48 protein-coding genes and 2 pseudogenes (1 of these 50 running past the window's edge) are annotated in these 57,671 nt (G+C 63.6%); 28 read left to right on the top strand and 22 right to left on the bottom strand.

The window, feature by feature from the left end; translation table 11 throughout:
• Nucleotides 1-138: 138 nt before the first annotated feature.
• Entirely contained in the window at nucleotides 139-594 is a 456-nt protein-coding gene (locus AC0L2R_RS00005; RefSeq protein ID WP_473507288.1) for a MarR family winged helix-turn-helix transcriptional regulator, read from the bottom strand.
• A gap of 79 nt (nucleotides 595-673) precedes the next feature.
• Between AC0L2R_RS00005 and hmgA the strand changes: the two genes are divergently transcribed.
• The 7 genes and pseudogenes from hmgA to AC0L2R_RS00040 all read left to right on the top strand — a co-directional run.
• Nucleotides 674-1,987, top strand: coding sequence for a homogentisate 1,2-dioxygenase (hmgA, locus tag AC0L2R_RS00010; RefSeq protein ID WP_473507289.1), 1,314 nt, complete (start codon nucleotides 674-676; stop codon nucleotides 1,985-1,987).
• 11 nt (nucleotides 1,988-1,998) lie between these two features.
• Nucleotides 1,999-2,889: an MBL fold metallo-hydrolase gene (locus AC0L2R_RS00015; protein ID WP_473507723.1), complete on the top strand. Its 891-nt coding sequence runs from the start codon at nucleotides 1,999-2,001 to the stop codon at nucleotides 2,887-2,889.
• Between the two features lie 70 nt (nucleotides 2,890-2,959).
• Complete coding sequence (locus tag AC0L2R_RS00020; protein WP_473507290.1) at nucleotides 2,960-3,973, top strand: fumarylacetoacetate hydrolase family protein; 1,014 nt, start codon at nucleotides 2,960-2,962, stop codon at nucleotides 3,971-3,973.
• Nucleotides 3,974-4,017: 44 nt separating this feature from the next.
• Entirely contained in the window at nucleotides 4,018-4,263 is a 246-nt protein-coding gene (locus AC0L2R_RS00025; RefSeq protein WP_473507291.1) for a hypothetical protein, read from the top strand.
• A gap of 389 nt (nucleotides 4,264-4,652) precedes the next feature.
• Nucleotides 4,653-4,751, top strand: a pseudogene (locus AC0L2R_RS00030) (BrnT family toxin); the annotation flags it as partial.
• Between the two features lie 60 nt (nucleotides 4,752-4,811).
• Nucleotides 4,812-5,060, top strand: coding sequence for a BrnA antitoxin family protein (locus AC0L2R_RS00035; RefSeq protein ID WP_473507292.1), 249 nt, complete (start codon nucleotides 4,812-4,814; stop codon nucleotides 5,058-5,060).
• Nucleotides 5,061-5,226, top strand: a pseudogene (locus tag AC0L2R_RS00040) (DinB family protein); the annotation flags it as partial.
• Nucleotides 5,227-5,253: 27 nt separating this feature from the next.
• Here the strand turns inward: AC0L2R_RS00040 and AC0L2R_RS00045 are convergent.
• The 3 genes from AC0L2R_RS00045 to hppD all read right to left on the bottom strand — a co-directional run bounded on the left by AC0L2R_RS00045 (nucleotide 5,254) and on the right by hppD (nucleotide 7,033).
• Nucleotides 5,254-5,628 carry a type II toxin-antitoxin system VapC family toxin gene (locus tag AC0L2R_RS00045; RefSeq protein WP_473507293.1) on the bottom strand — a complete coding sequence of 125 codons (375 nt, stop codon included), beginning with the start codon at nucleotides 5,626-5,628 and terminating at the stop codon, nucleotides 5,254-5,256.
• Nucleotides 5,625-5,852 (bottom strand): type II toxin-antitoxin system Phd/YefM family antitoxin, encoded by a 228-nt coding sequence (locus AC0L2R_RS00050; protein WP_091600557.1) that lies wholly within the window; start codon nucleotides 5,850-5,852, stop codon nucleotides 5,625-5,627. The genes AC0L2R_RS00045 and AC0L2R_RS00050 overlap by 4 nt, the downstream gene beginning before the upstream one ends.
• A 68-nt stretch (nucleotides 5,853-5,920) precedes the next feature.
• Nucleotides 5,921-7,033 carry a 4-hydroxyphenylpyruvate dioxygenase gene (hppD, locus tag AC0L2R_RS00055; protein WP_473507294.1) on the bottom strand — a complete coding sequence of 371 codons (1,113 nt, stop codon included), beginning with the start codon at nucleotides 7,031-7,033 and terminating at the stop codon, nucleotides 5,921-5,923.
• Nucleotides 7,034-7,173: 140 nt separating this feature from the next.
• Between hppD and AC0L2R_RS00060 the strand changes: the two genes are divergently transcribed.
• Nucleotides 7,174-7,641, top strand: coding sequence for an Lrp/AsnC family transcriptional regulator (locus AC0L2R_RS00060; RefSeq protein ID WP_027153898.1), 468 nt, complete (start codon nucleotides 7,174-7,176; stop codon nucleotides 7,639-7,641).
• On the opposite strand, the gene AC0L2R_RS00065 is transcribed toward AC0L2R_RS00060, so the two are convergent.
• The 4 genes from AC0L2R_RS00065 to aztA all read right to left on the bottom strand — a co-directional run bounded on the left by AC0L2R_RS00065 (nucleotide 7,638) and on the right by aztA (nucleotide 10,750).
• Nucleotides 7,638-7,976, bottom strand: a complete 339-nt coding sequence (locus AC0L2R_RS00065; RefSeq protein WP_473507295.1) for a protein tyrosine phosphatase family protein — start codon at nucleotides 7,974-7,976, stop codon at nucleotides 7,638-7,640. The two genes, AC0L2R_RS00060 and AC0L2R_RS00065, sit on opposite strands and share 4 nt — an antisense overlap.
• 146 nt (nucleotides 7,977-8,122) lie before the next feature.
• On the bottom strand, nucleotides 8,123-9,043 hold the full coding sequence (gene aztC / locus AC0L2R_RS00070; RefSeq protein WP_473507296.1) for a zinc ABC transporter substrate-binding protein AztC: 921 nt from the start codon (nucleotides 9,041-9,043) through the stop codon (nucleotides 8,123-8,125).
• A 19-nt stretch (nucleotides 9,044-9,062) separates the two neighbouring features.
• A complete protein-coding gene (gene aztB / locus AC0L2R_RS00075; RefSeq protein WP_473507724.1) occupies nucleotides 9,063-9,938 on the bottom strand; it encodes a zinc ABC transporter permease AztB in 876 nt (291 codons plus the stop codon).
• A complete protein-coding gene (gene aztA, locus AC0L2R_RS00080; protein WP_473507297.1) occupies nucleotides 9,938-10,750 on the bottom strand; it encodes a zinc ABC transporter ATP-binding protein AztA in 813 nt (270 codons plus the stop codon). Before aztA ends, aztB begins: the two co-directional genes overlap by 1 nt.
• Nucleotides 10,751-10,973: 223 nt before the next feature.
• Between aztA and AC0L2R_RS00085 the strand changes: the two genes are divergently transcribed.
• A complete protein-coding gene (locus tag AC0L2R_RS00085; protein ID WP_027153903.1) occupies nucleotides 10,974-11,318 on the top strand; it encodes a RidA family protein in 345 nt (114 codons plus the stop codon).
• 167 nt (nucleotides 11,319-11,485) lie between these two features.
• Here AC0L2R_RS00085 and hutC read toward each other — a convergent pair whose 3' ends face one another.
• Nucleotides 11,486-12,247 (bottom strand): histidine utilization repressor, encoded by a 762-nt coding sequence (gene hutC, locus AC0L2R_RS00090; protein WP_473507298.1) that lies wholly within the window; start codon nucleotides 12,245-12,247, stop codon nucleotides 11,486-11,488.
• On the bottom strand, nucleotides 12,244-13,596 hold the full coding sequence (locus AC0L2R_RS00095) for a formimidoylglutamate deiminase (RefSeq protein WP_473507299.1): 1,353 nt from the start codon (nucleotides 13,594-13,596) through the stop codon (nucleotides 12,244-12,246). Before AC0L2R_RS00095 ends, hutC begins: the two co-directional genes overlap by 4 nt.
• 100 nt (nucleotides 13,597-13,696) lie before the next feature.
• Here AC0L2R_RS00095 and hutI point away from each other — a divergent pair, with 100 nt between their 5' ends.
• From hutI to AC0L2R_RS00135, 8 genes are all read left to right on the top strand, one after another.
• Nucleotides 13,697-14,932, top strand: coding sequence for an imidazolonepropionase (hutI, locus tag AC0L2R_RS00100; RefSeq protein ID WP_473507300.1), 1,236 nt, complete (start codon nucleotides 13,697-13,699; stop codon nucleotides 14,930-14,932).
• Nucleotides 14,929-16,464: a histidine ammonia-lyase gene (gene hutH, locus AC0L2R_RS00105; RefSeq protein ID WP_473507301.1), complete on the top strand. Its 1,536-nt coding sequence runs from the start codon at nucleotides 14,929-14,931 to the stop codon at nucleotides 16,462-16,464. The genes hutI and hutH overlap by 4 nt, the downstream gene beginning before the upstream one ends.
• 52 nt (nucleotides 16,465-16,516) lie before the next feature.
• Nucleotides 16,517-17,335, top strand: a complete 819-nt coding sequence (gene hutG / locus AC0L2R_RS00110) for an N-formylglutamate deformylase (protein WP_473507302.1) — start codon at nucleotides 16,517-16,519, stop codon at nucleotides 17,333-17,335.
• Between the two features lie 40 nt (nucleotides 17,336-17,375).
• Nucleotides 17,376-19,046 carry a urocanate hydratase gene (hutU, locus tag AC0L2R_RS00115; RefSeq protein WP_473507303.1) on the top strand — a complete coding sequence of 557 codons (1,671 nt, stop codon included), beginning with the start codon at nucleotides 17,376-17,378 and terminating at the stop codon, nucleotides 19,044-19,046.
• An 8-nt stretch (nucleotides 19,047-19,054) separates the two neighbouring features.
• Complete coding sequence (locus tag AC0L2R_RS00120; protein WP_473507304.1) at nucleotides 19,055-19,645, top strand: HutD/Ves family protein; 591 nt, start codon at nucleotides 19,055-19,057, stop codon at nucleotides 19,643-19,645.
• A gap of 244 nt (nucleotides 19,646-19,889) precedes the next feature.
• Nucleotides 19,890-28,448 (top strand): glycoside hydrolase family 94 protein, encoded by an 8,559-nt coding sequence (locus AC0L2R_RS00125; RefSeq protein ID WP_473507306.1) that lies wholly within the window; start codon nucleotides 19,890-19,892, stop codon nucleotides 28,446-28,448.
• Between the two features lie 359 nt (nucleotides 28,449-28,807).
• Complete coding sequence (locus AC0L2R_RS00130) at nucleotides 28,808-30,580, top strand: glucan ABC transporter ATP-binding protein/ permease (RefSeq protein WP_128170259.1); 1,773 nt, start codon at nucleotides 28,808-28,810, stop codon at nucleotides 30,578-30,580.
• Between the two features lie 215 nt (nucleotides 30,581-30,795).
• On the top strand, nucleotides 30,796-31,560 hold the full coding sequence (locus tag AC0L2R_RS00135; protein ID WP_473507308.1) for a heme ABC transporter permease: 765 nt from the start codon (nucleotides 30,796-30,798) through the stop codon (nucleotides 31,558-31,560).
• A gap of 89 nt (nucleotides 31,561-31,649) precedes the next feature.
• Here the strand turns inward: AC0L2R_RS00135 and AC0L2R_RS00140 are convergent, their stop codons facing one another.
• Nucleotides 31,650-32,708, bottom strand: a complete 1,059-nt coding sequence (locus tag AC0L2R_RS00140; RefSeq protein WP_473507309.1) for a D-TA family PLP-dependent enzyme — start codon at nucleotides 32,706-32,708, stop codon at nucleotides 31,650-31,652.
• 146 nt (nucleotides 32,709-32,854) lie between these two features.
• Here AC0L2R_RS00140 and AC0L2R_RS00145 point away from each other — a divergent pair, with 146 nt between their 5' ends.
• Nucleotides 32,855-33,541 carry a D-lyxose/D-mannose family sugar isomerase gene (locus tag AC0L2R_RS00145; protein WP_473507310.1) on the top strand — a complete coding sequence of 229 codons (687 nt, stop codon included), beginning with the start codon at nucleotides 32,855-32,857 and terminating at the stop codon, nucleotides 33,539-33,541.
• Nucleotides 33,542-33,556: 15 nt separating this feature from the next.
• On the opposite strand, the gene AC0L2R_RS00150 is transcribed toward AC0L2R_RS00145, so the two are convergent.
• From AC0L2R_RS00150 to AC0L2R_RS00175, 6 genes are read right to left on the bottom strand one after another with little or no spacing between them, the layout of a single operon-like run.
• Nucleotides 33,557-34,423, bottom strand: coding sequence for an RDD family protein (locus AC0L2R_RS00150; protein ID WP_473507311.1), 867 nt, complete (start codon nucleotides 34,421-34,423; stop codon nucleotides 33,557-33,559).
• Complete coding sequence (locus tag AC0L2R_RS00155; protein WP_473507312.1) at nucleotides 34,410-35,441, bottom strand: stage II sporulation protein M; 1,032 nt, start codon at nucleotides 35,439-35,441, stop codon at nucleotides 34,410-34,412. Before AC0L2R_RS00155 ends, AC0L2R_RS00150 begins: the two co-directional genes overlap by 14 nt.
• On the bottom strand, nucleotides 35,438-36,748 hold the full coding sequence (locus tag AC0L2R_RS00160) for a DUF58 domain-containing protein (RefSeq protein ID WP_473507313.1): 1,311 nt from the start codon (nucleotides 36,746-36,748) through the stop codon (nucleotides 35,438-35,440). Before AC0L2R_RS00160 ends, AC0L2R_RS00155 begins: the two co-directional genes overlap by 4 nt.
• Entirely contained in the window at nucleotides 36,745-37,701 is a 957-nt protein-coding gene (locus tag AC0L2R_RS00165; protein ID WP_473507314.1) for an AAA family ATPase, read from the bottom strand. The genes AC0L2R_RS00160 and AC0L2R_RS00165 overlap by 4 nt, the downstream gene beginning before the upstream one ends.
• A complete protein-coding gene (locus tag AC0L2R_RS00170; protein WP_473507315.1) occupies nucleotides 37,688-38,887 on the bottom strand; it encodes a DUF4350 domain-containing protein in 1,200 nt (399 codons plus the stop codon). The genes AC0L2R_RS00165 and AC0L2R_RS00170 overlap by 14 nt, the downstream gene beginning before the upstream one ends.
• Nucleotides 38,884-39,510: a DUF4129 domain-containing protein gene (locus AC0L2R_RS00175; RefSeq protein ID WP_473507316.1), complete on the bottom strand. Its 627-nt coding sequence runs from the start codon at nucleotides 39,508-39,510 to the stop codon at nucleotides 38,884-38,886. Before AC0L2R_RS00175 ends, AC0L2R_RS00170 begins: the two co-directional genes overlap by 4 nt.
• A gap of 151 nt (nucleotides 39,511-39,661) precedes the next feature.
• On the opposite strand from AC0L2R_RS00175, the gene AC0L2R_RS00180 reads away from it, so the two are divergent.
• The gene (locus tag AC0L2R_RS00180; RefSeq protein ID WP_473507317.1) at nucleotides 39,662-40,426 is read left to right on the top strand and encodes a glycerophosphoryl diester phosphodiesterase membrane domain-containing protein; all 765 of its coding nucleotides are present in this window, start codon (nucleotides 39,662-39,664) and stop codon (nucleotides 40,424-40,426) included.
• Nucleotides 40,427-40,453: 27 nt separating this feature from the next.
• A complete protein-coding gene (locus tag AC0L2R_RS00185; protein ID WP_473507318.1) occupies nucleotides 40,454-41,251 on the top strand; it encodes a hypothetical protein in 798 nt (265 codons plus the stop codon).
• A gap of 13 nt (nucleotides 41,252-41,264) precedes the next feature.
• Here the strand turns inward: AC0L2R_RS00185 and AC0L2R_RS00190 are convergent, their stop codons facing one another.
• Genes AC0L2R_RS00190 through AC0L2R_RS00210 form a run of 5 tightly spaced genes read right to left on the bottom strand, consistent with a single transcriptional unit; the run spans nucleotide 41,265 to nucleotide 46,255 of the window.
• Nucleotides 41,265-42,575: an aspartate aminotransferase family protein gene (locus AC0L2R_RS00190; protein WP_473507319.1), complete on the bottom strand. Its 1,311-nt coding sequence runs from the start codon at nucleotides 42,573-42,575 to the stop codon at nucleotides 41,265-41,267.
• Nucleotides 42,572-43,339, bottom strand: a complete 768-nt coding sequence (locus tag AC0L2R_RS00195) for an N-formylglutamate amidohydrolase (protein ID WP_473507320.1) — start codon at nucleotides 43,337-43,339, stop codon at nucleotides 42,572-42,574. The genes AC0L2R_RS00190 and AC0L2R_RS00195 overlap by 4 nt, the downstream gene beginning before the upstream one ends.
• The gene (locus AC0L2R_RS00200; RefSeq protein WP_473507321.1) at nucleotides 43,339-44,661 is read right to left on the bottom strand and encodes a type I glutamate--ammonia ligase; all 1,323 of its coding nucleotides are present in this window, start codon (nucleotides 44,659-44,661) and stop codon (nucleotides 43,339-43,341) included. The genes AC0L2R_RS00195 and AC0L2R_RS00200 overlap by 1 nt, the downstream gene beginning before the upstream one ends.
• Nucleotides 44,658-45,305: a cysteine hydrolase family protein gene (locus AC0L2R_RS00205; RefSeq protein WP_473507322.1), complete on the bottom strand. Its 648-nt coding sequence runs from the start codon at nucleotides 45,303-45,305 to the stop codon at nucleotides 44,658-44,660. The genes AC0L2R_RS00200 and AC0L2R_RS00205 overlap by 4 nt, the downstream gene beginning before the upstream one ends.
• A complete protein-coding gene (locus tag AC0L2R_RS00210; RefSeq protein ID WP_473507323.1) occupies nucleotides 45,302-46,255 on the bottom strand; it encodes a MurR/RpiR family transcriptional regulator in 954 nt (317 codons plus the stop codon). Before AC0L2R_RS00210 ends, AC0L2R_RS00205 begins: the two co-directional genes overlap by 4 nt.
• Before the next feature lie 158 nt (nucleotides 46,256-46,413).
• Here AC0L2R_RS00210 and AC0L2R_RS00215 point away from each other — a divergent pair, with 158 nt between their 5' ends.
• The 8 genes from AC0L2R_RS00215 to metH all read left to right on the top strand — a co-directional run.
• A complete protein-coding gene (locus tag AC0L2R_RS00215) occupies nucleotides 46,414-47,580 on the top strand; it encodes an NAD(P)/FAD-dependent oxidoreductase (RefSeq protein WP_473507324.1) in 1,167 nt (388 codons plus the stop codon).
• Nucleotides 47,580-49,457 carry a branched-chain amino acid ABC transporter ATP-binding protein/permease gene (locus AC0L2R_RS00220; RefSeq protein WP_473507325.1) on the top strand — a complete coding sequence of 626 codons (1,878 nt, stop codon included), beginning with the start codon at nucleotides 47,580-47,582 and terminating at the stop codon, nucleotides 49,455-49,457. Before AC0L2R_RS00215 ends, AC0L2R_RS00220 begins: the two co-directional genes overlap by 1 nt.
• A gap of 41 nt (nucleotides 49,458-49,498) precedes the next feature.
• Nucleotides 49,499-50,671, top strand: a complete 1,173-nt coding sequence (locus AC0L2R_RS00225; RefSeq protein ID WP_473507326.1) for an ABC transporter substrate-binding protein — start codon at nucleotides 49,499-49,501, stop codon at nucleotides 50,669-50,671.
• A 4-nt stretch (nucleotides 50,672-50,675) separates the two neighbouring features.
• Nucleotides 50,676-51,380, top strand: coding sequence for an ABC transporter ATP-binding protein (locus tag AC0L2R_RS00230; protein WP_473507327.1), 705 nt, complete (start codon nucleotides 50,676-50,678; stop codon nucleotides 51,378-51,380).
• Between the two features lie 3 nt (nucleotides 51,381-51,383).
• Nucleotides 51,384-52,265: a branched-chain amino acid ABC transporter permease gene (locus tag AC0L2R_RS00235; RefSeq protein WP_473507328.1), complete on the top strand. Its 882-nt coding sequence runs from the start codon at nucleotides 51,384-51,386 to the stop codon at nucleotides 52,263-52,265.
• 63 nt (nucleotides 52,266-52,328) lie between these two features.
• The gene (locus AC0L2R_RS00240; RefSeq protein WP_473507329.1) at nucleotides 52,329-52,958 is read left to right on the top strand and encodes an FMN-binding negative transcriptional regulator; all 630 of its coding nucleotides are present in this window, start codon (nucleotides 52,329-52,331) and stop codon (nucleotides 52,956-52,958) included.
• A gap of 28 nt (nucleotides 52,959-52,986) precedes the next feature.
• Entirely contained in the window at nucleotides 52,987-54,051 is a 1,065-nt protein-coding gene (locus AC0L2R_RS00245; protein ID WP_473507330.1) for an ornithine cyclodeaminase, read from the top strand.
• A gap of 326 nt (nucleotides 54,052-54,377) precedes the next feature.
• Nucleotides 54,378-57,671: the 5' portion of a methionine synthase gene (gene metH, locus AC0L2R_RS00250; protein WP_473507331.1), read on the top strand. Its footprint extends 516 nt past the window's final position; only the first 3,294 of its 3,810 coding nucleotides appear in the window; the start codon lies at nucleotides 54,378-54,380; the stop codon falls past the right edge of the window.

Raw genomic sequence — 57,671 nt, forward strand, 5'->3', positions numbered from 1 at the left:
TCGGGATTGACGACTTCCAGACCGGGTTCGATGCGATGAAGAGCGGCAATTCCGGCAAGGTGGTGATGGACTGGTGAGTGTGGCCGGGTGCCGTTCCGGAAACTTTGGAGGGGTGGGAAGGATCGCTGCTTAGCAGTTTCATAGCTGCGTCGTTGATCTATCCAATGCCCTCTTAAGTGCCGCCATCCCTTCCGTGAGCGCCGCTCGCTCGCTCGCGGTCAGCCTTCCCAGCAAGTCCCGCTCGAACGCTTTTGCCAACGGCACCATCTCGCGATAGGCGGCAACGCCCGCGTTGGTCAGCGTCAGATGCTCGACACGGCGGTCTTTTTCATCAGGTTTTCGCGTCAGCCAGCGGCGTCGTTCGAGCTCGGCGACGGCGCGCGAAACCTTGGTCTTGTGCATGGCCGACTGTTCGCCGAGCGCTGTTGCCGTCATCGTGCCGTGCTGGCCGAGACCGGCCAGCGTGCGCCATTCGGGCCGCGTCAGGCCGTGGCGGTCCTTGTAAACCCTGGAAAATTCGCGGCTGACAGCATCGGCAAGGCGATAGAGCCGGTAGGGCAGGAAGCTTTCAAGTTCGAGGGTGTCAGCCTCCATGGTCTGCTCCATCACGATTGATAGTTACATTTTCAATGGTTACAAACGAAACCAATTTGGTCAATCCAGGGAGGATGCCATGGCCTTTTCCTACATGCCGGGGTTCGGCAACGACTTCGAAACCGAGACTTTGCCCGGTTCGCTGCCGCAAGGGCGGAATTCGCCGCAGCGGCCGGCCTACGGCCTTTATGCCGAGCAGCTTTCGGGCTCGCCCTTCACCGCGCCGCGTGGCACCAACGAGCGTTCCTGGCTTTATCGCATCAGGCCGAGCGTCAGGCACACCGGCCGCTTCAAGGTGGCGAATTATCCGCTGTGGAAAAGCGCGCCGAATGTCGGCGATCACGAACTTGCGCTTGGCCAGTACCGCTGGAGCCCAGTGCCGATGCCGAAGGAACCGACCGACTTCATTGCCGGCATGCGCTCGATCACCACCGCCGGCGACGTGCTTGGCCAGACCGGCATGGCGGCGCATGTCTATGTCGCCAACCGCTCGATGGCCGACGACCATTTCTTCAACGCCGACGGCGAGTTGCTTATCGTGCCGCAAGTGGGGGCGCTGCGCTTCGTCACCGAGATGGGCGTCATCGAATTGCGACCGGGCGAGATCGCCGTGCTGCCGCGCGGCCTCGTGTTCAAGGTCGAACTGGTCGATGAAACAGTGCGCGGCTATGTCTGCGAGAACTACGGCGCCAAGCTGACGCTGCCGGATCGTGGCCCGATCGGCGCCAATTGCCTGGCCAATCCGCGCGATTTCAAGACGCCTTGCGCCTGGTTCGAGGACAAGGAGACGCCGTGCCGGCTGATCGTGAAATGGTGCGGGCAGTTTCACGTCACCGAACTCGATCATTCGCCGCTGGATGTGGTGGCGTGGCACGGCAACTACTCGCCCTACAAATATGATCTTGCAACGTTTTCACCGGTCGGCGCGATCCTGTTCGACCATCCCGATCCGTCGATCTTCACGGTGCTGACCGCGCCGAGCGGCGAAGAGGGCACCGCCAACATCGACTTCGTCATCTTCCCGCCGCGCTGGCTGGTGGCCGAAAACACGTTTCGCCCGCCCTGGTATCACCGCAACATCATGAGCGAGTTCATGGGCCTGATCCACGGCCAGTACGACGCCAAGGAAGAGGGTTTCGTTCCCGGTGGCATCAGCCTGCACAATCTGATGCTGGCCCACGGGCCTGACGCAACAGGTTTTGAAAAAGCCTTCCACGCGGATCTGAAACCCGTCAAGCTCGACAACACCATGGCCTTCATGTTCGAGACGCGATTCCCACAGATGCTGACCCGCTACGCCGCCGAGGTTGAAACCCGGCAGGACAATTACATCGACTGCTGGGCCGATCTGAAGAAGCGCTTCAACGGCACGCCCGAGGGCGACTGGTCTTGAGCGCTGATCCAATGCGGGATCGGCTGGTGCTGCTGGGCTCGAAGGGCGGCCCGGCGCTCCGGCCGGGCGGGCCGTGGCCGAGTTCGTCGCTGCTGAAATTCGGCGGGCGTATCATCGTCGTGGATTGCGGGCTTGGCGTGACGCGCGGGCTGGCCGAGACCGGCATCAGCCTGAAGGCGCTCGACCTGGTCTTCATCACGCACCTGCATTCCGACCATGTGCTGGAACTCGGTCCGCTGATCCACACCGCCTGGACGGCGGGTCTGGCGACACCGGTCACCGTGTTCGGCCCGCACGGCACCGGCCATTACTGGCAGCGCTTTTGCCAGGCGATGGAATTCGACATCGAGATACGCATAGTCGACGAAGGCCGGCCTGATATCGCAGATTTGGTTTCGATCATCGAGTTCGGCGAAGGCCGGGTGATGGAGGAGCGCGGCCTGAAGGTTTTGGCGCTACGCGTCGACCATCCGCCGGTGAACGACTGCTTTGCGCTGCGCTTCGAGCATGCCGGACAGAGCGTGGTGTTTTCCGCCGATACGGCGTTCTTTCCGCCATTGGCGGATTTCGCCAAAGGCGCCGACATTCTCGTCCATGAAGCCATGCTGGAAGACGGCATCGAGCGGCTCGTCGCGAAAACCGGCAATGGCGCGCGGCTGAGGGAGCATCTGCTCGCCAGCCATAGTTTTGCTGAGGAGGCGGGGCGCATCGCCAGTGACGCAGGAGCCAAAAGACTGGTGCTCAACCACCTCATCCCGGCCGATGATCCCGAGATCGGCGAGGCCGACTGGATCGCCGCCGTCAGGAAAACATGGGCCGGAGACTTGACGATTGCCCACGACGGCCTTGTTGTGGGACTGGAGCATGATCCCGAACCGAAGGACCGCGTTAGCGAAAAGTGAGAACCGGTTTTCGGAAGAGATCATACAAAATTCAAAGCGGCACCAAAGCCGCATCAGGAGAGGAAACCGCATGAAGCTTGCCACATTGAAGGACGGGACGCGCGACGGAAAGCTGGTCGTCGTCTCGCGCGACCTGACGCGGTTCACCGATGCCTCGTTTCTGGTGCCGACGCTGCAGTCGGCGCTCGACGACTGGAACCGGATCGCGCCGCATCTGGCGACAATAGCGGAATCGCTGGAGAACAATGCGGTGCCGTCAGCGCGCTTTCACGAGCATGATGCCCATTCGCCGTTGCCGCGCGCCTACCAGTGGGCCGATGGCTCTGCCTATGTGAATCATGTCGAACTGGTGCGGAAGGCGCGCGGCGCCGAGATGCCGGCAAGCTTCTGGACCGATCCGCTGATCTACCAGGGTGGTTCGGACAGTTTCATCGCGCCGCGTGATCCGATCCGCACGGTCGACGAGGCTCTTGGCGTCGACATGGAAGGGGAAGTCGCTGTCGTCGTCGACGATGTGCCGATAGGCGCAAGCCTCGATGCGGCAAGAGCCGCGATCCGGCTGGTCATGCTGGTCAATGACGTCACGCTGCGCTCCCTCACCGCGCCAGAGCTTGCCAAGGGCTTCGGCTTCTTCCAATCAAAGCCGTCCTCGGCGTTTTCGCCCGTCGCGGTGACGCCGGACGAACTTGGCGAGGCCTGGGATGGCGGCAAGGTCAACCTGCCGCTGCTGGTCGATCTCAACGGCAAGCCGTTCGGCCGCGCCAACGCCGGCGTGGACATGACCTTCGATTTTCCGGCGCTGATTGTGCATGCCGCGAAAACCCGGCCGCTGGCCGCCGGCACCATCATCGGTTCGGGCACGGTCTCCAACAAGCTCGACGGCGGGCCTGGCAAGCCTGTCTCGGCGGGCGGCGCCGGCTATTCCTGCATAGCCGAGTTGCGCATGATCGAAACCATCGAGGCCGGCGAACCGACAACCCCGTTCCTGGGCCTTGGCGACATTGTGCGCATCGAGATGAAGGACAGGATCGGACATTCGATTTTTGGTGCGATCGAGCAGAAGGTCGAGAAATACGGAGAATGACAGGCGAGACTGTCTATCTTCTTTGCGGTGTCTGGGCTCTTCTCATGCTGGCGATCTTCATCCAGGCGATCCGGCTGAGCTATCGCATCGAGGCGCGCTCGCCCGGGCTTACCAACCGCAGCGGCTTTCCGCGCAACGCGATGATTTTCCACACGGTGACCAACACGAACGTCGCGCGGGACGAGGAGACGCAAGCCATGCGCCGGCGCATGAATCGGCTGCTGCTGATCGTTCTCGCCGGATTCGCACTTCTCTGGGCGGGCGTGTCCTTGGTCCAGTCAGCGGAGTGATCTAGCTTAATCGTTCCAAACGCGGTGGGACCCAGGATGCCTTACACCGCTGCTTACCTTTGGTTCGTGGGAATTTGTAGCATCGCTACTGCCTGGGTTTTGATTTCGGCGATCCGGCTCTGCCGTCAGATCGAGGATCGATCTGAAAGACTGCGTAACTTCAGTAGCGTGGCGCGTATGCCGAAGCTTGTTAACGTCGCTATAAATCGGGACGTTGCGAGCGATGTTGAAACGCAAGCGCTACGCCGTGGTATGATCGCTCGTCTGCTAGCCATAGGGGCTATCGGTATCGCTGTGAAATTGATTGCCTGGACTGGTGTGTGACGTGGACCTGCTCGACCATCTGCGCCGCATGGCTCGCAACAATCTCTGGTCGAACGACCGGCTCAGCTGTGGTTTTTGCCCGGCTGGGCGCCGAGGGCATCTCGGTAATTTCGATGCGACCGGCCAACCAGGCGGAAAGGAGATTGTTCGATGGCAAAACCTAAGCTGAATATTACGAAGCCTGACAGCGAATTTCAGCCAGGCAAAGGTTTTACCAAAGAAGATTGGGACGCCGTTTCGATAACCCCGAATGGACCGAGGACGATTTCAAAAACGCTCGGCCATTCGCTGAAGTTTTTCCGGACCTCGCCGAAAACATTCGCCGGTCGCGCGGCCGGCCGGCGGACCATCCGAAGAAGCAGGTGACGCTTCGGCTCGATAGTGACGTGGTCGCACGCTTTCGTGCCGGCGGACCCGGCTGGCAGAGCCGCATCAACGACATTCTGCGCATGGCCGCCGGTCTCACCAAGTAACGTTCGGCGGACGGAAAAATACCGGAGCGCATCAGCGATCTGCTCGCCCACCTCTTCATCCACGGCACCATCATCGCGGCCGGGTGCATGCGATGCTGTCGGCACCTCGGTAAAGCCGCCGCAACTCGATGAGTTTTTGCTCAACTATGATTTGAAGTTGAGGTAGGCGGAGGTCGAGCGGCTGAATCTGTGATCAGACCAACGCAACGTCATAGGCTGAAAAATGCCGATCCGCAGTGACCAACGTCAGGCCTTCAATTTGAGCCTGTGCGATGAGCAGACGGTCGAAAGGATCGCGGTGACGGAGCGGCAAATGCTCAAGCCTCGCCGCGTGTAGTTCATTCACACTGAGGATCGGAATGGCGTTCGATCGCAAGATTTCCACGATGTTGCCTGTGAGCGTGACTTTGCCGAGCGATTTCTTGATGGCGATCTCTGCTATCGAAACGGCGCTGACGACCACATCCTCGCCCGCAAGAAAGATGTCGCGATGGTGGTCCGAAAGGCGCGAGTCTGCGTTCAGTACCCAAAGCAGAATATGAGTATCCACCAGATATTGGTGGCTCATTTAATGTACTCGTCCCATTCGGGACCGAGTTCATCAAAATCATCCGATATCCGAATTTGGCCTTTCAGGGCTCCAAAAAGGCCCTTGCTCCCGCCAGCCCGGGCGGGAGCGCTCAAGGTTGCCACAACCTCGCCATGCCGCGTCAGATGGATCTCTTCACCGGCCTGCGCACGTTTCACCAACTCGGAGAGTTGGGCCTTCGCTTTTGCCATCGGAACATTCATGATCAGACCTCTTATGACCAGAATTTAGGTCATAATTGATCGAACCGCAAGGAATTTGAAGGCGCACCTCACTCCGCCGCCTGCACCTTCAGCACCCCGCGCTTGATCTGGTCCTGCTCGATCGATTCGAACAGCGCACGGAAATTGCCCTCGCCAAAACCTTCGTCGCCCTTCCTCTGGATGAATTCGAAGAAGATCGGGCCGATTACGGTTTTCGAGAAGATCTGCAGCAGGATCTTGGTTGTGCCGCCGTCAACCACGCCTTCGCCGTCGATCAGGATGCCGTGCTTTTTCATCCTCTCGATCGGCTCATCATGGCCGTGCACGCGGGCATGAGACATCTCGTAATAGGTTTCCGGCGGGCCAGGCATGAACTTCAGCCCGTTGGCTACCAGCCTGTCGGTGGCGCCGTAGATCTCGTCCGTGCCGACGGCGATGTGCTGGATGCCTTCGCCATTGTACTTCTTCAGATATTCGGCGATCTGGCTGGTCTCGTCCTTGGACTCGTTGAGCGGGATGCGGATCTTGCCGCAGGGCGAGGTGATCGCGCGGCTGACCAGGCCGGTGATCTTGCCGTCGATGTCGAAGAAATGGATCTGTTTGAAGCCGAACAGGTCACGATAGAAATCCCACCATTTGTCCATATTGCCGCGATAGACATTGTGGGTGAGGTGGTCGAGATAATAGAAGCCGACGCCTTCCGGCTTCGGGTCGGGCTCGCCCAGCCAGTCGAATTCGGCTTCGTAGGCCGAGCCTTTGTCGCCGTAGACCTCGATGAAATAAAGCAGCGAGCCGCCAATGCCTGATATCGCCGGCACATTGAGCGCCTTGTCGACGCCTTCATAGGGTGTGGCGCCCTTGGCGACAGCATGGTCGAATGCGTGCTTGGCATCGACCACCCGCCAGGCCATCGAGGACGCGCAGGGGCCGTGCTTGTCGACGAATTTCATCGCATGCGAGCCGGGTTCGGCATTGACAACATAGTTGATGTCGCCCTGCCGCCAGACGGTGATGTTCTTGGTGCGGTGCTTGGCTACCGGGACATAGCCCATGCGGGTAAAAAGCTCGGCGAGCTTTTCCGGTTCGGGATGCGCGAACTCGACGAATTCGAAGCCGTCGGTGCCGGCGGGATTGGCCTTGCTGATCGTTGCGGGCGGTGCATCGTGCGGGAAGGGACCCATGGTGTTGTCCTCCTAAAGCTGCTTGGCCGCAAAGGGCCATTGTGACGCTAATATAGCGCGGAGCAGGCGCATGGTGCTTGCATTCAAACGCTTTAAACGAATAGATCATGCGGGAACTGTGCATGGTGGATGAAAAAATCATGGATGAGGCGCGCATAGACCAGTTTGACCGCAAGATAATGGCTCTCTTGCAGGGCGACGCACGGCTGACCAACAACGATTTGTCGGAACGGGTGAACCTGTCGGCGTCGCAATGTTCGCGCCGCCGCCAGAGGCTGGAGGAGGACGGCTATATCAGGGGCTATCGCGCGGTGCTCGACCGCGACAAGCTCGGCTTCTCACTGGTCAACGTCATCTCTGTGACGCTCGCCACCCACAACCGCGACAATGCGCGGCGCTTCGGCGAGTTGGTGGCGCGGCTGCCGGAAGTGCAGGAGGCGCACGCGCTGACCGGCGAGATGGATTACATCCTGAAAGTGGTGACGCCCGACCTGAAATCGCTCTCGGAATTCGTCAACGGCGTGCTCCTGCCGCACGAATCCGTGCAGCATGTGAAGACGGCGATCGTGCTGGAAACGCTGAAGGAAACCGGCGCGCTGCCGATTTAGCCCTTCGACTGCTGGATCAGCCCAAAAAGGTTGGTGCAGCGTGCGCCGGAACGGCAATAGGCGAACACCGGGCCTTCGACCTCATCGAGCGCCTGAGCCTGGTCCTCGACATTTTGGGCGGTGATCTGGCCGCTGATGACCGGGATGTAGCGAAAGGTAAGCCCGGCGGCTTCGACTGCCGCTTTGACGGTGTCCGCCGAAGGCTGGCCGGGCTGCTCGTCATCAGGCCGGTTGCAGATGACGCTCTTGAAGCCGGCGGCCTTGATGGCGGCGACTTCTTCGGGCTGGATCTGGCCGGAGACCGAATAGTCATCGGTGATCTGACGATATTCCATGTTTCCTCGCAAAACTAGTTTGGCCGCAGTCTTAAGACTCCCCGACGAGATCGGCAATCCGCGCAGAATGAAATCCCACTGCGCAGATAGTTATTTTCGACGGAGAATCCAACCGAGCCGACGCGGCCCGGCTGGCTAGGAAGGCGTCAGCTTCCGAGGATCGCGCCTTTGATCTGGGCGATGTTGTTGTGCATCAGGTCGATATAGGTCGAGGCCGGACCGTCGGGCTCCGACAGCGCGTCTGAATAGAGCGTACCGCCCACCTTGACCCCGGTCTCGCTGGCGATCTGCTCGATCAGCCGCGCGTTGGCGATGTTCTCGACGAAGACCGCCGCCGCCTTGTCCTGCTTCACCTGGCTGACCAGCTTGGCGACGTCGGCAGCGGACGGCTCCGACTCGGTCGAGACCCCTTCGGGCGCAAGGAAGGTGAGGTCATAGGCCTTCTCGAAATAGCCGAAGGCGTCATGCGAGGTGATGACGACGCGTTTCTCCTTCGGGATCGACTGGATCGCCGTCTGCACTTCGCCCTCAAGCGCGTCGAGTTTCTCGGTATAGGCGGCGGCATTGGCCTTGTAGCTGTCGCAACCGCCAGCGTCGGCGGTGCAGAAGGCGTCGGCGATGTTCTTCACATAGATCTTGGCATTGGCGACCGACTGGAAGGCATGCGGATCGGTATCTTCGCCTTCAGCGGCGTCGGCATCGGCGAATTCGGGTTTGAAGTTGATCAGCGTGACGCCCTTGGTCAAAACGGCGATCGTCGCCTTGGTGGCGCTGGCGTCGACCAGGCGCTGCAAGAAGCCTTCGAAATGCAGGCCGTTGACCAGCACCACATCCGCACCCGCCATCGCCGCCGCGTCAGCCGGGCTCGGCTCGTAGACATGGGCATCGCCATCCGGCCCGACGGTGGTGGTCAGATTGATCCGGTCGCCGCCGACATTTTTGGCGAAATCGGCAATGATCGTGAAGCTGGCGACCACTTTCAACGGCTCCGCGAGGGCCGACGACGCGCCAAAGGCTGACAATGTCATGACGCCCACTGCCAAGGCGGCGCGGATCGATTTCAGCATGGACAGCACTCCTTTGGGATCAGGCGGTTCTGTGGCGGTGATGGATAATGCGGGCGCGCAGGATGCCGCGCGTGCCGAACAGGATCGAGGCAAAATAGACCACGCCGGCCGACAGGATGATGGCCGGGCCGGAAGGCAGCGACACGTGGTAGGACAAAAGCAGCCCGGCGACGCAGGAGGCAAAGCCGATCAGCACCGCCAGCACGCACATCGGCTCGACGCGCATGGTCCAGAAGCGGGCGGCAGCCGCAGGCAGCATCATCAGCCCGACCGATAGCAGCGTGCCGAGTGCCTGGAAGCCGCCGACCAGGTTGAGCACGACGAGGCCGAGGAAGATGAAATGCACCGGGCTGCCCAGCCGGCTGACCGAACGCAGGAACAGCGGGTCGAGACATTCGGCGACGAGCGCCCGCCAGAAGATGGCGAGGCTGACCAGCGTGACCAGCACGATGCCGCCGATCAGCGTCAGCGCTTCATTGTTGAGCGCAAGCACGGTGCCGAACAGCACGTGCATGAGATCGACGCTGGAGCCGCGGATCGACACCATCAGCACGCCGATCGCCAGCGAAATCAGGTAGAAGGCCGCCATCGAAGCGTCCTCGCGCTGGATGGTGAAGCGCGAGACGGCGCCGGCGCCGAGCGCGACGATGATGCCGGCAATCAGCCCGCCGATGGTCATCGGCAGGATTTCCAGCCCATAAAACAGGAACCCGGCGGCAGCACCCGGCAGGATGGCGTGGGCCATGGCGTCGCCGGAAAGGCTCATGCGCCGCAGCATCAGGAACACGCCGACCGGGCAGGCGCCGAGCGACAGCATCAGCGAACCGGCAAGCGCCCGCTGCATGAAGGCGAATTCGGCGAACGGAGCGATGAGAAAACCGTAGAGCGTGTCCATCATGCTGCCCGCGGCCCGGAGCCGTGATGATGGTCGTGCGCGTGGTTGTGCCCGGGGCCGTGACCGTGATCACCGTGCTTGTCGGGCTCGCACCAGGGCGCGTTCTCCTCCCAGGCTTCGTGGAAGCGGCGCGCGCGCAACAGGTTTTCCGGGCGCAGCGTTTCCCTGGTTTCGCCCCAGGCGATTGGCTGGCGCGCCAGCAGCAGCGTCTCGGGGAAATTCTGGCGCACCAGTTCCAGATCGTGGACGACAACCAGGATCGTACGTTCCTCGCCATGCCAGCGCTTGATCAGTGCGATCAGGTCGCCGACGGTCTTGGTATCGACGGCGTTGAACGGTTCGTCGAGCAGAATGAGATCGGCGTCCTGCAGCAGCACGCGGGCAAACAGCGTGCGCTGCAGCTGGCCACCCGACAGCGTGTCGATCGGGCGCTTCTCGAAGCCGCCGAGACCGACGGCCATCAGCGCCTGGCTGACCGAATCGCGATCTTGCCTGGTGTAGCGGCCGAGCAGCCCGCGCCGTGGCCACAGGCCGAGCGAAACCAGATCAACGACCCGGGCGGGAAAGGAGCGGTCGAGTTCCGACTGTTGCGGCAGATAAGCTGCGCGCACGCCGGGCGCCCGGACAACCGTGCCGGCCATCGGTTTCAACACGCCGACGATACCCTTCATCAGGGTCGACTTGCCCGAGCCATTGGCGCCGACGACGGCAGTCAGCGACCCGCGGCGGATCGTGCCATCGAGATGATGGATCGCCGGATGGCTGTTGTAGCCCAGCGTCAGGTCGCGGAATGTCAGGCAGGTTTTGGTCATGTGACGATCCGTGGGACACGACTAATACGGCAGCGGCGGTGGATATGTGATGTTATTACATTAGTCAACAAGTCAATCCGGCGGAATTGCGGCGACCGGAGCAATTTGCGTGTGCCTATTTTCGCCCCACGCCTGCTGGCTCAAGAGGATTCGCTCATGCAACCTTGCCCCCAGCGAACCGCGACTCTAAAGAGGCGCGACCCACAAAGGAAGGAAACGTCCAATGAGCATTCGTCGCATCGATGTTGGCCCACGCATGAGCCAGATCGTCATCCACGGCAACACCGTCTATCTGGCTGGTCAGGTCGGCGAACCAGGCGGAAACGTCGGCACCCAGACCAGGGACATCCTGGCGGCCATCGACGAATTGCTGGCCAAGGCCGGCACCGACAAGACCAAGATCCTGCAGGCGATCATCTGGCTGGCCGACATGAGCACCTTTGCCGAGATGAACGCGGAATGGGACAAGTGGGTGCCACAGGGCCATACCCCGGCCCGCGCCACCGGCGAGGCCAAGCTTGCCGGGCCGGAATATCTGGTCGAGATTATTATTACTGCAGCGATTTGAGATGCGGCTCTTAACCCTCCCCCTTGAGGGGAGGGTCGCGGAGCAAATGCCGCATGGCGGCATTTAGTGACTCGGGGTGGGGTCGGTGCAACTTCGCCGACCCCACCCCGTCTCGCAATCTCCGCTGCGCTCCGACTGCTCGCCGACCCTCCCCCTGAGGGGGAGGGTTACCCCTGCGACGGCGTGAACCGCGCGACCAGCGTGTGGCTGTCGGCCGCATAGGTGAAACGGACATGGGTGACCGGGTGCTCGGCGCTCCATGTCCGTCGCTCGACCACCAGGCAGGGGGCGCCGGACTCGATTTCGAGTGCGGTCGCAATGTGTCTGTCGGCGGCGACGGCGCGGATGCGGTGCTCGGCGGCACTCCATGGCACGCGGGCGATCAGCCACGGCCCGGGCGCGACGGCAAAAAATTCCTCGTTGGCAGCCTCGGCCACAGCGGCCAGGTTGATCAGCCGCTGTTCGTGGGCGAACGGCCGCTTGCCGGCGAAATGCCGGCATTCCAGCGCCAGCACCGGCCCGTTGGAGTCGAGTTCCAGCAAGGCGCGATCCTCGGCGCTGCTGCGCCTTTTATGCCGCGCGACACGCTCGTAGCGATAGGGCAGGCCGAGCGCCTCGACCTCGATCCTGATGTCATGGATTTCCAACACCGCGGCTTGCGACTGCGGCCGCCGGACAAAGCTGCCAGAGCGGCGGCGGCGCTCTATCAGCCCCGCCTTGGCAAGCTGCGACAGCGCCTTGTTCACCGTCATGCGCGAACATTTGTACTCGGCCGTCAGTTCGTGCTCGAACGGGATGCGGTGGCCGGGCGCCCAGGCGCCGGACAGGATTCGTTCGCTGATGTCGGACAGGATGCGTTGATGCAGCGAGAGGGGCTCGCCGCCGTCCGCATCCCCGCCGTTCGCATCCATTGTCTGGATCATGCTCATGGCGAAAGCGCCGTCATCACCTTGCGAAAACGCTCGGCAATAAAATCGCGCCTTGCGTGCCTGCCACTGCTGACCAGTTTCTTGCCATGCACCCAGACACAATCGACCTTGGAACCGTTGGCGAAGATCCAGGTGTCGAGAACTGCATCGCCCGTCTTGCCGGCAAGCGACGGGTGCTTGCCATCGAGCGAGATGAAATCGGCTGGGGCGCCAGCGGCGATCCGCGAGGGACTTGCGCCGAGCGCTGCGCTGCCGCCGTCGAGCGCGGCATCGAACAGTGCGCGCCCGGTCGAACCGCCGGCGACCGCCAGCAGGTTGCGGGCACGGTGGGCGAGGCGCTGCGAATATTCGAGCTGCCGCAATTCGTCCGGCAGGCCGATCAGCACGTTGGAGTCGGAGCCGACGCCGAAGCGGCCGCCATGCTGTTTGAACAAAGGTGCTGCAAAGGTGCCGTCGCCGAGATTGGCCTCGGTGATCGGGCAGAGGCCGGCGATTGCTCCGCTTTTCGCCATGGCCGCCGTCTCGGTCTCGGTCATGTGGGTGGCGTGGATCAGGCACCAGCGACTATCGACCCTGGCATTGGCGAGCAGCCATTCGACCGGCCGCGCCCCGGACCAGGCAAGGCAGTCCTCGACCTCCTTCACTTGCTCGGCAATGTGGATGTGGATCGGTCCGCCGGGTGCCATTGTCGCGATGTTTTCCAACTGCTCCGGTGTCACGGCGCGCAGACTGTGCGGGGCTATGCCGACGACCGCGTGATTTAAGGTGCGAACGGTTTCGTGACATTTCTCAACAAGCCGCGAGAACCGATTCATATCGTTGATGAATCGCCGCTGGCCTTCGTTCGGCGCTGCGCCGCCGAAAGAGGAATGTGCATAGAAGACCGGCAGCAGCGTCAGCCCGATGCCGGTGTCGGCAGCCGCGGCGGTGATGCGGTCGGCCATTTCGGCGACGTTGGCGTAGGGCTGGCCGTCGCGGTCGTGATGCAGATAGTGAAACTCGCCGACGCGTGAGAACCCAGCCTCCAGCATCTCGACATAGAGCTGCGCGGCGACCGCCTCGACCTGATCCGGCGTCATCGACAGCGCGAAGCGATACATCACCTCGCGCCAGCTCCAGAAACTGTCGGCTGAAGGGCCGCGCAGCTCGGCTAGACCGGCCATGCCGCGCTGGAAGGCGTGGCTGTGCAGGTTCGGCATGCCTGGCAGCAGAATGGCATGGCGTTCGTCGCCGGGCTGGGATGCGGTGTTCGGCTCGACCGTGGTGATGTGGCCATCACTGAGGACGATCCGGGCATTGGAATGCCAGCCGTCGGGCAGAAGCGCCTGTTCCGCAAAGATCGCCGTCACGTTTTTCTCTCCGATTCCCAGTGTCCCGTGCAATGATACCACTTGCAGTGCGTTTCAATATGTATATACATAACCACCGCCGATTGAAACGGAAAAGATGATGGCTGGAGAGAGCAAAAGCCGGGCAGGGGAGATCCGCCTCTGGCGCAATGCGCGACTGGCGACCATGGCCGACAGCGCCGCCGGACTGGGTATCGTCGAAGACGGCGCGATCGTCGCGCGCGATGGTCTGATCGTCTATGCCGGCCAGGAAGCCGACATGCCGGCAGCGTTCAGCCAGAACGCCGAGATTGACGATTGCGAAGGCCGCTGGATCACACCCGGCCTGATCGACTGCCATACTCATCTGATCCACGCCGGCAATCGCGCCAACGAATTCGAGATGCGGCTGGCCGGCGCCACCTATGAAGAGGTCACCAGGGCCGGCGGCGGCATCGTCTCGTCGGTCAAGGCGCTGCGCGCTGCCAGCCAGCAGGAATTGGTTGCGCAGTCGCTGCCGCGCCTCGACGCGCTGATCGCTGAAGGCCTCACCACCATAGAGGTCAAGTCGGGCTACGGGCTCGATCTCGAAAACGAGAAGAAATCGCTGCGCGCCGCGCGGCTCCTGGGCGAAAACCGTCCAGTAACGGTAACAACGAGCTTCCTCGGCGCGCATGCCCTGCCGCCTGAAGCGAAAGGCGACAAGGACGCGTTTATCGATCTGGTCGCAAACGAGATTTTGCCGGCCGTCACCGCCGAGGGCCTGGCCGACGCGGTCGATGGTTTTTGCGAAGGTATCGCCTTTTCGCCCGAGCAGATTGCTCGCGTGTTCGACGCGGCGAAAGCAGCAGGCCTGCCGGTAAAACTCCACGCTGACCAATTGTCCAACCTGCACGGCGCAGAACTTGCGGCGCGCTATGGCGCCCTGTCGGCCGACCATCTCGAATACACTGACGAGGCGGGTGCGGCGGCGATGGCGAGGGCCGGGACCGTGGCGACGATCCTGCCCGGCGCCTACTATTTCATCCGTGAGACCAAGAAGCCGCCGATCGGCCTGTTTCGCCAGCACGGCGTCAAAATGGCGGTCGCCACCGACTGCAATCCCGGCACCTCGCCGCTGACCTCGCTGCTGCTGACCATGAACATGGCGGCGACTTTGTTTGGTCTGACTGTTGACGAATGCCTTGCCGGTGTCACCCGCGAGGCCGCCCGCGCGCTCGGACTGCTCGGACGAACCGGCACGCTGGAGGCTGGGAAATCGGCCGACCTGGCGATCTGGGACATCGAGCGCCCGGCCGAGCTCGTCTACCGCATGGGCTTCAACCCGCTGCATGCCCGCATCTGGAGGGGACAATGAGTGAATTCAAACTCAAGCCGGGCAACACGACGCTGGCCGACTGGCGCGAAATCTATCGTGGCGCGATGCCGAAGCTGGACGCGGCCTGCTGGCCAAAGATCAAGGCCAGCGCCGAGGCCGTTGCCCGCATCGTCGCCAAGGGTGAGCCGGTCTATGGCATCAACACCGGTTTCGGCAAATTGGCCAGCGTCCGTATCCCCGCCGCCGATCTCGAGACGCTGCAACGCAACATCGTGCTGTCGCATGCCGCCGGTGTCGGCGAACCGATGCCGGTCGCTGTTTGCCGGCTGATGATGGCACTGAAGCTGGCCAGCTTGGCGCAGGGCGCCTCCGGCGTGCGACCGCAGACCATTGAGCTGCTCGAAGCGATGCTCGCCAACGACGTCATTCCGGTGGTGCCGGCGCAAGGCTCGGTCGGCGCATCCGGCGACCTTGCGCCACTGTCGCACATGACGGCGGTGATGATCGGCGTCGGCGAATGTTTTACCCCGCATGGCCGGTTCCCGGCCAAGGTCGCCTTTGTCTCGCACGGGCTGGAGCCGGTCACGCTTGGCGCCAAGGAAGGGTTGGCGCTGCTCAACGGCACACAGTTTTCGTCCGCCTATGCGTTGGCCGCCTTGTTCGACGCCGAAGTGCTCTACCAGTCGGCGCTGGTCGCCGGTGCGCTCTCGACCGATGCCGCCAAGGGTTCCGACGCCCCCTTCGATCCGCGCATCCACCTGCTCAGGAGGCATCCTGGCCAGATCGAGACGGCAGAGGCGCTGCGCAACCTGATGGCCGGCAGTGCCATCCGTGAATCGCACCGGGTCGGAGACGAACGCGTGCAGGACCCGTACTGCTTGCGCTGCCAGCCGCAGGTGATGGGTGCAGCGCTCAGCGTGCTGCGCCAGGCCGCCGGCACGCTAGGCACCGAGGCCAACGGCGTCACCGACAATCCGCTGATCTTCGCCGAGGACGACACAGCACTTTCCGGTGGCAATTTCCACGCCGAGCCAGTCGCCTTCGCCGCCGACATGATCGCGCTCGCCGTCTGCGAGATCGGCTCGCTGTCGGAACGGCGCATCGCCATGCTGGTCGATCCGGCGCTGTCGGGCATGCCGGCCTTCCTGACCCCGAAGCCAGGCTTGAATTCCGGCTTCATGATCCCGCAAGTGACGGCGGCGGCACTCGTCTCGGAAAACAAGCAAAAGGCCTATCCGGCCAGTGTCGATTCGATCCCGACCTCCGCCAATCAGGAAGACCACGTCTCGATGGCGGCACATGGCGCGCGCCGGCTGATCGGCATGATCGAGAATGCGACGGCCGTCATCGGCATCGAATTGCTGGCCGCCACGCAGGGCTGCGATTTCCATGCGCCGCTGGCATCGAGTGCGCCGCTCGAAGCGGTGCGCAGACTGGTCAGGGCCGAAGTGCCGCATCTCGACAATGACCGGCATTTCCACCCCGACATGGAAAAGGCCATCGCCATGGTGCGCAGCGGCGCTGTCGTGAAGGCAGCGGGCGCGGTGGCGCTGCCGGGAATCGCGTCGTGAGGATGTGCGCCTCTATAGGTCGCCGCAAACCGCCAGCGCAGGGAGACCATTCATGAACGCGCCCTCCTGGCTCACTGTAAAGCGCGGCACCGCCCCCCTGCTGGTCTCGATCCCGCACACCGGCATCGATCTCGCCGGCCTTGAGAACCGGCTGGTGTCGCCTTGGCTCGGCCGCCGCGACGCCGACTGGTGGATCGACAAGCTGTATGAGTTTGCCGAAGACCTCGGCGCGACGGTGGTGCATACCGCGATCTCGCGCACCGTCATCGACGTCAATCGCGATCCCTCCGGCGTCTCGCTCTATCCCGGCCAGGCAACCACCGGCCTGTGCCCGACCGAGACCTTCGACGGCGATCCGCTCTATCGTGTCTGGGAAGAGCCTGATGCCTCGGAGGTCGACGAGCGCCGCGAAAAGTACTTTGTGCCTTACCATGCCGCCATGCAGGCCGAGATCGACAGGCTGCGCGCCGTGCACCGGAAGATCGTCCTCTATGACTGCCATTCGATCCGCTCGATGCTGCCGCGGCTGTTCGAAGGCACTCTGCCGGTATTCAACCTCGGCACCAATGACGGCAAAAGCGCCGATCCGGGCTTGCAGGCAATGGTCGGCCAGATCCTCGCCGAGACCGGCGAGAGTTTTGTCGTCAACGGCCGCTTCAAAGGCGGCTGGATCACGCGCCATTTCGGCCAGCCGCAAAACGGCGTTCATGCGCTGCAGATGGAACTGTCCAACCGCGGCTATATGCGCGAGCCCGAGGGCAAAGGTACGCCCGACAATTGGCCGGTGCCTTACGACCCGGCATTCGCCGCGCCGATCCGCGCCACGCTGAAGCGGATCCTGGAAAGCGCGATTGCCTGGGCCGGGCGCTGACGCATCGCCGCGCAGCTCATTCGAAAGGAAAAGTGACGCCATGACCGATCCTCGCCACAACATCCGCGAAGTCCGCAGCCCGCGCGGCACCGAGCTCAATGCCCGCACATGGCTGACTGAAGCGCCGTTGCGCATGCTGATGAACAATCTCGATCCCGACGTCGCCGAAAACCCCAACGAACTGGTCGTCTATGGCGGCATCGGCCGCGCGGCGCGCACCTGGAACGACTTTGATCGCATCGTCGCCTCTCTGAAGACGCTTGGAGACGACGAGACGCTGCTGGTGCAGTCGGGCAAGCCGGTCGGCGTGTTTCGTACCCACACCGATGCGCCGCGCGTGCTGATCGCCAATTCCAACCTCGTGCCGCACTGGGCGACATGGGAGAAATTCAACGAGCTCGATAAGAAGGGCCTGATGATGTACGGCCAGATGACGGCCGGCTCGTGGATTTACATCGGCACCCAAGGCATCGTGCAGGGCACCTACGAGACCTTCGTCGAGGCCGGCCGCCAGCATTACGACGGCAACCTCAGGGGCAAATGGATATTGACCGGCGGCCTCGGCGGCATGGGCGGCGCCCAGCCGCTGGCCGCGGTCATGGCCGGCGCCTGCTGCCTGGCGGTCGAATGCGATCCCGACCGCATCGATTTCCGGCTGCGCACTCGCTATGTCGACGAACGCGCCGACACGCTCGACGAGGCGCTGGAAAAGATCGAGCGCTGGACCAGGGCCGGCGAGGCGAAATCGGTCGGCCTGGTCGGCAACACCGCAGACATCGTGCCGGAACTGGTGCGGCGTGGCGTGCGCCCCGACCTGGTCACCGACCAGACGTCGGCGCATGATCCGCTCAACGGCTATCTCCCCAAGGGCTGGTCGCTCGCCGAATGGCGCGAGAAGCGCACCAGCGACCCGAAGGCGGTCGAAAAGGCGGCGCGCGCGTCGATGCGCGAACATGTCGAGGCGATGGTGGCGTTCTGGAATGCCGGCGTGCCGACGCTCGACTATGGCAATAACATCCGCCAGGTGGCGAAGGAGGAAGGGTTCGACAACGCCTTTGCCTTTCCGGGGTTCGTGCCGGCCTATATCCGGCCGCTGTTTTGTCGCGGCATCGGTCCGTTTCGCTGGGCAGCCCTCTCCGGCGATGCCGAGGACATCTACAAGACCGACGCCAAGGTGCGCGAGCTGACGCCCGGCAACACCCACCTGCACAACTGGCTCGACATGGCGCGTGAGCGCATCGCCTTCCAGGGTCTGCCGGCGCGCATCTGCTGGGTCGGTCTCGGCGACCGCCACCGGCTCGGCCTCGCCTTCAACGAGATGGTGGCGAATGGCGAGCTCAAGGCGCCGGTGGTCATTGGCCGCGATCATCTCGATTCAGGCTCGGTCGCCTCGCCGAACCGCGAGACGGAATCGATGAAGGACGGTTCCGATGCCGTGTCCGACTGGCCGCTGCTCAATGCGCTGCTCAACACCGCCTCCGGCGCAACCTGGGTATCGCTGCATCATGGCGGTGGCGTCGGCATGGGGTTTTCGCAACATGCCGGCATGGTCATCGTTGCCGACGGCACACGCGAAGCGGCCAAACGCCTGGAGCGGGTGCTATGGAATGACCCCGCAACCGGCGTCATGCGCCACGCCGATGCCGGCTATGATCTCGCCATCGACTGCGCCAGGGAGCACCAGCTCAACCTGCCAGGCATCCTCGGCTGAACCGCGCCTTGCGCATCCTGCGGGCAGCCGAATACCGGTCCATGCCGTGGAAGAACGGCGGCGGGGTGACGACTGAAATCGCCGTCTCGCCCGCAGGTGCTGCGCTCGACGATTTCGACTCGCGCGTCTCCATGGCGCGCGTCGAAAGCGGCGGGCCATTCTCCGAGTTTGCCGGAGTGGACCGAAGCTTGGCCGTGCTGGAAGGTGAGGGGATTGTCCTCGATATCGCCGGCGGCCCGACGACTACGCTGACCAAAACATCCGCCCCGCTTTCCTTTGCGGCCGATGTGCCGACGCAAGCGGCGCTGATCGCCGGTCCGATCACCGATCTCAACGTCATGACGCGGCGTGGACGGATGACCCATGCCGTCGAACGCCTGGTGATTTCAGTCCCGACGGACATCCAGTCGGCCGCTGATGCGACCCTCGTCCTGTGTGTTGACGGCGAGATTTCTGTGGCCGGCGCGGCGCTTGTCCGCATCGGACCGCGCGACGCGCTGTTGCTCGGGCCGGACGACGCTCTGTCACAGCGCGTCGAGCCTGCGCGACCAGCGACGCTGTTCGTGATCCGCATCGATCGCGTTGCGGCAAACGATTAACGCCTGTTTCGAAACATGATCACAACACCGGCGAAATATGCCGTAAGCTCAAGTCCAGATCACGAAAAAGCCTGAATCCTTCCGTCGATCAACTCCCGGCGGGAGGGAGGTGGTTCGTCTGCAGGTCTGGTGGGAAAATAAACTTTCGGCCCTTGTTTCGATGCAACCAAGTCCATTTCAATCGGTTCTAGGGACATTGCCGTGGCGGTGACGCCGCTAACGCGTCCCTCATGCGGAATTTTCAATGAATATCCAGACAGACCCCACCCAATTGGAAAAGACGAGCGCGAGCTTTCCGGCCATCACGGAAGAGCCGATACGCTCCAATTTCCTGCCGGAAGAGCGCCTGCGCACGCTGGGTGCAAGCCTCGCCAAGGGTGACGTCAAGGATCTGTTCGGCCTGGAGCCGTTCGATTTCCAGCCACGCGTCCGCGACAGCGCCAGCAAGATCCTCGAAGTCTACCGTTCGACCAATGCCGCGCAGGCGAGAGGCGAGACGATCACGCCGGCGGCGCAATGGCTGCTCGACAACAATTATCTGGTCGAGGAAACCATCTTCCAGGTCAAGCGTGACCTGCCACGCCGCTTCTATCGTCAGTTGCCGACCCTGAAACTGTCCGACGGCGCCAGCGTGCCGCGCGCCCTTGCGCTGGCCTGGACCTATGTCGCCCATTCGGACAGTTCGGTCTCGGCGACCATGTTCAAGGCGATCGTCGAAGGCTTTCAGGCCGTCGAGCCGCTGAAGATCGGCGAGCTCTGGGCGCTGCCATCGCTGCTGCGCTTCGTTCTGATCGAAAATCTTCGCCGGATCGCGGTTCGGGTCAATCGTACCCGGCAGATGCGCCAGATTGCCAACGAGGTCGCAGACCGCGTGCTGGCACTCGATGAAACCGCCGACCGTCAGGCGATCCTGTCGAACTACGTCGCCCATGCACAAGACACCACCTTTGCCACTCAATTGCTCTACCGCCTGCGCGACGGGTCGCAAAATGCCGGCAGGGCGCTGGAATGGCTGGAGGGCGAGCTTGAAAGGTCCGGCTCCGATGCCGAGGAAATCATCATCAGCGAGCATCGCACGTTGTCCAGCGGCAACGTAACCACCGGCAACATCATCCGCGGCCTCAGGCTCATCAACGATATCGACTGGACGGTTTGGTTCGAAGATGTCAGCCGCATCGACACCTTGCTGCGCGAGCGCACCGATTTTGCCGCGCTCGATTTCTTCTCGCGCGACCAGTACCGGACCGCGATCGAGGAAATGGCGCGCCGCTCCGATCGTTCCGAATTCCGCGTTGCTGAAAAGGCGATCGAACTCGCCGGCCATGCCGCTGTCGCCGATACCACCGTCACCGGTCCGACCGCTCACGCCGACGTCGGGTTCTTTCTGGTCGGCCCGCGCCGGCTGGAACTGGAAAAGGCGATCGGCTATCGGCCGACGGTCAGCGTCACGATCAAACGGGCGTTCCGCAAGACCGGATGGCTGGGCATTGTCGTGCCGGTGTTCGCGCTGACGGTCCTGCTTCTTGTCCTCTCCGGCAACGCCCTTGCCAGTCTCGGCCTGTCCATACCGTCGATCGTCCTGATGCTGGCGCTGTTTGCCGTGCCGGCCAGCGAAGGCGCGCTTGCCTTCTTCAACACCGTCGTATCGTTGTTCCTGAAGCCGACGCGCCTCGTCGGCTACGACTATAAACGCGGCATGCCGCCCGAGGCGCGCACGCTGGTGGTGGTGCCGTCGCTGATCGGCTCGCGCGACGACGTCGAGGAGAACATCCGCAACATCGAAGTGCACCACCTGGCCAACACGGCGGACGAAATCCATTTCGCTCTGCTTTCGGACTGGCCGGACAGCAAAACCGAAATCGATGCGGCGGATATCGAGATCCTCCAATATGCTCGCGACGAAATCGCGCGGCTGAACGCCCGCTATCCCAGCGAAGGCGCGCCGCGTTTCTACGTCCTGCACCGCCGGCGGCTCTACAATGAAACCCAGGGCGCCTGGATGGGCTGGGAACGCAAGCGCGGCAAGCTCCACGAACTGAATCTTCTGCTGCGTGGCGACAGCGACACCACCTTTCTGCCGCTGGACGTGCCGTTGCCCGAAAACGTCATCCATGTGATGACGCTGGATGCCGATACGCGCACCACCCGCGATGCCGTCGCCAGTTTGGCTGGAAAGCTTTGCCATCCGCTCAACCGCCCGCATTACGATGCGGCAAAGCGCGTCGTCACCGCCGGCTATACCATCCTGCAGCCGCGCATCACCGCGTCGCTGACCAGCGGCGACGACGCATCCTTCTTCCAGCGGGTCTTTTCTGCCAATCGCGGCCTCGATCCCTACGTATTTGCCGTGTCGGACATCTACCAGGACGTCTTCGGCGACGGCTCCTTCACCGGCAAGGGGCTCTATCACGTCGACTCCTTCGAGGCGGCGCTGAAGGGCCGCATCGAAGAAAACACCGTCCTCAGCCACGATCTGCTCGAAGGCGCGTTGGCGCGCGCGGCACTGGTCACCGACGTCGAACTGGTCGAGGACTATCCGACCCGCTATTCGGTCGACGCGTCGCGCCACCATCGCTGGGCGCGGGGCGACTGGCAGCTTCTGGGCTTCATTCTCAATCCGCGTTCCGACGTGCCGGCGCTGTCGCGCTGGAAGATGGTCGACAATCTGCGCCGGTCGCTGACGCCGATCTTCTGGGTGATGGCCGCGATCGCCGGCTGGACGCTGCTGCCCTTCACCCAGGCCGCGCAATGGCAGGCGCTGCTGATCCTCACACTTTTCATGGCGCCGACGTTCGACATCGTCCACGCCATTCTGCCGAAAAGCGGCGACCAGACGCCGCGCGGTCATTTCTCGGCGCTGGCGCGCGACGTCGTCTTCGGCACCGCCCTGGTGGCTCTGAAGATCGTGCTGATGGCGCATCTGGCCTGGATGATGGTCGATGCCATCATTCGCACGCTCTACCGCCTGTTCGTCAGCCGGAAGAACCTGCTCGAATGGCGCACTGCCTCGCAGGCTCACAAGATCGGCGACAACGATCTCGGCTCCTATTACGGCATGATGTACGGTGTTGTGATCGTCGGCGTCGTCGGCCTCGCCATCCCTGTTGTGGCCGATTCCACCGGAGCTTTCGTCGCCTTCTTCTTCGCGCTGTTCTGGATCGGCTCGCCGGCCTTCGCCTTCTTTATCAGCCGCTCGGCCGAAACCGAGGACCGTTTGCGCATATCGGCGGCGGACATCCATGTGCTGCGCACGATTGCGCGGCGCACATGGCATTATTTCGAGACCTTCGTGACGGCCGAGCATCACAATCTGCCGCCCGACAATTTCCAGGAAAGTCCGGCGCCTGTCGTGGCCCCCCGCACCTCGCCGACCAATATCGGCGTCTATCTCCTGTCAGTGGTTTCGGCGCGCGATTTCGGCTGGATCAGCCTGTCCGACGCCGCCACCCGCATCGACGCGACAATGTCGACGATCGAGAGCATGCCGCGTGAGCGCGGCCATCTCTTCAACTGGTATGACACGACGACGCTGAAGCCGCTCTATCCGCTGTACATTTCCGCCGTCGATAGCGGCAATCTCGCCGGCCATCTGGTGGCGGTGGCGGCAGCCTGTGCCGAATGGGCGGAAGCGCCTGCAGTCCACCTTCAGGGCGACTTCGAGGGTATCCTCGATACGGTGACGATCCTCGACGAAAGCCTGGCCGAGTTGCCTGACGACCGCCGCCAGTTGCGGCCGTTGCGCCAGCGACTTGCCGATCGCCTCGATGGCATGCGACGCGCGGTCGAATCGATCAAGGCACAGCCCGAGATGGCGTCGATCCGCACCATCAACCTGGCCGTTCTGGCCGGCGAGATCCGCAAGCTCGCCATCGCCATCCATACTGAGGCCGCATCGACGCAGAGCGACACCATCGCCGACTGGGCGGCGAGACTGGAAGCCACCTGCGAAGCGCATGTCCACGACGCGCATAGCGACGACACTGCCGTCGAGGCGCTGCGGGCCAAGCTTCTGTCGTTGCGCGAGCGTACGCGTCGCTTTGCCTTCGAGATGGATTTCTCCTTCCTCATGCGCAAGGAACGCAAGCTTCTGTCGATCGGCTACCGGGTCGAGGAGCATCAGCTCGACGAAAGCTGCTACGACCTGCTGGCTTCCGAGGCGCGGCTGACCAGCCTGTTCGCCATAGCCAAGGGCGATCTGCCGACGGAGCACTGGTTCCACCTCGGCCGGCCGATCGTCGAGATCGGGTTCAAGGGCGCGCTGATGTCCTGGTCCGGCTCGATGTTCGAGTATTTGATGCCGCCGCTGGTGATGAAGGAGCCGCAAGGCAGCATCCTCAACCAGACCAGCAAGCTCATCATCAAGCGCCAGATCCAGTACGGCCGCTCGAAGAACGTGCCCTGGGGCATTTCGGAAGCGGCCTACAACGCCCGCGATCGCGAACTGACCTACCAGTACACCAATTTCGGCGTGCCTGGGCTGGGCCTGAAGCGAGGTCTTGGCCAGAACACGGTGATTGCCCCCTATGCGACCGTGCTGGCGGCGCAGTTCACCCCGCGTGAATCGGTGCAGAACCTGGCCAGGCTGAGGCGGCTCGGCGCCCTTGGCCGGCACGGCTTCTACGATGCGGTCGATTTCACGCCGCAACGCGTGCCGGAGGGCACCGACCATGTCGTCGTGCTGAACTACATGGCCCACCATTCCGGCATGTCGATCGCCGCCGTCGCCGACGCCATCTTCGAAGGACGCCTGCGCGACCGCTTCCACAGCGATCCGGTGATCGAGTCGGCCGAGTTGCTGCTGCAGGAAAGAGCGCCGCGCGACATCCCGACCGCCACCGTCAGGACCGAGGCCGACGAACGGTCGAAGGACGAAACGGAAGCCGAAAGCCCCGATACGCGCATCGTGCTCAACCCGCTCAAGGCGCTGCGTTCGACCAGCGTCATGTCCAATGGCCGCTACTCGGTCATGGTTACCGCGACCGGCTCCGGCTATAGTCGCTGGGGCGAGCTTGCCGTCACGCGCTGGCAGCCGGACCCGACCGAGGATCGGCTTGGCTCCTACATCTTCCTGCGCGACTCCGGCACCGGCGACTGGTGGTCGGCCACCGCCGAGCCGAAGCGTGCCACCCACGAAGAGGTGCGGACGCTGTTCTCCGACGACAAGGCGAGCTTCGTCAAGTCAGTGGGATCACTGCGTTCGGAGGTCGAATGCATCGTCATTTCGGAAGGAAATGGCGAAGGCCGGCGGGTGACGCTCTACAATGACGGCCCGGTCGACCGGCATATCGAAGTGACCTCGTTCACTGAACTGGTGCTGGGCTCCGAAGCATCCGACAACGCGCATCCGGCGTTCTCGAAAATGTTCGTGGAAACCGAAATCGCTGCGAATAACGCAGCGATCTTCGCCACCAGACGTAAGCGGGAAACGGACGAGCCTGATGTCGCCATGGTGCATTTCGTCACCGACCCGTCTGGGTCGACGCGCGACGCCGAGGCCGAAACCGACCGGCGCGCCTTCATAGGCCGCGGCCGCACCATTACCGAGGCCGCCGCCTTCGATCCCGGCGCCAAGCTTGGCGGCCATTCCGGCTTCACGCTGGATCCGGTCGCGGCACTTCGCCGACAGGTGCGCGTGCCGGCCAACAAGAAGATAGCGCTGACCTTCTGGACTGCCGTCGGCGCCAACCGTGCCGAACTCGAAGAAGCCATTGCGCGGCTTGATCATCCGGAAGCCTTCGCGCGCCAGGCGATGCTCGCCTGGACCCGCTCACAGGTGCAGACCCGGCATCTCGGTCTCAGCCTTGCCGATGCCGCCAATGTGCAGAATCTGGCGCGCTACCTGATCTATCCGGATCCGTTCCTGCGGCTTCCGGCCGAATCGATCGCTTCCGGGCTCGGTAGGCAATCGGGCCTATGGCCGACCAGCATATCCGGCGACTTTCCGATTTTCCTGGTCAGGATCGGCGATGTCGCCGATCTCGAAATCGTTGCCCAGGCGCTCCGCTTCCAGGAATACATGCGCGCCCGAGGCATGATGATCGACTTTGTCGTCATCAACGAGCAGGCTTCGTCCTACGTGCAGGACCTGCAACGGGCGGTCGAGACGCTGTGCGAAAACAGCCGCCTGCGCGGCAAGGAGCTAGGACCCCGCCAGCACATCTTCGCGGTGCGCCGCGACCTCATGGACGAGGCGACCTACAAGACGCTGCTGGCCACTGCTCGCGTCGTTCTGCACACGCGCAACGGCACCATCTTCGATCAGATCGAGCGCGCCGAGGCCGCTGCGCTGCAAGCGCGGGACGCCTTGCAGCCGGCGGGTGCAGCAGCGCTTCGTGAACCGTCTCCGCCGGCGCCACAGACGTGGGCCCAAGCCTCGTTCGACGGCAGTGCCGACGGCAGCGGGCTCAACCAGTGGAACGGTTTTGGCGGTTTCGAGGGCGACGGACGCCACTATGTCGTGCGCCTTGCTGGCCGCCGCACGACGCCGCAGCCCTGGATCAACGTCGTCTCCAACGCCTCGTTCGGTTTCCACGTTTCGGCTGAAGGCGCTGCCTTCAGCTGGAGCCGAAACAGCCGCGACTATCAACTGACGCCGTGGGCGAACGACCCGGTCACCAACCGGCCAGGCGAGGGCATCTATATCTACGATCATGCCAGCGGCCGGGCGTTCTCGCCGCTGGCCGCCGTCGTCCGCGATCCCGCCATGACCTACGAAACATGGCACGGGCAGGGGTTTTCGACCTTCCGTTCGAAGCGCGGGCCGCTGTCGATGGACCTTACCCATGTGGTGGATTCCGTTGATCCGGTGAAAATCTCCAGGTTGCGCATCCAGAATTCCGGTTCGGCGCCGGCGCGCCTGCGCGTCTATGCCTATGCGGAATGGGTTCTTGGCAGCCATCGTTCGCGCACGGCGGCGACCATCGTGCCGTCCAGGGATGCCGCGACGGGCGCGTTGCTGGCGCAAAATCCCTACGGGCTCGATTTCAGCGAGCGGGTCGCCTTCCTGGCCGCCGACGGCGCGGCACACTCGGTGACGGCCGACCGCGGCGAGTTCATTGGCCGCCACGGCACCAGCGAACTCCCGCAAGCCGTGCTCAGCGGCGCAAGCCTGTCGGGCCGCGTCGAGGCGGGCGACGATCCTTGTGCGGCAATTGCACGCGACGTCGACATCCCTGCCGGCGGCGACGTGACGCTGCTCTGGCTGCTCGGCGATGCAGCCTCTGCCGAGGAAGCCAATGCGCTGGTACAGCATCACTGCAGCAAGGATTTCGATCAGCGGCTGACTGACAATGAACGCACCTGGCGAGGGTTTCTCGACACCATCCAGGTCGAGACGCCGGACAGGGCGCTCAACGCGATGGTCAACCACTGGCTGCCCTATCAGAGCCTTGCCTGCCGCATCCGCGCGCGCTCGGCGTTTTACCAGGCGAGCGGCGCCTTTGGCTTCCGCGACCAGTTGCAGGACACGCTGGCCCTGCTTCTCCATGATCCGAAACTGGCGCGCGACCAGATCCTCAACGCGGCGCGGCGGCAATTCCCCGAAGGCGACGTGCAGCATTGGTGGCTGCCGCGAACCGAGGCAGGCGTCCGCACCATGATTTCCGACGACGTGGTCTGGCTCGCCCACGCCACGGCACACTACTTGCTGGTGACCGGCGATACCGCGATCCTCAGGGAACAATTGCCCTTCATCGAAGGGCCGTCGCTGGAAGAAGGTGAGCACGACGCCTTTTTCACGCCGGAGATATCGAAGAAGACCGCTTCACTCTATGATCATTGTGCGCGCGCACTTGACCTTGCCATCAAGCGCAGCAGCCCCGCCGGACTGCCGCTGATCCTCGGCGGTGACTGGAACGACGGCATGAACCGTGTCGGCGAGCACGGCAAGGGCGAGAGCGTCTGGCTGGGTTGGTTCCTGCTGAAGACGCTGGGCGACTTTGCAGCTGTCGCCAAGGCGGAAGGCGACGCCAAGCGCGCGCAAGCCTGGACAAAACACGCGGGCGTGCTGAAGCGGGCGCTGGAAAGCACGGCCTGGGACGGTGAATGGTACCGTCGCGGCAGCTTCGACGACGGCACGCCGCTGGGGTCGCGCAGCTCGCAGGAATGCAAGATCGACTCGATTGCCCAGTCGTGGAGCGTGCTGTCGGGCGAGGGCGATCCGGCGCGATCGACGACGGCGATGCAGCAGGCGATGAAAATGCTCGTCGACGACGAGCTCAACATCGTCAAGCTTTTCACGCCGCCCTTCTCCAGGACGGAACAGAACCCAGGCTACATCAAGAGCTACCCGCCGGGTGTCCGTGAAAACGGCGGCCAGTACACCCACGCGGCGACATGGTTCGTCATTGCGCTCGCCGAAATGGGGCGCGTCGACGACGCCTACCGCTGCTTCTCGATGCTCAACCCGGTCAACCATGCACCCGACGAAGCCGCTGCCGAGCACTACCGCGTCGAGCCTTATGTCGTCGCGGCGGACGTCTACGCCGGGCAAGGCAAGGGCGGCCGCGGCGGCTGGACCTGGTATACCGGCTCGGCCGGCTGGCTTTATCGCGCGGCGGTCGAAGGCATCCTCGGCATCGAGCGCAGGGGCGAGCGCATCCAGTTCAGGCCGAAACTGCCCAGCCATTGGGATGGCTATGCGGCAACGCTCAAGGTGCTGGGAGCCGAGCTCAGGGTTCAGGTTGTCCGCGACAAGAAGGCCAAAGCCGTCTCGCTCGAGGTAAATGGTAAAAAGACGAAGGCTTCGTCTTTCGAACCGAAAGCCGGCGACAAGGCCGATCTGGTCGTCAGGATACCGGCGTAGCTTCAAGGATTTGGAGCGTCTTTGTACATCTTGAGGATGTGCGTTATTTAAAGTTGCTCGAGCAATTCTATTGCGCATGAGATATCCCAAAAGCCGATGCAGGCTTTTGGGATCGTACATGCCAAGTTGCTGATTAAAATTTCGGCAGTGCTTCCTGCCTGCCACGATTTTGCCGCAAGGCTGACATTTTACCTTTCTTCTCAAACCGTTAGGTGATCACGACAGATTTCGCAGCGTCGCCATCTTTTGTTCGCGAATTGGGAACTGAAGGGGTACGAGGGCATTGTTTCGCGACACGTCAACGAGTACGAGTCAGAAAATGATGCAGTGCACAATAACAATTTGCCGGAGTAGCTGAAGTGTCCCTTCTGCAAATCTACTGGAGAGCGCTCGGTTATCTCGCTGCCGACAGAAAACGCGTCGCGTTTATCTGTGGGGCGAATGTCGCGCTTGCGATTATCGCCATCCTTGAGCCGATCATGTTCGGACGGGTGATCGATGCCATTTCGGATAGCGGCTCGGTCTTTTCGACGCTCGGCCTATGGGCCGGTATCGGCGTCTTCAACGTCATCGCCTTCGTTCTGGTGGCGCGCGGCGCGGACCGTTTTGCCCATGCGCGGCGCAGCGAGGTTCTTTGCCAGTCATTCGAGCGCGTGATCACCATGCCTCTTGCCTGGCATCATCAGCGCGGCACCTCCAATTCCCTGCATACGCTGCTGCGCGCGGTCGAGACCTTGTTCAGCCTCTGGCTCGAGTTCATGAGGCAGCATTTGTCCACGGTTGTCGCACTGGTTCTGCTGGTGCCGACGGCGCTCAGCATGGATATTCGCATGTCGATGGTCCTGCTGGCGCTGGGCGCGCTCTACGTCGGAATCGGCCGGCTGGTGATGCGTCGCACCAGGGAAGGCCAGGCGTCCGTGGAGCGGCATTTTCACCAGGTGTTCGCGCATGTGAGCGACTCGGTCAGCAATGTCGCCGTGCTGCAGAGCTACAATCGCATCGGCCACGAGACCGACGCCTTGAAGCGCTATGTCAAGAATCTGCTTGATGCCCAGTATCCGGTGCTCGACTGGTGGGCGTTGGCCAACGCCCTGCACCGTCTGTCGTCAACCATTTCGATGATGGTCGTGCTGTTGATCGGCTCCTATCTGGTCATGCATGGCCAATTGCGTATCGGTGACGTCATCGCGTTTACCGGCTTTGCCACGCTGCTGATCGCCCGGCTCGACCAGATGTCGGCCTTCGCCAACCAGATTTCGGAAGCCAGGGCCAAGCTCGAGGAATTTTATCGCCTTGAGGACTCCGCGGCCGAGGCCGCCGAGCCGGACGGGTTGCGTGACCTGGTCAACGTCACTGGTCATGTGCGTTTCGAAAACGTCAACTTCGAATTCGCCAATTCGGGGCAGGGCGTGAACGACGTGTCGTTCGAGGTCCATGCCGGCCAGACCGTGGCCATCGTCGGCCCGACCGGCGCAGGCAAGACCACGCTGATCAATCTCCTGCAGCGGGTCTTTTCGCCGTCCAGCGGCCGTATCCTGATCGATGGCATCGATACCCGCACGGTGACCCGCAAGTCGCTGCGCCACTCGATCGCCACCGTGTTCCAGGATGCGGGCCTGCTCAACCGCTCGATCGAGGACAATATCCGCGTCGGGCGCGCCGAGGCGACCTATGATGAGGTCCACGCCGCCGCCAACGCCGCTGCCGCGCAGGATTTCATCCTGTCGAAGAGCAACGGCTACGATACGGTCGTCGGCGAACGCGGTGGACAGCTTTCGGGCGGCGAGCGCCAGCGTATCGCAATCGCGCGCGCCGTGCTGAAGGATTCACCCATCCTGGTGCTCGACGAAGCGACCAGCGCGCTTGACGTCGAGACGGAAGACCGCGTCAAGGAAGCGATCGACGAATTGCGGCGCGGCCGCACCACCTTCATCATCGCGCACCGCCTGACCACTGTTCGCGATGCCGATCTGGTCGTCTTCATGGACAAGGGCAAGGTGGTCGAAATGGGTGGCTTCGCCGAATTGTCGATGCGCAATGGCCGCTTCGCCAGCCTGTTGCGCGCCGGCGGCCTGCTCAACGACGAGGAAGTCCGCCGCCTCAGCCGGACCATCACGGACGCGGCCGCCTGAGTTCTTCCCTTCTCCCCTTGTGGGAGAAGGTGTCGCCGAAGGCAACGGATGAGGGGTGGTCCAGCTTAGCGCCGGCCTCGCTCCGGCCAGCACCCGTCAACCGTCTTGGCGCTGCGCGCCAATCCACCTTCTCCCACAAGGGGAGAAGGCAAGGCCGCGCCTGCGACACGGTGCTGTAGTTGCCCCAAGCCTGTCACCGGTTTATGTAAAGCTGCATGAGTGACATGACTTCGCGCCTCAGCGGCTGGATGGATTTCGCCAACCCGACGCGGTTTGTCGGGTTGGCCGACAAGGTGGTGCCGTGGCTGGCAACCATCGCCACACTCCTTCTGGCCGCCGGGCTCTACATGAGCTTCACGGCGCCGGAGGATTTCCAGCAAGGCATCACCGTACGTATCATGTACATCCATGTGCCGTTCGCCTGGCTGGCCATGATGTGTTTTACGCTGATGGCGGTTTCCGCGTTGGGCACGCTGGTGTGGCGCCATCCGCTGGCCGACGTCGCGCTCAAATCGGCGGCACCCATCGGCGCCGTCTTTACAGCGCTCGCGCTGATCACCGGTTCGATCTGGGGCAAGCCGATGTGGGGCACCTGGTGGGTGTGGGATGCGCGGCTGACCTCGGTGTTCGTGCTGTTCCTGATGTATCTCGGCATCATTGCGCTGACGCGGGCCCTCGACGATGCCGCCCGCGCCGCCTGGGCCGCTGCAGTCATCACCCTGGTTGGATTCATCAACATCCCGATCATCAAATTCTCCGTCGACTGGTGGAACACGCTGCATCAGCCGGCTTCGGTGATCCGGCTCGGTGGGCCGACCATCGATCCCAGCCTGTTGCGGCCGTTGCTGGTGATGGCTCTGGGCTTTACCGTGCTGTTCTTCGCGCTGCATCTGATGGCGATGCGCGCGGAAATCCTGCGTCGCCGGGTCATTGCCATGCGCCGCGTCGCAGCACGGCAGGCCGAACGGCAATCAGCCTGACTCCCTTCAGCTTTGCCCCCTCGCAGGCTCAGGGGGTCAAAGCTCGAAAGCCAAGCAATTGGCTTTCCGTCCGCTCCGCGGACCGCTTCTCACCCCATGCGGCCGCGCGCCGCCACCGGCAGCGTCTCCAGCACCCGTTCTCCGGCGATCAAGTGAACTTCGTCGAACAGATTGGTGACGACGCAGCAATGGTCGGGCACGATGCGCACGCGCTCGCCGATACGCAGCCTGGCGCCGCCGGAAAGCGTGACGTTGCCGTGCTCCTCGCTGAGGCTGGTGACGGTGGCGCCCGGAATACCCAGCAATTCGCCGAAATCGGGCAGCCCCAGCGTGTCGCTGGACAAGGCCTTGCTGCCGGCATCAAGGATGGCCCGTGTCGGCGTCGGATGGCTGACCACCGTCGACAGCACCGTCAGCGCGCAATCGTCGAGGCTTCCGACGCCCTTGGCGACCTGGTAGCGGTCGAGGTAGATGTAGGTGCCGGGGCGGTACTCGGTGACGACGGAAGCCTCGCCTGCGCGCCACATATCCGGCGTGCCGCCGCTGGAGATGCGTTGGCAGGCAAGGCCGGACGCGGCGAGCGCCTGGCGCGCATCGGCCAGCCAAGTCTCGGCCTCGGCGGCGCGGCCTGCCGCCGGATAGGTCATCAGCCCGCCGAAGGCGAGCCCCCTGGCCTTGTCGATCTCCCTGGCCAGCGCGACAGCCTCGCTGGCCGACTGGACGCCGCAGCGGCCCATACCGGTATCGCACTCCACCAGCACCTGTAGCGGCTGGCCTGGATCGGTGAAGGTGGCGCCGAGACCCGCAAGCGTCTCCATGCTGTCTGATGTCACCGACAGTGTCACGCGGCCGTGCAGCGCCTTGAGACGCTCCAGCTTGGCGCGGCCAACAATGTTGTAAGGCAGAAAAATGTCGGTGAGGCCGGCATCGGCCATCACCTCGGCTTCACCGATCTTCTGGCAGGTGATGCCGACCGCACCGGCTGCGATCTGCTTCTTTGCCCAGTAAGGCAGTTTGTGGGTCTTGATGTGCGGCCTGAGCTTCAGCCCGTGGCGGTCGGCGTGGGCCTGCGCCCGCGCGATGTTGGCTTCGGCGCGGTCGACATCGATCAGGATCGCCGGTGTATCGAGGTCGTCTATGCTCAGCATGGATTTTTCACCCTGGGATTTGCCTGGACTTATGGCCTTGATCGGCCCGGATGTCATGAGGCCAGCACGCGGTTTACGTCGACACCGGATCGGTGTTCGGCTATTCGGTTGGAGATCGCCCAAGCCGATGGGAAGGAACCACAACCATGAAACGCTCCGCTATCAACGACATCATCCGCGACGCCGATGCCTTCATCCGTTCGTTCGGCTACATCATGCCGCCCTTCGCCTATTGGACCCCGGAACAGATGAAGGCGCGCCGGCAGGATTCGTCGGCCATCTTCTCCTCGCGGCTCGGCTGGGACATCACCGATTACGGCCAGGGCAAGTTCGACGAGCTCGGCCTCTTCCTGTTCACCGTTCGCAACGGTCGCTACGAGGACATGAAGAAGGGCATGGGCATGCTCTATGCCGAGAAGATCATGATCTCGCGCAAGGATCAGCTGTCGCCGATGCATCGCCATAACATCAAGGCCGAGGACATCATCAACCGCAGCGGCGGCAAGCTGGTGCTGGAGCTGTTCATGCACGATCGCGACGGCGGCATCGACCCGAAGGCGGAAGTATCGGTGCCGGTCGACGGGACTATCCACCGGCTGCCGGCGGGCGGGCTCCTGAAGCTCGATCCGGGCGAGAGCGTGACGCTGCTGCCGGGGGTCTGGCATGCCTTCTGGGCCGAGGGCAAGGATGTGCTGATCGGCGAGGTTTCGACCGTCAACGACGATCTCACCGACAATGTCTTCCGCGAACCGATCGGCCGCTTCGCCGACGTCGACGAGGACGTCGCGCCGCTGCACCTCCTGGTGTCGGACTACGAGAAGTGGGTGGGGTAAGACGGCCTTTCGTTCCTAACGCTGATGCTTGTCTTCCTTTCGCTTGCCCAGCAGCAGCTTTCGCTCGAGATGGGCTCGCAGGTCGCCGTAATACGCGGTCAGGAACGGGCGGGCATCATGCGCCTGCGGCGTTGAGCCGATCTTGCGTCCGATCGTCTCAGCCACCGCCCGCAGCGCGAAATAGTCGTCGCGGCGCAGCACCTCCTCCAGCTTGTGCAGTTCGGCGATGCCATAGGCATCGAGCTGGGCGTGGCTGAACTGAAAAGTCCTGGCGACCGGATCTTTTCGTGCCGACAAATCCTCCATCAGCGTGCGCTTAGGCGCCTCGACGACCCAGGTTCCCGCCAGGAGGTCGCCAATCCGCAACCGGTCGCGATTGAAAAGCGGGAACAAGGCGAACAGCAGGGTCCATACCAGTCCAAAAACTGTCGTCAGCGTATCGGCGACGCCCATCCCACTGCGTCCGGCGATAATCGACAGCGGCAGAAAGACCTCGATCTCGCGCATCAGATTGCGGGCGATGACCTGATCGACCGACAGGCCGGCTCCGTTGCGTGACGCCACCCTGATGCCGATGATCCGCTTGCCGGGGGTCGACGCGCGCCGGCCCGCCTCGAAGGCGATGAAATAGACGTTTCGCAGAAAAAAGATCGCGATGATCCAGACGATGAAAAGCGGCTGCAATTTATCAGTGCCGAAACCTGTTACCCCGAACAGCGCAACAATCGTGACGGCGATTGCAGCCGTGGCGATAAACACGACATCGAGCAGGAAAGCGGCAGCCCGTGTGCCGGCGTCGGCCAGCTTTATCTGGAGGTCGACACCTTCAGGCGTGATCAGCGAGCGCATTGTCGCCAGCGCGGCGCGTCTAGCGGTCGCCATTGCGCACCACCTGGAACAGATAGAAGTAGCCGATCCACAGTGCGAGCATGCCGGTGCCAATGGCATAGCGGGTGACGTCGCTGGTGATCGTCTGCCTGCCGATGCCCTCGAGCAGTCCGGCAAACAGCAGCATGACCGAAACGCCGACCATCGCGGTCGCTGCGATGCGTCCGGCATGGGCGGCTGCCGTCATGCGGGGCAACTCGCCGGGAAAGGCGATGCGCGTCCCTATCCGCATGCCGGCTGCGCCGGCCAGTGCGATGGCGAACAATTCGGTGGTGCCGTGAATGGCCAGCCAGCCGCCAAGTTCCATGCCAAGCCCCTTTGCCCAGTAGACCTGGAACATCGCTCCCAGCATGCAGCCGTTGAACAGCATCAGCAGCACCGTCGGCACGGCGAAAGCAAACCCAAGCGCGAAGGCGAGGATTGCGACCTGGACGTTGTGGGTGAAAAGATAAGCGGCAAAGCCTGAGAGAAAGCCATTGTCGCCACCATAAAGCATGCTGCGCAGCATCTCGGCCGAAGCGTCGGGGCCACGGCCGGCGGCCAGGCCCGACGGGATGATCGCGTCGAACCAGCCCTTGTCGGACGCTACCAGCCAGGCGCCGGCGCCGATGCCGACAAACATCAGCGCCACCGACACCAGCGTCTCGCGCCACAAATCGCGGATGGCACCGGGCCAGTCGTGCAGGAAGAAATCGCCAACACGCTGCGGTAGTCCGCGGCGTGCCCCATAGAGATAAAAATATCCCCGCAGCGACAGGGATTCGAGATAGGCGATCAGTGCGCTGTCGAGGGATGTCGCTCTCGCCACCGAAAGCGAAGACAATGCCGACCGGTAGAGCAGCGGCAGCGACAGCAGCTCTTCTTCCGACAGTGTTCGCGGCGCGCGTTTCTCGACGCGGGTGAGAAGCGCCTCGAACGCCTTCCAGTCGGCCTCGCGCTCCCGACGGAAGCTGGCCAGCGACTGGCGTACGGCATCGCCGCGTCGAGCATCGCCGGGTACTGGCGCAGTCACAACAAATCCTCGCGCTTGAACTGCAGGTAGCGCTCGACCAGCGCCGGCCCCAGCCTTTGATGGTCGGCTTCGATCACATGCGCGCCGAGCAGCCGCAACCGGCCGATGACAACCTGCCTTTCGCGCAAAAGCCCGCCGGCGACGACGGCGCGGGCGACATCCTCGCCTGATGAAGGCGGCATGTCGGCCAAACTCTCCAATTCGACATCCCTGATCATCATGAACAGCACCAGATGCCGCTCCGTGAGCCGGCCGACGGTGCGCAGCATCAATTCCGCGCTGATCGGATCGACGAAGTCGGTGAAGATGATCACCAGCGAGCGCCGGTCGAGCCGCGCCGCAAGCGTGGTCAGCGCCAGGGTGAAATTGGTTTCCTCGTTGGAATAGTCGATCTCAACCGCCCGCTTCTGGATCATCGCGAAGCTGGCCGAGCCGCGCACCGCGCCGCTGGCGACGCGCGGCCGCGCATCGAAGCTGAACAGGCTGACCATGTCGCCGCCCTTGAGCGCAATGAACGCCGACAGCAAGGCGGCAGCCACCGCCCGGTCCACCTTTGGCAGGCCGTCGACCGGCTCGCACATCAGGCGTCCGCTGTCGATGGCCAGCACGATGTTGTTGTTCTCCTCGATACGGAACTCGCGCGCCAGAAGCCTGCCGTGGCGGGCGCTGCGCTTCCAGTCGATCATCCGCCGGCCCATGCCGGGCTGATAATCCTTGAGCGCCTCGAATTCCCGGCCCTGGCCGGCCCGGCGCTGCGCATGCCCGTCGGGCAGGGCGTTGCGCTGCAGCAGCGTGATCGCCTGGTCGCGGGCGCTGCGGATGTCGGGCAACACTGCCACCTTGCTTTCCATCGGCAGGACGACCTGGTTCCAGACCAATCCGAACGGCCCGCGCCAGCGCAGCCACAGACGATCGAAGCTGGCGATGCCGCGCCGCAGCGCCTGGAACCGCAGGTCGAGCGATCCGCCATCCTTCGTGGCAGCCAGGGGACCGCCGGTTCCGCCGATCGGCGCCAGGCGCTCATCATGACCGACGCGCGCCTCCAGGGTCGGCGTCCGGCCTGAAAGACGGGCGGCGACATGGACGGTGAACTGGCCGCCGACGCCGACCTGCGGCGGCGCGTGGAGGCTGGCGGCCAGCGATTTCCGCCCGCGTCCGGCCGCGGCGTCCACCGCCAGGAAGGCCAGCAGCAGGCAGATCCACAGCAATCCGAGATACCACAATGACGGCAGCGCCAGCGCGACCAGGAAGGCCGGCACCGCGCCCGCCGCAGCCGCCCACACCGCTCGGCCGCTGGGATAGATCAACGCGGCGCTTCCGTCTGGTCGACCAGGTCGGAGACGATCTGCTCGACCAGTCGGCCATCGATCTGCGCGGCCGGCGACAGGACAACGCGATGGCGCAGCGCCGGCACCGCCAGTGCCTTGACGTCGTCGGGGATCACATAGGCGCGCCCGTCGAGCGCTGCCCGCGCCCGCGCCGCCCTGGCCAGCATGGCGCCCGCGCGTGGGCTGGCGCCAACCTCCAAATCGGCGGTGTCGCGTGTGGCGCGCACCAGCGCCGCGATGTAGCCGACGACATCGTCGACGAGGGTGACGGAGCCGACGGTTTCGAGTGCCTTCTCCAGCGTCTTGCGATCCGTCTGGGCCTTGATGCCGTATTGCGCGATGTCGTGCGAGGCGGAGCCGCCGCCGTGATGGATGATGATGGCCCGTTCCTCCTCGGGACCGGGATAGCTGACCCGGTGCTTGAACAGGAAGCGGTCGAGCTGTGCTTCGGGCAGGGGATAGACACCCTGATGCTCGATCGGGTTCTGGGTCGCGACCACCATGAAGTTGCGGCCCAGCGAATGCGTGGTGCCGTCGAAGGTGACCGCATGCTCCTGCATCGCCTCCAGAAGTGCTGCCTGTGTCTTGGGCGGCGTGCGGTTGATCTCGTCGGCAAGCAAAAGTTCGCAGAAGATCGGACCGCGCGTCAGCGTGAACTGTCCAGTTTGGAAATTGTAGATGTTCGATCCGACGATATCGCCAGGCATCAGGTCCGGCGTGAACTGGATGCGCCCGTAGGCGACACCCAGAGCCTGCGCGAAGCAGCGCGCGGTCATTGTCTTGGCCGTGCCCGGAGGGCCTTCCAGCAGGATATGCCCGCCAGCGAACAGGGCGGTCAGCATCAGGTCGACCGTGTCGTGCTGTCCGGTGATCGCCTTGGCCACTTCTTCCCTGATCCGTGTCGCCAGGGCCTTTACATCATCGACGTTCACCGAGCCTCCTTGCCGTCCAATCGTGCAGCCGCTCGGCTGCCTCGTGCATTTGCGTCAGGTTTTTCGCCTCGCCGGCGGCTTGCGCCCGCGCGGTGAATCCGCTGACTTCGTCCTTATCGCGAGAATCGAGCCAGCGGTCGAGCGCTTCGCCATGCAGCCCCTGCGGCGCTCCCAGTAGTGCGCCGGCGCGCACCCGCATCAAGGCCGCATAGCGGCCTCCAAGTTCTTCGAGCCGCCCGGCGCGTCGCAGCAGCATCGCCGTCGTATCCACCAGCGCACGCTTGCCGAAGGCAATGGCGCGCTGCTCGGCGCGCGGCGGGCCGAAACGGCCGAGGCCGCGCAGGAAAGCCAGCGCCGCCGCGGCCAGGATCGTCAGCGTCAGCGCCAGGAACGGCGGTTCGACCAGGAGCTTGGCAAGGTCGTATTTTCGCCCCGCGCCATGCAGCGTGAGATCGAACATGACCGGGCCGGCGCGCACCGAGGCGATCAGGTCGAGCGCCGCCGCAGCCTTGTCCGAGTCCTTGAGTGACGCATTGTTGATCAGGTCGGGGTCGCTCAGAATGTAAAACGGCTTGTCGTCGAGTTTGGTAAGGACGGCGCTGCCGTTGCCCGCCGCTATCAATGGGTGGTCATCCGCTACCCATTGCAATTCATCAGGGGCATCAATGACCCGGCCCTCGATGTCGAGTTGCTCGACCGTGCTTTTGCCAACACCGATCTTTCCCTCGGCGATCCGGCCGAGCCATTGGTTCACCACGGCATCGGGCAATCGCCCGAATTTCATCTTCCATCCTTCGTGCTCCTCCAGCGGCAGGGTCTGCCATTTGGGCAGCACGAAAAGGGTATTCAGGTCCTGCCGAAGTTCGAGGATGCGGTCGAGCGCGGCGGGATCGCTCTCGGGTGAAATGGTGACGATCAGCAGCATGTCGGTGCCGAGATCGTCCTCGGTTCGTGCCATGGCTGGCGGCTCGCCGGTGAGCCGCAACCATTCGGTCAGGCCGGCATAGCCAACGCCGCTTTTCGACAGCGGCGTGGCGCTGCCATTGCCGGGTTGCCGGAAGTCGGGCGCATAGGTGGACAGCAGGAAGAAACCCGCTGCCGCAAGCAGGCTGGCGAAAATGCCCCAAAACAGCGTTCTTCGATTGAATGGTTCCTGCGCGGTTGGTTCGATCGTCGCAGCGCTCATATCCAGGCATCCCGGAAGACGAACCGCTCATAGGCGCCGCGTGCTTGCCGCCAGCCTTCGGCGCCGACCGGCCTGCGCGCGAACAATGCGGCTTCGACGATGCGTGCGATCTCGGTAAACGCCGCGCGGGCCTTGGCGGGAACCGAAGCAGCAGCGGCGATGTCGCGCGCCGTGAGCGACGGGCGCAAAAAATCCGGCAGCCGGCCGGCAATATCGGCGACGCTGCGCCGAAGCAGGAGATGAACCGCTTCGTCATAATCGCCTCGCGCGGCCAGCGAGTCGGCTTCCGACAGCAGGATCTGCGCGGCGCCGGCGTCGGGACGCCATGCTTCCTCCGCCTCGGTGTCGCGCCGCGCGCGCTGCCATGGCAGGCGCCAGGCGAGACCTTTCATCTCGAGAAAGACCAGGAGCAGGATGATCGCGGCACCTGATATCACCGCCCCCCAGAACAGATAGATCATGTAGGGACCGAGCGACGACAACAGGTCCAGCAGCGGCTTCAGCCAGTCAGGCGGCTGCGGCGGCACATAGGCCGGCAGGCCGAACTGGATCGACTTATCCGAGATCAACTGCTGATGCGCTTTTGCCAGCCATTCGGCTTCCGCTGTGCCTGGCTGTGCCACTGCCAACCGTCCCCTGCAACCTGTGGTTCCAAGTCGACACTGGCAATGCACAGCGGCAATTGCAAGTGGGCTAGACGTCGATCTCCAATGTTGGCACATTTGATGCGGGGATCACCAGCCGATATGCGGCGATTGAGCGAGGGGACGCATCATGGTTTCAACGACACTGGAACGACCGGACAAGTTTCGCATCGGCAGGGTTTTCAACGACAGCTTTGCTGTCATCAGCCGCAATATCGTGCTTTGCCTCGGGCTGGCGGTGTTGTTTTCAGGCTTGCCGACGTTGCTCTACCAGCTTTGGCTCTGGAAATGGGCAAGCGGCACCGAGACAGGCACTCCGGAGTTCTCGGCCCAACGCGTTATCGTTACAATCCTTGTCGTGCTGGCTTCCATGGTGTTGGCAGCGATCTTGCAGGCGACGCTGGTGCGCGCGGCCATCGAGGATCTGAACGGCAAGCGGCCATCAATGGGCGACAGCCTCAAGATGGCAATCTCCCTCCTGCTGCCGGTGATAGGCATCGCAGTACTGGTCTCTCTTGGCGCGGGATTGGGCTTCATGCTGCTCATCGTCCCCGGCATCATCTTATGGCTCCGCTGGTCGGTCGCCGTGCCGGTTCTGGTTCAGGAACGGCGGGGGGTGTTCGGCAGCATGAAGCGCAGCCGCGAGCTGACCAAAGGGAGCCGCTGGGCGCTGTTCGGATTCTGGATTGTCCTGATCATAGCAGTGATCGTCATCCAGCTTGTCTTGAGCCAAGTCGTCATGGTCTTTGGCGTGACAACGGCTCTCATCCTGGATGCTCTGGTGACATCCGTCGTATCCGTGGTGACCTCGGTTGCGCCGGCGGTCAGCTATGTCGAGTTGCGGCAGGTCAAGGAAGGCACCAGCGTCGACGAACTGGCGGAGATCTTCTCATAGCGGCAAGGCCGCATCAGGATCGACGTCATGGTTTCAACGACACTGGAACGACCGGACAAGTTTCGCATCGGCAGGGTTTTCAGCAGTAGTTTTGCGGTCATCGGCCGCAATCCGGGTCTGTTGGTCGGACTGGCGGCTCTTTTTTCCGCCCTTCCGGCACTGGTGCTCAACCTTTGGAATTACAGAAATCTTGCCAACCTTGATTTTGCCGATCCCGAAAGCATGGCGGTTGCCGATCCATCGGCGGTTCTAGGCAACTCGCTAATATCGATGGCTTTTGGCTTGATCTATTTTGTGCTGGCTTTGTTGTTTCAGTCGTCACTGGTAAGGGCGACGATAGAAGACTTGAACGGCAAGCGCCCGGCAATCGGTGACTGCATCCAGATCGCCTTGCGTTGCATGTTCCCGACGCTCGGGATGGGTCTGGTTGTCTTCCTCACCATGATCCTCGCGTTAGGGGTGACGATGTTCGTGGCTGGCATGCTTATCCCCGTTTTTGGAAACATCATTGTGTTCATCGCGTTCATCGCGTCGCGTAGCCGTGCTCTGACGAAGGGCAGCCGCTGGTCATTATTCGGTCTTTTGCTGGTTCTGTTCTTGGCGGCGATTGCCATCCAAATGGCGTTTGCATTGTTGTTTGGATTTACTTTCGCCATTACCGGCAGCCTCTCGACCGTTGGCCTTGTTGTCGGCGCAATCGGAAGCGCGCTTGTTTCGACAGTCGTGTCTACTTTGATGTCGGTTGCCATCGCGGTCAGCTACGTCGAACTGCGGCAAGTCAAGGAAGGCACCGGCGTCGACGAACTGGCGGAGATCTTCTCCTGATGCGAGAGGTCGCCTACCACATCATGAACGAAGCGACGTCCGCGTCGGAGACCTTGCCCGCGGCCACGTCGGCGATCGCCTGGTCGACGATTGCCGCGCCCTCGGCAACCTCGTCCTCGGTCAGCGTCAGCGGCGGCATGAATTCGAGCACATTGGCCTTCAGTCCGACATAGGTGAAGGCAGCACCCAGTTCGTAGCCGCGATAGATGATCTTGGCCGTCGTCGTTGCCGCGACCGGCTCGCGTGTCTTGCGGTCCGTGACCAGGTCGACGCCGACGGCTAGGCCACGCCCGCGCACGTCGCCGATGATCTCATGTTTTGCGCGGAGCGCCCGCAGTGCGTCTGAAAACAGCGTGCCGACGCGCGCCGAGCGTGCGACCAGTCCGTCCGCCTCGATCGTCTTCAGCACGGCGTTGCCGGCAGCCGTCGCAACCGGGTTGCCGGCGGTCGTCTGCAGCGCGAAGGCCGGCGCGTGGTCCATGATCTCCTTTGGGCCGACAACGGCCGAAAGCGGCAGGCCGCCGCCGATACCTTTACCGAAGACGACGAGATCGGGCGTCAATCCTTCGTGCTGGAAACAGTGCATCATGCCGCTGCGGGCCAGCCCGACCTTGACCTCGTCGACGACAATCTTGATGCCATGCCTGCGGCAACGTTCCTGCAACGCCTTGAGGAAGCCGGGCGGCGGCACGATCAGCCCGCCATCCGACATCAGCGGCTCGATGAATACTGCCGCGACCTGATGCGACGGACAGGTGGTCTCGAACTGGTAGTCGAGCAGCGAAAGTACGGCCTCGGCACTAAACTGCGGCCGGAACGGATCGGGGTAGGGGAGCAGCAGCAGGCCCGGCCTTGGCAGCGTGTGGGTCATGGCGGTATGGCCGCTGATGCCCATCGAGCCGGAGAGATTGCCGTGATAGGAGCCGATGAAGGAGATGAAGCGCGAGCGGCCTGTGGCAGCCTGCAGCACACGCACCGCGCAGTCATTGGCGTCCGATCCGGAATGGCCGAACCAGACACGCCGCTCACCGTCGCCCGGCGTGATCGCCAGCAGCCGCTCGGCCAGCGAAACCGCTGGTTCGTTGGGGTAGAGCAAGAGGCTGGCGCCGGCCATGTCGCGGATCGCCGCCTCTACCGCCGCGACGATGCCCGGATGGCCGTAACCGAGGATTGCCGGACCGGCTGAGCCGGACAGGTCGAGCAGCGAGCGGCCGCCTTCCTCGATCAGCCGGTTGCCCCGGCCGCCGACGACGCTCAGCGGCGAGAAACGCAGCTTGCCGATCTGGGCGATGGTTACCGCATCGCGCTCGCGCAGATTGCTCATGACGCCTTCTCCTTCTGCTGCGCGGGCAAGACGGCGGCCAGGCGGTTCGCCCATGCCTCGATGCCGGAGCGGCTCGACAACAGATCCTGCCGGATCTCGATGAGGACGGCGGCAATGCCGCGGTCGTCGCCGTGGATGGGCACGGCGTAGTCGGCGTCGCGGCTGATCACGTAAGGCACGTTCGCCGCGACATTGAGCGCTTCGTCGTGGCGCAGGCCGGCAAGGATCGTTTCACCGAAATCGCCGGCGCGATCGTAAAGCACGCCGGCATGCCAGGGCCTGGGAACCCCGAGGAAGACCGGCGTAAAACTATGGATCGTCGCGATCCGTGTCGGCCTGCCGCCCTTCGCCCGGCGGTCGAGGTGGGCGGCCACCCGGTCATGGAAAGGCGCGAACATGATTTCGGCGCGCCGTGCCCGCTCCCCCGGGTCGAGCCCGACATTGCCGGGAATGTCGGTGTCTTCGGACAGGTCAGGAATGCTGCCGCTCGTGCCCAGCGGCCGGTTGAGGTCGATCAGCAGCCGTGAATAGCCGCCGAGGAAGGCAGGTGCATCGAGCAGCACCGACAGACGGCGCGTCACTTCGGCGGCGCCGATATCCCAGGCGATGTGACGTTGCAGATGGCTGATATCGAGCCCCAGCTTTGCATACTCCGCCGGAATGTGGTTGGACGCATGCTCGCACAACAGCACGATGTCAGAGCGTCCATTTTCGGTGAGCACGTCGACGGCAGCCGGCCACTCATTCGCAAGCTTCGCAGCCATCAATAAAGCGTCCGGTAGAGGTCGCAAACAGCCACCGGATCGAGGCCGGCAAGGCGCTCGGTCTCGTGTCGCTTGAGCCCGACGAAGGTCTCGACGAACACCGGCGCGAACCACCCGGTGACGGTGCTGTCGGCGGTGAGCGCGTCGAGCGCCGCCGGCAGGGTTTCCGGCAGGCGCACCAGACCGAGCTTCTTGCGTTCCGCCTGGCTCATCAGCGTCGGGTCGCCGGTGACCAGCGGCGGCGTCGGTAGCTTGGCCTTCAGCCCTTCCAGCCCCGCGCGCACGATTGCGGCCAGCGACAGATAGGGATTGCCGGTGGCGTCGGCGGCCCGATATTCGATGTTGTATTGCGGCGCCGGATCGCGCCCGCCGATCGTCACCGTCGGGCAGATGCGCAGGCTAGCCTCGCGGTCGCGATCGGCAAGCCAGGTGTAGGACGAACTCCAGCTATGCGGCTTCAGCCGGTAATAGGACGACACGCTCGCCGCCGTCATGGCGGTGATCCCAGGCAGATGGCGCAGCACGCCGGCGCAGAAGGCGCCGGCCGGGCTGGAAAGACCGCCCGGTCGCGCCGGATCGTAGGTCACCGGCTTGCCGGCCTCGTCGACGAAGCTGAAATGGATGTGGACGCCGTTGCCGACAGCATCGGGCGCGGGTTTGGGTGTGAAGCTGGCGCGCCACCCGGCATTGCGCGCGACTTCGCGGGTGATCTCGCGGATAGCGACGGCGCGGTCGGCTGCGGCAAGCGCATTGGTTGGCTCGTGCGTCACCTCGAACTGCTCGTTGCCGAACTCGGCGATGACCACTTCGGGCGCGACGCCCGCTTCCTCCAGCGCCGCCATCAGATTTGGCGCAAAGGGATCGGCGCGGCGCAATGCGGCGAACGACAGTGAATGACCCGGCACGAAGCCGGCATCGGCGATGTGGAATTCATGTTCGAAGGCGGCGATGACGGAAAGCCCGGTTGCCGCCTTCAACTCCGCCAGCGCATCGCTGAGCATGGTTCGCGTGCAGCCGACCCAGGGGCTGCCGTCGAGTTCGACAATGTTTCCCGCGACCATGTCGAACGGCGTCACCGACCCGGTCAGCGCCGTGCGAAAACGTGCGTTGAGGTCAGGCACCAGTCGCACATCGCCGGACGAACCCCAGGGATTGGGATCGACGATAGAATTGAACGGGGTCAGCGACAAATTGGCTTGCAGCCAGCCGACGCCGGTGGCAGCGATCTTCTGCAGCCTGCTTTCGACGACGGAGCGGCCGCGCGTGATCGCTGAGAGATCGGTGGTGACGACGGCAACGAGCGGTTCGACGGTCGATGTCATGCGGCTTTTCCCAAGGCTTCGAAGCGGGCGGCGACGGTAGCGGTGTCGGTGATCCAGCAATAGCCGCCGAAGGCTTTCAGCGCATCGTCGTGGCGCTCTTGCGTGGCGGCGGCACAAGCATCCGACACGCAGGTGACGAGATAGCCGCGATCGGCGGCGTCGCGCACCGCCATGTCGACGCACTGGTCGGTCATGATGCCGGCAACGATGAGATAACGCACGCCGAGGTTTTTCAGGACATAATCGATGTTGGTCGAGTTGAAGACGCCCGACGAGGTCTTCGGCAGCATGATCTCGTCGCCGACCGGCGCCAGCGACGGCACCGGCAGGCCTGCCGGCCAGCTGGGCGCGATATGGATCGGCGTCAGCTTGTGGTCGAGCGAGCGATCGCGGCCGTCTTCCGTCAGGCTCTGTATGATGGTGTGGATCACCTCGACGCCATTGGCACGGGCAGCCGCCAGCAGCCGCTGCTGGTTGGGGATCGTCTGCGACGCCGTCTGCCGGTAGAAATAGTGGTCGGGGCCACGCTCCGGATGCGCCGGATCGGCGCCGGGCTCCAGCCAGACACGTTGCATGTCCACCAGCAGCAGCGCGGTTTCGCCGGCCCGGAACGGCTCGTTTCGTTTTGGCAATGCCTGCGTCATGCTTTCTGGTCCTGGTTTACTGATTTGGCCTGGGCTGATCTGGGTTGGGCTGATTTGGGCCCGGGCATCCTGCGCGCCGCGTTTTCTTCGGGGCCGGCACTGTCGAGGGTCACGGCATTGGCATGCCGTACCTCCTCCAATTTTTCGATGCGTTCGCGGGCGACATCACTCAGCGAGGCGACGATCTGGGCGACCAGCGCCTCCATCTGCGCCATCGCCGGCGCCAGCGTGTCATAGGGGGAGGCGACTTCCAGCGGGCTGACGATGGTGACCTCGGCGAGATCGGCGGTCGGCGACAGCCATTGGTCGGTGAACAGCACGATGCGCACGTCGCGCGCCGCCGCCTGCCTGGTGTAGTCGATGACGTCGAACTGGTAGCGGCGATAATCGAAAACGACGAGCACGTCGCGGCGGCCAAGGTCGGCCAGCGTGTCGAAGGCCTGTGCCGACAGCGTGCCGAGGTCGCGCACACCCGGCCTGAATTGCAGCATGTAGCCGGCGAGCATGCCGGCGATGTGGCGGCTGAAACGGCCGCCAAGCATGACCACCTCGCCCTTGGTCTCCATCAGCAAACGAGCGGCGCGCTCATAGCTCTGCAGCGGGGTCAGGCTGACGGATTTCTCGAGCGCGGCACCGACGGAGCCGAGATAGGCGAGGATGGCGCTGTCTTCCGCGCCTGTCGGCCGCTTGGCCTCCATCATCAGCAGCGGCGAATGCAGTCTGGCCTCGACTTCGGCCAGAAGCTTGGCCTGGAAGTCCGGAAAGCCATCATAGCCGAGCTTCACCACCAGCCTGACCACGGTTGGGTCACTGACGCCCGCGCGCCGGGCGAGTGACGAAGCGGTGCCGAGGCCAGAGGTCGGATAGTCGGTCAGAAGCAGCCGGACGATCTTTTCCTCAGACGGCGTCAGCGCAAGGTGCCCGCGCATCAGAACATCGCGTATCGCCATTGACCTCCCCAAAATTCGCGCTGGGCTTGCTCTGCCTCGTTGTGTCGAGTTTATTACAGAGATTTTAATTTCGGTCAACAATGAAGAGATATTGACATAGCGGGACGACTGGTCTTAGCTTTGTCACAAAGCAGCCAAGAGACTGTGGGGAACAGCCCATGCGGACTGGAAGCGACGTCATTGTCGTCGGCGCGGGTATCGTTGGATCGAGCGCGACCTATTACCTGGCTGCGTCCGGCGTGACGGTGACGCTTGTCGAGCAAACGCATCCCGCCGGCGGACCGTCCGGCAAGTCCTCGGCCCTGCTGCACGCCTTCTATCTCTTGCCGGAACTGTCACAGCTTGCCATTCGTGGCCGCGAGATCCTCGTATCATTGCCGGAGATATCGGGCGAGGGCCCTTTCGTCACCGAAATCGGCATGATGTGGGTCTGCGGCAACGACAATGAAGCGAGCTGGAAGGCCGCCGCCGAACGGATTCGCGGCGAGGGCGCATTGATCGAGACGCTGTCGCCGCAAGCTTTCGCCAACGCCGCGCCGGGCTTTGCACTGGCTAATGTCGCGCTGGCGCTATGGGAGCCGGAATACGGCTATGCCGACGCCTTCGGCGCAACCAATGCAATTGCCCGCGCCGCCAAGGCACGCGGTGCCAGGATCATGCGGGACACCCTCGTCGAACGGCTTGTGAAAGAGGGCGACCGCATCAGCGGCGTCGTGCTCGCCGATGGAACGGTGCTGAAGGCCGACGCCGTGGTGCTCGCCGCCGGGCCGTGGACACGCCGCCTGCTGGCGACGGTCGGCCTCGACCTGCCGCTGCATGTCGAGCGTCATCCGATGGCCGTGCTCGACGCAGCCGGAAAGGCGCGCCAGGTCATGCCTTTTGCCTGGTGTGACGACATCTCCTGCAATTATGCGCGGCCCGACGGTGACGGTGTCATCCTTGCCGGCAGCTGGGCCGGCGGCGGCACTGGCGTGCGCCACGAACAGGCCGGTCGTCCGCGTTTCGTCGACAATCCCGACGACTACATGGAAGGCGTCGAGGAATCAGAATCGGTCGAGATCCTCGAGACCTTCGCGGCGCGCGTGCCGGCGATGGCCGAGCTGGGCATCCGTCCCGGCTATGCCGGGCTATACGACATGAGCCCCGACGACCTGCCGGTGATCGGAGCCATGCCCGGCGTCGATGGTCTGTTCGTCTCTGCCGGCTCCTCCGGCCATGGTTTCAAGACTGGTCCGGCGGTCGGCGAAGCGGTGGCCAGGCTGGTCACCGAAGGCGCCCAGCCGATGCTGGCGCCGTTTTCGCCCAGCCGCTTCAAGGTCGCCTGATGGCATCGGCGGCGAGGGGCGAGACAAGCGCGTGGTCGTTCATGCCGGCCGCGTTCCGCAACGCCAGCGCCGATGCGCTCTGCATGGTGACGGTGCTGCTGCTGGCAGCGTTTATTGTCTTCTTCTTCGGTGGCGCCGCCATGCAGCGCGTCGTCACCTATGCCGCGATCATGCTGACGGCGGTGCTCGGCCTGCAGATCTTTTCCGGCAACAGCGGCATCGTCTCCTTCGGCCACGCCGCCTTTGTCGGCCTCGGCGCCTATGCCACCGGCATCCTGACCATGCCGGCGGCGCTGCAGCGCACTGCGTTGCGCGACCTGCCGCAGTTCCTCGCTGGTTATGAACTCTCTTTCTTCGCGGCGCTGGCCGTCGTGCTGATCCTTGCGGTCGTCATCGGCCTGCTGACCGGCACGCCGCTGCTCAGGTTGTCCGGATCGAGCGCATCTATCGCCACGCTCGCCATGTTGATCATCGTCTACACGCTGCTGGTTGCCGGGCGCGAGATCACCCGCGGCAGCCAGCCCTTTTACGGCGTGCCGCGCGAGGTCGGTCTGTGGACCGCCATCGGCGTCGCTTCGGTGGCACTGGTGATGGCGAGGCTCTTTCGGGAAACCGCCTTCGGCCTTGCCACCCGCGCCGCCGCCAATGACGAGCGTGGTGCGGCTGCCGTCGGCGTCGACCAGCGCACCTCGCGGCTGGCCGCCTGGGTGGTGGGCGCGGTCGCCGCCATGGCCGCCGGCGCCATGATGGCGCAGTTCCTCGGCGCGTTTTCGCCGCGCGATTTCTATTTCGACCTCGGCTTCACCTTGTTGGCCATGCTCATCGTCGGCGGCATGAACTCCTCGCTCGGCGCCTTTGCCGGCGTCGTCGTCACCATCGTGGTGATCGAGGTGGTGCGTCGTTTCGAAGGCGGCGGCGAGGTGTTCGGCCTGCATCTGCCGGTGCTGTTCGGCCTGACCCAGGGTGTGCTTGCCATTGCCATGATCCTGGTCATCTGGCGGCGGCCAACCGGCCTGTTCGGCGAGCGCGAGCTGAACCTTTTGCGCCGGCCCGGCCGCAAGGCCGCCACGGTTCCTGCTGCGCCGCTGCTTCATGCCGAGCGCGACCGGCTGGTCGCCGACCATCTGTCGCGGCGCTATGCCGGTGTCATCGCCGTCGACGACGTCACGCTCGCCTTCGACACCGACAGCATCACCGGCATCATCGGCCCGAACGGCGCCGGCAAGACCACACTGCTCAACATGCTGGCCGGCGACGTCAAGCCGAGCGCCGGCATGGTGTCTATCGGCGGTTTGGTGAGGCAGGCCTCGGCCTTTCGCTTCGCCCGCTCCGGCGTTGCCCGCACTTTCCAGAACATCCGCGTCTTCGCGCAAATGACCGTGCTGGAAAATGTTGTGGTCGCCGCCCGCTCGGTCGAGCCCGATCTTGCCAATGCCGAGGCGGCGGCGATGCGCGAGCTTTCGCGCATGGGGCTGGAGAAATTTGCCGATCAACCCGCCGCCAGGCTCGCCTACGGCCAGCGCCGCCGGCTGGAGGTGGCGCGTGCGCTGGCGCTGAAGCCGCGCTTCCTGCTGCTCGACGAGCCCGCCGCCGGCATGAACGCGGTCGAGACCGCCGAGCTGGTTTCCATCCTCTCGGCCGTCCGCGCCGAGCGCCGCATCGGCGTCGTCCTGATCGAGCACGACATGCGGCTGGTGATGAACCTGTGCGAACGCATCGTCGTCATCGACCATGGCCGCGTCATCGCCGACGGCACGCCGGCCGAGGTGCAGAACAACCCTGCCGTCGTCGCCGCCTATCTCGGCAGCCGCACCGCCCGCGCCAAGACAGGACAAGAGACGCCCGCCAGCGAAACGCCCGCAAGTGAAACCGCATGAACCGTGTAGCCAACGACAATAAATCCAGAAGGAGAACCGACATGCCAAAGCTCTATCGCCTCCGCCGCGCCGCCCTCTATGCGGCGGTGTTCGGCATGACCCTCGCCCTCGTTTCCAAGGCTTCAGCCGAGGAGATCATCATTGGCGCCGCGACGGCGCAGACCGGTGGTCTTGCTCCCTACGACCAGCCGGCACTCGCCGGCCTGCGCATGGCGCTCGACGAACTCAACGCCATGGGTGGGCTTGGCGGCAAATACACCGCCAAGCTGATCATCAAGGACACCCGATCCGATACGGCGCAGACCGCCACCGTCGCCCAGGAATTGATCGACGCCGGCGCCAAGATCATGATCACGCCTTGCGACGCCGATCCCTCGATCTCGGCCGGCCAGCTCACCCAGCCGCTCGGTATTCCGACATTGACGCTTTGCGGCTCCGCCCCGGTGCTCACCGCCGCGGTCGGCGACGTCATGTTCGGCACCTATCCAGCCGACAATGTGCAGGCGACCGCGGTCGCCAACTTCGCCATCGCCGAAGGCAAGAAGAAGGTCTATCTCCTGACCTCGCCGGACTCCACCTACACCGCCAACCTGCCCGAGTATTTCGGCAAGGTGTTTGAGAAGAAAGGCGGCGCCGTCGTTGGCCGCGGTACTTTCACCATGGGCCAGCCGGACTTTTCCGCCGAGATCACCAACATCAAGAGCCTTGCCGACCAGCCGGACCTGATCATGACCGCCGCCTATGAGCCTGATTTTCCGGCCTTCATCCAGCAATTGCGCGGTGCCGGCGTCACCGTTCCGGTCTATGGCGCCGACGCCATCGGCACGCCGACCGTCAAGGGGTTGGGCAAGCTGGTCGACGGCGTCGTCTATACGGCAGCCGGCTATGCCGAGCCGGGCAGCAAGCTGGAGGCTTTCAACACCGCCTTCGCCAAATATGCCGGCCACGCGCCGGAATCGACCTATGAGGTGAACGGCTACGAGATCGGGCTGATCCTCGACCAGGCGGTCAAGACGGCCGGCTCGGACGATCCGAAGGCGATCCGCGACGCCATTGCCGGCCTCAAGGACTTTGACGGCATCACCGGCAAGATCACCTATGCCGGCACCGACGGCATGCCGCTGCGGCCGGTGGCGCTGATGCGTTATGAAGGCGGCGAGGGCAAGCATATCCAGACCATGATTCCCGACGCCGCCGACGTCCCGGCGCCGTGACATTATGCTGAGCGTCGAAGCCCTGAAGATCCGCTACGGCGAGGTCGAGGCGGTGCGCCGCGTCGACCTCGCCGTCGGCAGCGGCGAGATCATCGCGCTGGTCGGCGCCAATGGCGCCGGCAAGAGCTCGACGCTCGGCGCCATTGCCGGGCTGGTGCCGGCCGTCTCGGGGAAAGTGGTCTTCGACGGCGTCGATATCACCGGCCTGGCGCCTGAGGCGATCGCCCGCAAGGGCGTATCGCTGGTGCCGGAAGGCCGGCGCATCTTTGCCGGCCTGACCGTGGCCGACAATCTGCGTCTCGGCGGTGCGATGCACCTGCCGGCGGTGGAGGCGAGGGCCCGCGAACAGGAGATGCTGGAGTTGTTTCCGATTTTGCGGCGCTACCACCGCGTCAAGGGCGGCAATCTCTCCGGCGGCGAGCAGCAGATGCTGGCGATCGCTCGCGCATTGATGGGCAAGCCGCGCATGGTGCTGCTTGACGAACCGTCGCTCGGCCTTGCCCCGCAATTGATCGACACGGTCTTCGACCTGATCGCCGAACTGCGCCGCAGCGGGCTGACCATCCTTCTCGTCGAGCAGAACGTGGCGCTGGCGCTGGAGGTCGCCGACCGCGCCATCGTGCTTGCCAATGGCGAGGTGGTGCTATCGGGCACCGCCAAGGAACTCGCCACCTCGGACCTCGTCCGCCAAGCCTATCTCGGAGCCTGAGCCATGATCGCGCAGCAGGTCATCAATGCGGTGAGCCTCGGCGGCGTCTATGCGCTGCTGGCACTTGGTTTGGCGATCGTCTTTTCCATCGTCGGCCTGATCAATTTCGCCCATGGCGAGCTGATGACATTGTCGGGCTATGCCTTGCTTGCCGCGCTGGTTTTCGGTCTGCCGTTTCCAGCGGCGGTGCTCGTCGCCGTCTCCTGCGGCGCGCTCGCAGCGGTTGCCATGGAGCGTGTTGCCTTTCGCCCGATGCGCGGCGCCAGCGTCACCAGCCTGCTTCTGACCAGCTTCGCCGTTTCGAGCCTGCTGAAGGTCGTCTTCCAGAACGGCATCTCGGCTCGGCCGCAGCCGGTCGCCATGCCCGGATGGATGACCGGCGCCTTCTCGTTCGGCGACTTCACCATCGGCGTTGGCCCGAGCATCTCCATCGTTGTCTCGGCCCTGGCCTTGATTGCGCTGGAACTCTTCCTGCGCCGCACGGTGACTGGCACCGCCATGCGCGCCGCGGCCGAGGATTTCAACGTCGTCCGCCTGATGGGCATCCCGGCCAGCCGCATCATCGCCACCGCCTTTTTGCTTTCCGGCCTGCTCGCCGGACTGGCGGCGATGCTGTGGGTGGCGCAGCGCGCCTCCGTCGACCCGCTGATGGGCTTTACCCCAGTGCTGAAGGCGTTCATCGCCGCCGTCGTCGGCGGGTTGGGCAGCCTGCCCGGTGCTGTCGCTGGCGGCTTCCTGCTCGGCATCATCGAAGTGTTGCTGCAGGCGACGCTGCCGGCGGCGGTCGCACCCTACCGCGACGCCATCGTGCTATCGGGCGTCATCGCCGTGCTGCTGGTGCGGCCGCAAGGCCTGATCCCGGCGGTTCGCGTGCAGCGGAGCTAGAGCATGATCCCGAAAAGTGGGAACCGGTTTTCGGAAAAGATCATGCAACAATAAGAAGGTACTATGTACACGAAACCCGAATTCGCACCGCTGTCGCTGGACGAGGTGTTTGGCCTGTTCGAGGCGGCGGCCTTCGCCACGGTGGTGACATCGGGACCACAGGGGATCGTCGCATCGCATCTGCCCTTCGTGCTCGACCGCGAGCGGGGAGCGAACGGCACGCTGGTGTCGCATCTGGCCCGGCAGAACCCGCACAGCGCGCTGATCGCCGCGGGCAGGGAGACGATGGCAATCTTCCACGGACCGCATGGCTATATCTCGCCATCCTGGTATCCGCGCAACCCGGTGCGCGACAGCGCGCCGACCTGGAATTTCGCCGTCGTCCATTGCCATGGCCGGCCGTTTCAGCTCGACGATCACGCCACCGCCCGGCATCTGCAGCGGCTTGTCGACGTGCTGGAAAAGGACCGCGACGATCGCTGGCGCATACGCGAACTCGGGCCGGGCGGCATGCAGCGGCGCATCCCGCATATTCTGGGTTTCGACCTGCCGATCGAACGGCTCGAGGCCAAGTTCGAGATGGGCCAGGACGAACGGCTCTACGATACCAATGCCGCGATTGGCAGGCTTGAGGAAAGCGATCCGGCGCTGGCGACGATGATGAAGATGCACAACGCGCATCGCAAGGACTGACCGTTGCAGCAATGCGGGCAAGGACAAAATGATCCCCAATCTCAACATCGTCCCCTTCGTCAGCGTCGACCACATGATGAAGCTGGTGCTGAGGATCGGCGTCGAGCGTTTCCTCACCGAGCTCGCATTCTATATCGAGGACGATTTCCGCCGCTGGGAGGCCTTCGACAAGTCGCCGCGCCTCGCCTCGCACAGCGCCGAGGGCGTCATCGAGCTGATGCCGACCAGCGACGGCGAGGTCTATGGCTTCAAATATGTCAATGGCCATCCGAAGAACATGCGCGAAGGCCGCCAGACGGTGACCGCCTTCGGCATGCTCGCCGATGTCCACAACGGCTACCCGGTGCTTTTGTCGGAAATGACGATCCTGACCGCGCTGCGCACCGCGGCGATGTCGGCGCTGGCGGCCAAACATCTGGCGCCGGCCGGTGCGAACTGCATGGCGCTGATCGGCAACGGCGCCCAGGCCGAATTCCAGGCGCTGGCCTTCAAGGCCTTGCTCGGTGTGCGCGAATTGCGCTTCTACGACATCGACCGCACGGCGACGGAAAAATGCATCCGCAATCTCGCCGGGCTGGGCTTCGACATGGTCGCCTGCCGCTCTACCGAAGAGGCCGTCGAGGGAGCCGGGATCATCACCACCGTCACCGCCGACAAGCAGTATGCGACCATCCTCACCGACAACATGGTCGGCTCGGGCGTCCACATCAACGCCGTCGGTGGCGATTGCCCTGGCAAAACCGAACTGCATCGCGACATCCTGCTGCGCTCCGAGATCTTCGTCGAATATCCGCCGCAGACCCGCATCGAGGGCGAGATCCAGCAGCTTCTACCCGATCATCCGGTGACCGAGCTGTGGCGGGTCATCACCGGCGTGGCTGAAGGCCGCCGCGATGCCAGCCAGATCACGCTGTTCGATTCCGTCGGCTTCGCCATCGAGGATTTCTCGGCGCTGCGCTATGTCAGGGACCAGTTGCCATCGACCGGCCTCTACCAGCAACTCGACATGCTGGCCGACCCAGACGAGCCGCGCGACCTGTTCGGGATGCTGTTGAGGGCGGCATCGGCGAAGACTGCGCAGGTGGCGTTGTAGCGCCGGTGGGCGGCACTCAAAATTGTCGATGTCGGCGCCGCCCCTCATCGCCCTGCCGGGCACTTCTCCCCGTATAGTGACGGGAGAAGGGCGCTATCGCCAAGGATTTCGCCAATCTCCAGCGTTGCAGAAAGGGAGCCGAGGCCGCGGCCAGCTTCCCTTCTCCCCGTCACTATACGGGGAGAGAAGCCGGCAGGCGGATAAGGGGCAGCGCAAACATCAAGCCATTCCCCGCCCCAGGGGTGACAGCAGCAGACAAATCCCGTATACTCACATAAAGATGTCTTTATGTCGCTTAAGCGCGACCGTCGCCCTGAGGACGAAATATGTCGCAAAACCCAACATCGCTGGACGAACTGTTCGGCCCCGTTGCGGCCAAGCCCGACGGTTCGGAAGTGCTTGCTGCACTGACGGCGGCGGCGCGCGAACGCATCCTCATCCTCGATGGCGCCATGGGCACGCAGATCCAGGGCCTGGGCTTCGACGAGAACCATTTCCGTGGCGACAAATTCGCCGAGTGCGCCTGCCATCAGCAGGGCAACAACGACCTGCTGATCCTGACGCAGCCCAAGGCGATCGAGGAGATTCACTATCAATACGCCATCGCCGGGGCGGACATTCTTGAAACCAACACCTTCTCCTCGACCTCCATCGCCCAGGCTGATTACGGCATGGAGGACGCGGTCTACGCTCTGAACCGCGACGGTGCACGGCTGGTGCGCAGGGCAGCGGCAAGGGCCGAGCAGGAGGACGGCAAGCGTCGTTTCGTCGCCGGTGCGCTGGGGCCGACCAACCGCACCGCCTCGATGTCGCCTGACGTCAACAATCCCGGTTACCGCGCCGTGACGTTCGACGAATTGCGCCTTGCCTATGGCGAGCAGCTGCGCGGTCTCATCGACGGCGGCGCCGACATCATCCTGATCGAGACCATATTTGATACGCTGAACGCCAAGGCGGCAATCTTCGCGGCAGAAGAGATCTTCATCGAGAAGGACGTGCGTCTGCCGGTGATGATTTCCGGCACGATAACCGACCTGTCCGGTCGCACCCTGTCGGGCCAGACGCCGACGGCTTTCTGGCATTCGGTCCGCCACGCCAACCCGTTCACGATAGGCCTCAATTGCGCGCTGGGCGCCAAGGCCATGCGCGCGCATCTGGACGAAATATCCGGCGTCGCCGACACCTTTGTTTGCGCCTATCCGAATGCCGGCCTGCCCAATGAATTCGGCCAATATGACGAAAGCCCGGAGTTCATGGCCGCGCAGATCGAGGATTTCGCCCGCGACGGCCTGGTCAATATCGTCGGTGGCTGCTGCGGCTCGACGCCCGACCACATCCGCGCCATCGCACAGGCCGTGAAGAAATATCCGCCGCGCGCTGTTCCCGACATCGAGCCGAAGATGCGCCTTTCGGGGCTTGAGCCGTTCACGCTGACCGACGAGATTCCGTTCGTCAATGTCGGCGAGCGCACCAATGTCACCGGCTCGGCGAAATTCAGGAAGCTGATCACCGCGGGCGACTATGCCGCCGCGCTCGAAATCGCCCGCGACCAGGTCGCCAATGGCGCGCAGATCATCGACATCAACATGGACGAAGGCCTGATCGATTCGAAGCAGGCAATGGTCTGTTATCTCAACCTGATCGCCGCCGAGCCGGACATCGCCCGCGTTCCCGTAATGATCGACAGTTCCAAATGGGAGATCATCGAAGCCGGCCTGAAATGCGTGCAGGGCAAGCCGCTGGTCAATTCCATCTCGATGAAGGAGGGCGAGGAGGCTTTTCTGCACCATGCGAAGCTCGTCCGCGCATATGGCGCGGCGGTGGTCGTCATGGCCTTCGATGAGGACGGCCAGGCCGACACCCAGGCGCGCAAGGTCGAAATCTGCACCCGCGCCTACAGACTGTTGACCGAGCAGGCCGGATTCCCGCCCGAGGACATCGTTTTCGACCCGAACATCTTTGCCATCGCCACCGGCATCGATGAGCACAACAATTACGGCGTCGACTTCATCGAAGCCGCCAGGCAGATCACCGCAACGCTTCCGCATGTCCACATATCGGGCGGCGTGTCGAACCTCTCCTTCTCGTTTCGCGGCAACGAGCCGGTGCGCGAGGCCATGCATGCCGTGTTCCTCTACCATGCCATCCAGGCCGGCATGGACATGGGCATCGTCAACGCCGGACAGCTTGCCGTCTATGACACCATCGATCCGGAACTGCGCGAAGCCTGCGAGGACGTCGTCAACAACCGCCAGCCGAAGGGCGGCGGCAGCGCGACCGAACGCCTGCTGGAACTCGCCGAACGTTTTAGGGGCACGGCGGGCAAGGAAGCGCAGGAACGCGATCTCGCCTGGCGCGACTGGCCGGTCGAGCAGCGCATTTCGCACGCACTGGTCAACGGCATCACCGAATTCATCGACCAGGACACAGACGAGGCGCGGCGCGCCGCCGAGCGTCCGCTGCATGTCATCGAAGGTCCGCTGATGGCCGGCATGAATGTCGTCGGCGATCTGTTCGGCGCGGGAAAGATGTTCCTGCCGCAAGTGGTGAAATCCGCCCGCGTCATGAAGCAGGCCGTCGCCGGCCTGCTGCCGCACATGGAGGCGGAGAAGCTGGCGAATGCCGCCAAAGGCGTCGACACCGGCGAGCGCCAGACCGCCGGCAAGATCCTGATGGCGACGGTGAAGGGCGATGTCCACGACATCGGCAAGAACATCGTCGGCGTGGTTCTGGCCTGCAACAATTACGAGATCATCGACCTCGGCGTCATGGTGCCGGCGGCAAAGATCCTGCAGACGGCGCGCGAGCTAAAGGTCGACATCATCGGCCTGTCCGGCCTGATCACGCCCTCGCTCGACGAGATGGCGCACATGGCCGCCGAGATGGAGCGCGAGGGTTTTGACATTCCGCTGTTGATCGGCGGTGCTACGACCAGCCGCGTGCATACCGCAGTAAAGATCCATCCGCGCTATATCAGTGGGCAGACCGTCTATGTCGCCGATGCCAGCCGCGCGGTCGGCGTGGTGTCGGCACTTTTGTCGAACGAGACCAGGGGCGGTTATGTCGACAACGTTCGCGCCGAATACAAGAAGGTCGCCGATGCGCATGCGCGCAGCGAAGCCGACAAGCAGCGCCTGCCGCTGGCCAAGGCGCGTGCCAACGCCCACCGGATCGACTGGTCGGCCTACGCGCCGCCAAAACCGTCCTTCCTCGGCCTGAAAACCTTCGAAGCCTGGGATTTGGCCGAGCTCGCGCGCTATATCGACTGGACGCCCTTCTTCCAGACCTGGGAGCTGAAGGGGCGTTTTCCCAAAATCCTCGACGACGAGGCGCAAGGGCCGGCGGCACGCCAGCTCTTCGAGGACGCCCAGGCGATGCTGAAAATGATCATCGCGGAAAAATGGTTCGCGCCGAGGGGCGTCATCGGCTTCTGGCCAGCGAATACCGTCGGCGACGACATCAGGCTGTTCACCGATGATGCCAGGTCGCAGGAACTGGCGACCTTCTTCACGCTGCGCCAGCAGCTGACCAAGCGGGACGGCAAGGCGAACGTCGCGCTAGCGGATTTCGTCGCGCCATTGGACAGCGGCAGGGCCGACTATCTCGGCGGCTTCATCGTC

Source organism: Mesorhizobium sp. WSM4820 (assembly GCF_055811075.1).

Bases quoted from the DNA above. Each gene is read 5' to 3' on its own strand.
- AC0L2R_RS00005 (WP_473507288.1), bottom strand. From the start codon at position 594: ATGGAGGCTGACACCCTCGAACTTGAAAGCTTCCTGCCCTACCGGCTC.
- hmgA (WP_473507289.1), top strand. From the start codon at position 674: ATGGCCTTTTCCTACATGCCGGGGTTCGGCAACGACTTCGAAACCGAG.
- AC0L2R_RS00015 (WP_473507723.1), top strand. From the start codon at position 1,999: ATGCGGGATCGGCTGGTGCTGCTGGGCTCGAAGGGCGGCCCGGCGCTC.
- AC0L2R_RS00020 (WP_473507290.1), top strand. From the start codon at position 2,960: ATGAAGCTTGCCACATTGAAGGACGGGACGCGCGACGGAAAGCTGGTC.
- AC0L2R_RS00025 (WP_473507291.1), top strand. From the start codon at position 4,018: ATGCTGGCGATCTTCATCCAGGCGATCCGGCTGAGCTATCGCATCGAG.
- AC0L2R_RS00045 (WP_473507293.1), bottom strand. From the start codon at position 5,628: ATGAGCCACCAATATCTGGTGGATACTCATATTCTGCTTTGGGTACTG.
- AC0L2R_RS00050 (WP_091600557.1), bottom strand. From the start codon at position 5,852: ATGAATGTTCCGATGGCAAAAGCGAAGGCCCAACTCTCCGAGTTGGTG.
- hppD (WP_473507294.1), bottom strand. From the start codon at position 7,033: ATGGGTCCCTTCCCGCACGATGCACCGCCCGCAACGATCAGCAAGGCC.
- AC0L2R_RS00060 (WP_027153898.1), top strand. From the start codon at position 7,174: ATGGATGAGGCGCGCATAGACCAGTTTGACCGCAAGATAATGGCTCTC.
- AC0L2R_RS00065 (WP_473507295.1), bottom strand. From the start codon at position 7,976: ATGGAATATCGTCAGATCACCGATGACTATTCGGTCTCCGGCCAGATC.
- aztC (WP_473507296.1), bottom strand. From the start codon at position 9,043: ATGCTGAAATCGATCCGCGCCGCCTTGGCAGTGGGCGTCATGACATTG.
- aztB (WP_473507724.1), bottom strand. From the start codon at position 9,938: ATGGACACGCTCTACGGTTTTCTCATCGCTCCGTTCGCCGAATTCGCC.
- aztA (WP_473507297.1), bottom strand. From the start codon at position 10,750: ATGACCAAAACCTGCCTGACATTCCGCGACCTGACGCTGGGCTACAAC.
- AC0L2R_RS00085 (WP_027153903.1), top strand. From the start codon at position 10,974: ATGAGCATTCGTCGCATCGATGTTGGCCCACGCATGAGCCAGATCGTC.
- hutC (WP_473507298.1), bottom strand. From the start codon at position 12,247: ATGAGCATGATCCAGACAATGGATGCGAACGGCGGGGATGCGGACGGC.
- hutI (WP_473507300.1), top strand. From the start codon at position 13,697: ATGGCTGGAGAGAGCAAAAGCCGGGCAGGGGAGATCCGCCTCTGGCGC.
- hutH (WP_473507301.1), top strand. From the start codon at position 14,929: ATGAGTGAATTCAAACTCAAGCCGGGCAACACGACGCTGGCCGACTGG.
- hutG (WP_473507302.1), top strand. From the start codon at position 16,517: ATGAACGCGCCCTCCTGGCTCACTGTAAAGCGCGGCACCGCCCCCCTG.
- hutU (WP_473507303.1), top strand. From the start codon at position 17,376: ATGACCGATCCTCGCCACAACATCCGCGAAGTCCGCAGCCCGCGCGGC.
- AC0L2R_RS00125 (WP_473507306.1), top strand. From the start codon at position 19,890: ATGAATATCCAGACAGACCCCACCCAATTGGAAAAGACGAGCGCGAGC.
- AC0L2R_RS00135 (WP_473507308.1), top strand. From the start codon at position 30,796: ATGAGTGACATGACTTCGCGCCTCAGCGGCTGGATGGATTTCGCCAAC.
- AC0L2R_RS00140 (WP_473507309.1), bottom strand. From the start codon at position 32,708: ATGCTGAGCATAGACGACCTCGATACACCGGCGATCCTGATCGATGTC.
- AC0L2R_RS00145 (WP_473507310.1), top strand. From the start codon at position 32,855: ATGAAACGCTCCGCTATCAACGACATCATCCGCGACGCCGATGCCTTC.
- AC0L2R_RS00150 (WP_473507311.1), bottom strand. From the start codon at position 34,423: ATGGCGACCGCTAGACGCGCCGCGCTGGCGACAATGCGCTCGCTGATC.
- AC0L2R_RS00170 (WP_473507315.1), bottom strand. From the start codon at position 38,887: ATGAGCGCTGCGACGATCGAACCAACCGCGCAGGAACCATTCAATCGA.
- AC0L2R_RS00180 (WP_473507317.1), top strand. From the start codon at position 39,662: ATGGTTTCAACGACACTGGAACGACCGGACAAGTTTCGCATCGGCAGG.
- AC0L2R_RS00185 (WP_473507318.1), top strand. From the start codon at position 40,454: ATGGTTTCAACGACACTGGAACGACCGGACAAGTTTCGCATCGGCAGG.
- AC0L2R_RS00190 (WP_473507319.1), bottom strand. From the start codon at position 42,575: ATGAGCAATCTGCGCGAGCGCGATGCGGTAACCATCGCCCAGATCGGC.
- AC0L2R_RS00195 (WP_473507320.1), bottom strand. From the start codon at position 43,339: ATGGCTGCGAAGCTTGCGAATGAGTGGCCGGCTGCCGTCGACGTGCTC.
- AC0L2R_RS00200 (WP_473507321.1), bottom strand. From the start codon at position 44,661: ATGACATCGACCGTCGAACCGCTCGTTGCCGTCGTCACCACCGATCTC.
- AC0L2R_RS00205 (WP_473507322.1), bottom strand. From the start codon at position 45,305: ATGACGCAGGCATTGCCAAAACGAAACGAGCCGTTCCGGGCCGGCGAA.
- AC0L2R_RS00210 (WP_473507323.1), bottom strand. From the start codon at position 46,255: ATGGCGATACGCGATGTTCTGATGCGCGGGCACCTTGCGCTGACGCCG.
- AC0L2R_RS00215 (WP_473507324.1), top strand. From the start codon at position 46,414: ATGCGGACTGGAAGCGACGTCATTGTCGTCGGCGCGGGTATCGTTGGA.
- AC0L2R_RS00220 (WP_473507325.1), top strand. From the start codon at position 47,580: ATGGCATCGGCGGCGAGGGGCGAGACAAGCGCGTGGTCGTTCATGCCG.
- AC0L2R_RS00225 (WP_473507326.1), top strand. From the start codon at position 49,499: ATGCCAAAGCTCTATCGCCTCCGCCGCGCCGCCCTCTATGCGGCGGTG.
- AC0L2R_RS00230 (WP_473507327.1), top strand. From the start codon at position 50,676: ATGCTGAGCGTCGAAGCCCTGAAGATCCGCTACGGCGAGGTCGAGGCG.
- AC0L2R_RS00235 (WP_473507328.1), top strand. From the start codon at position 51,384: ATGATCGCGCAGCAGGTCATCAATGCGGTGAGCCTCGGCGGCGTCTAT.
- AC0L2R_RS00240 (WP_473507329.1), top strand. From the start codon at position 52,329: ATGTACACGAAACCCGAATTCGCACCGCTGTCGCTGGACGAGGTGTTT.
- AC0L2R_RS00245 (WP_473507330.1), top strand. From the start codon at position 52,987: ATGATCCCCAATCTCAACATCGTCCCCTTCGTCAGCGTCGACCACATG.